At 71.2% G+C, this 51,713-nt stretch carries 44 protein-coding genes and 1 pseudogene (1 of these 45 only partly in view); 20 read left to right on the top strand and 25 right to left on the bottom strand.

Annotated features, from left to right (window positions below):
• Positions 1-292: 292 nt before the first annotated feature.
• The 7 genes from IH68_RS0145645 to IH68_RS0145615 form a co-directional block, all read right to left on the bottom strand.
• Entirely contained in the window at positions 293-1,534 is a 1,242-nt protein-coding gene (locus tag IH68_RS0145645) for an MFS transporter (protein ID WP_037886366.1), read from the bottom strand.
• A 361-nt stretch (positions 1,535-1,895) separates the two neighbouring features.
• Positions 1,896-3,047 carry an FAD-dependent monooxygenase gene (locus tag IH68_RS0145640; protein ID WP_030948833.1) on the bottom strand — a complete coding sequence of 384 codons (1,152 nt, stop codon included), beginning with the start codon at positions 3,045-3,047 and terminating at the stop codon, positions 1,896-1,898.
• Positions 3,044-4,012: a fumarylacetoacetate hydrolase family protein gene (locus IH68_RS0145635; RefSeq protein ID WP_030948831.1), complete on the bottom strand. Its 969-nt coding sequence runs from the start codon at positions 4,010-4,012 to the stop codon at positions 3,044-3,046. Before IH68_RS0145635 ends, IH68_RS0145640 begins: the two co-directional genes overlap by 4 nt.
• A gap of 60 nt (positions 4,013-4,072) precedes the next feature.
• Positions 4,073-5,065 carry a cyclase family protein gene (locus tag IH68_RS0145630; RefSeq protein WP_030948829.1) on the bottom strand — a complete coding sequence of 331 codons (993 nt, stop codon included), beginning with the start codon at positions 5,063-5,065 and terminating at the stop codon, positions 4,073-4,075.
• Between the two features lie 7 nt (positions 5,066-5,072).
• Entirely contained in the window at positions 5,073-6,011 is a 939-nt protein-coding gene (locus IH68_RS0145625; RefSeq protein ID WP_030948826.1) for a VOC family protein, read from the bottom strand.
• Positions 6,008-7,051: an amidohydrolase family protein gene (locus tag IH68_RS0145620; protein WP_030948824.1), complete on the bottom strand. Its 1,044-nt coding sequence runs from the start codon at positions 7,049-7,051 to the stop codon at positions 6,008-6,010. Before IH68_RS0145620 ends, IH68_RS0145625 begins: the two co-directional genes overlap by 4 nt.
• On the bottom strand, positions 7,051-8,025 hold the full coding sequence (locus IH68_RS0145615; protein ID WP_030948821.1) for a fumarylacetoacetate hydrolase family protein: 975 nt from the start codon (positions 8,023-8,025) through the stop codon (positions 7,051-7,053). The genes IH68_RS0145620 and IH68_RS0145615 overlap by 1 nt, the downstream gene beginning before the upstream one ends.
• Positions 8,026-8,160: 135 nt before the next feature.
• On the opposite strand from IH68_RS0145615, the gene IH68_RS0145610 reads away from it, so the two are divergent.
• Positions 8,161-9,111 carry a LysR family transcriptional regulator gene (locus tag IH68_RS0145610; protein WP_030948818.1) on the top strand — a complete coding sequence of 317 codons (951 nt, stop codon included), beginning with the start codon at positions 8,161-8,163 and terminating at the stop codon, positions 9,109-9,111.
• Here IH68_RS0145610 and IH68_RS0145605 read toward each other — a convergent pair whose 3' ends face one another.
• Positions 9,112-9,783 (bottom strand): TetR/AcrR family transcriptional regulator, encoded by a 672-nt coding sequence (locus IH68_RS0145605; protein WP_234341808.1) that lies wholly within the window; start codon positions 9,781-9,783, stop codon positions 9,112-9,114.
• A gap of 139 nt (positions 9,784-9,922) precedes the next feature.
• Between IH68_RS0145605 and IH68_RS0145600 the strand changes: the two genes are divergently transcribed.
• Complete coding sequence (locus IH68_RS0145600) at positions 9,923-10,219, top strand: putative quinol monooxygenase (protein WP_030948810.1); 297 nt, start codon at positions 9,923-9,925, stop codon at positions 10,217-10,219.
• An 11-nt stretch (positions 10,220-10,230) separates the two neighbouring features.
• The gene (locus tag IH68_RS0145595) at positions 10,231-11,490 is read left to right on the top strand and encodes an FAD-dependent oxidoreductase (RefSeq protein WP_030948807.1); all 1,260 of its coding nucleotides are present in this window, start codon (positions 10,231-10,233) and stop codon (positions 11,488-11,490) included.
• A 193-nt stretch (positions 11,491-11,683) separates the two neighbouring features.
• On the opposite strand, the gene IH68_RS0145585 is transcribed toward IH68_RS0145595, so the two are convergent.
• Genes IH68_RS0145585 through IH68_RS0145570 form a run of 4 tightly spaced genes read right to left on the bottom strand, consistent with a single transcriptional unit; the run spans position 11,684 to position 14,419 of the window.
• Positions 11,684-12,301, bottom strand: a complete 618-nt coding sequence (locus IH68_RS0145585) for a TetR/AcrR family transcriptional regulator (RefSeq protein WP_030948805.1) — start codon at positions 12,299-12,301, stop codon at positions 11,684-11,686.
• A gap of 38 nt (positions 12,302-12,339) precedes the next feature.
• Positions 12,340-12,894, bottom strand: coding sequence for a carboxymuconolactone decarboxylase family protein (locus IH68_RS52195; protein ID WP_051834065.1), 555 nt, complete (start codon positions 12,892-12,894; stop codon positions 12,340-12,342).
• The gene (locus IH68_RS0145575; protein WP_030948801.1) at positions 12,891-13,586 is read right to left on the bottom strand and encodes a CoA transferase subunit B; all 696 of its coding nucleotides are present in this window, start codon (positions 13,584-13,586) and stop codon (positions 12,891-12,893) included. Before IH68_RS0145575 ends, IH68_RS52195 begins: the two co-directional genes overlap by 4 nt.
• Positions 13,583-14,419: a CoA transferase subunit A gene (locus IH68_RS0145570; RefSeq protein WP_234341807.1), complete on the bottom strand. Its 837-nt coding sequence runs from the start codon at positions 14,417-14,419 to the stop codon at positions 13,583-13,585. Before IH68_RS0145570 ends, IH68_RS0145575 begins: the two co-directional genes overlap by 4 nt.
• An 83-nt stretch (positions 14,420-14,502) precedes the next feature.
• On the opposite strand from IH68_RS0145570, the gene IH68_RS0145565 reads away from it, so the two are divergent.
• The 4 genes from IH68_RS0145565 to IH68_RS0145550 are packed head-to-tail and all read left to right on the top strand — an operon-like array spanning position 14,503 to position 18,398.
• Positions 14,503-15,636 (top strand): 3-hydroxyacyl-CoA dehydrogenase family protein, encoded by a 1,134-nt coding sequence (locus tag IH68_RS0145565; protein WP_051834064.1) that lies wholly within the window; start codon positions 14,503-14,505, stop codon positions 15,634-15,636.
• A 31-nt stretch (positions 15,637-15,667) separates the two neighbouring features.
• Positions 15,668-17,143 (top strand): aldehyde dehydrogenase family protein, encoded by a 1,476-nt coding sequence (locus tag IH68_RS0145560; RefSeq protein WP_030948793.1) that lies wholly within the window; start codon positions 15,668-15,670, stop codon positions 17,141-17,143.
• Positions 17,140-17,622, top strand: a complete 483-nt coding sequence (locus tag IH68_RS50960) for a nuclear transport factor 2 family protein (protein WP_051834063.1) — start codon at positions 17,140-17,142, stop codon at positions 17,620-17,622. Before IH68_RS0145560 ends, IH68_RS50960 begins: the two co-directional genes overlap by 4 nt.
• On the top strand, positions 17,619-18,398 hold the full coding sequence (locus IH68_RS0145550) for an enoyl-CoA hydratase/isomerase family protein (RefSeq protein WP_037886360.1): 780 nt from the start codon (positions 17,619-17,621) through the stop codon (positions 18,396-18,398). The genes IH68_RS50960 and IH68_RS0145550 overlap by 4 nt, the downstream gene beginning before the upstream one ends.
• Before the next feature lie 355 nt (positions 18,399-18,753).
• Here IH68_RS0145550 and IH68_RS0145545 read toward each other — a convergent pair whose 3' ends face one another.
• The 5 genes from IH68_RS0145545 to IH68_RS0145530 form a co-directional block, all read right to left on the bottom strand.
• Positions 18,754-19,251: a hypothetical protein gene (locus IH68_RS0145545; RefSeq protein WP_037886358.1), complete on the bottom strand. Its 498-nt coding sequence runs from the start codon at positions 19,249-19,251 to the stop codon at positions 18,754-18,756.
• A 1-nt stretch (position 19,252) separates the two neighbouring features.
• Positions 19,253-19,597, bottom strand: a complete 345-nt coding sequence (locus IH68_RS58795) for a hypothetical protein (protein ID WP_234341806.1) — start codon at positions 19,595-19,597, stop codon at positions 19,253-19,255.
• An 81-nt stretch (positions 19,598-19,678) separates the two neighbouring features.
• A complete protein-coding gene (locus tag IH68_RS50955; protein WP_234341805.1) occupies positions 19,679-21,424 on the bottom strand; it encodes a site-specific integrase in 1,746 nt (581 codons plus the stop codon).
• Complete coding sequence (locus IH68_RS0145535) at positions 21,421-23,169, bottom strand: hypothetical protein (protein ID WP_030948780.1); 1,749 nt, start codon at positions 23,167-23,169, stop codon at positions 21,421-21,423. Before IH68_RS0145535 ends, IH68_RS50955 begins: the two co-directional genes overlap by 4 nt.
• Positions 23,169-24,560 (bottom strand): site-specific integrase, encoded by a 1,392-nt coding sequence (locus tag IH68_RS0145530; RefSeq protein ID WP_037886357.1) that lies wholly within the window; start codon positions 24,558-24,560, stop codon positions 23,169-23,171. The genes IH68_RS0145535 and IH68_RS0145530 overlap by 1 nt, the downstream gene beginning before the upstream one ends.
• Before the next feature lie 168 nt (positions 24,561-24,728).
• On the opposite strand from IH68_RS0145530, the pseudogene IH68_RS0145525 reads away from it, so the two are divergent.
• The 4 genes and pseudogenes from IH68_RS0145525 to IH68_RS0145515 form a co-directional block, all read left to right on the top strand.
• Positions 24,729-26,057, top strand: a pseudogene (locus IH68_RS0145525) (DEAD/DEAH box helicase); the annotation flags it as partial.
• A complete protein-coding gene (locus IH68_RS0145520; RefSeq protein ID WP_030948771.1) occupies positions 26,054-27,337 on the top strand; it encodes an SWF or SNF family helicase in 1,284 nt (427 codons plus the stop codon). The pseudogene IH68_RS0145525 and the gene IH68_RS0145520, both read left to right, overlap by 4 nt.
• Before the next feature lie 84 nt (positions 27,338-27,421).
• Complete coding sequence (locus IH68_RS56825; protein WP_159403848.1) at positions 27,422-27,577, top strand: hypothetical protein; 156 nt, start codon at positions 27,422-27,424, stop codon at positions 27,575-27,577.
• Between the two features lie 322 nt (positions 27,578-27,899).
• Complete coding sequence (locus IH68_RS0145515) at positions 27,900-29,249, top strand: esterase-like activity of phytase family protein (protein ID WP_030948769.1); 1,350 nt, start codon at positions 27,900-27,902, stop codon at positions 29,247-29,249.
• 80 nt (positions 29,250-29,329) lie between these two features.
• Here the strand turns inward: IH68_RS0145515 and IH68_RS0145510 are convergent, their stop codons facing one another.
• The 8 genes from IH68_RS0145510 to xylA form a co-directional block, all read right to left on the bottom strand.
• The gene (locus IH68_RS0145510) at positions 29,330-31,054 is read right to left on the bottom strand and encodes an acyl-CoA dehydrogenase family protein (protein ID WP_030948767.1); all 1,725 of its coding nucleotides are present in this window, start codon (positions 31,052-31,054) and stop codon (positions 29,330-29,332) included.
• A gap of 102 nt (positions 31,055-31,156) precedes the next feature.
• Positions 31,157-31,726: a PadR family transcriptional regulator gene (locus tag IH68_RS0145505; RefSeq protein WP_030948764.1), complete on the bottom strand. Its 570-nt coding sequence runs from the start codon at positions 31,724-31,726 to the stop codon at positions 31,157-31,159.
• 95 nt (positions 31,727-31,821) lie between these two features.
• Positions 31,822-33,474 (bottom strand): hypothetical protein, encoded by a 1,653-nt coding sequence (locus IH68_RS52190; RefSeq protein ID WP_051834062.1) that lies wholly within the window; start codon positions 33,472-33,474, stop codon positions 31,822-31,824.
• A gap of 55 nt (positions 33,475-33,529) precedes the next feature.
• The gene (locus IH68_RS0145495) at positions 33,530-35,095 is read right to left on the bottom strand and encodes a serine/threonine-protein kinase (RefSeq protein ID WP_063763603.1); all 1,566 of its coding nucleotides are present in this window, start codon (positions 35,093-35,095) and stop codon (positions 33,530-33,532) included.
• Positions 35,092-36,858, bottom strand: coding sequence for an FHA domain-containing protein (locus IH68_RS52185; RefSeq protein ID WP_051834061.1), 1,767 nt, complete (start codon positions 36,856-36,858; stop codon positions 35,092-35,094). The genes IH68_RS0145495 and IH68_RS52185 overlap by 4 nt, the downstream gene beginning before the upstream one ends.
• An 8-nt stretch (positions 36,859-36,866) precedes the next feature.
• Positions 36,867-38,270: a hypothetical protein gene (locus tag IH68_RS56820; RefSeq protein ID WP_051834060.1), complete on the bottom strand. Its 1,404-nt coding sequence runs from the start codon at positions 38,268-38,270 to the stop codon at positions 36,867-36,869.
• Between the two features lie 605 nt (positions 38,271-38,875).
• A complete protein-coding gene (locus IH68_RS58790; RefSeq protein ID WP_030948751.1) occupies positions 38,876-39,289 on the bottom strand; it encodes a hypothetical protein in 414 nt (137 codons plus the stop codon).
• Positions 39,290-39,457: 168 nt separating this feature from the next.
• Positions 39,458-40,624, bottom strand: a complete 1,167-nt coding sequence (gene xylA / locus IH68_RS0145475) for a xylose isomerase (RefSeq protein ID WP_030948748.1) — start codon at positions 40,622-40,624, stop codon at positions 39,458-39,460.
• 196 nt (positions 40,625-40,820) lie between these two features.
• Between xylA and xylB the strand changes: the two genes are divergently transcribed.
• From xylB to IH68_RS60020, 9 genes are all read left to right on the top strand, one after another.
• Positions 40,821-42,263, top strand: a complete 1,443-nt coding sequence (xylB, locus tag IH68_RS0145470) for a xylulokinase (RefSeq protein ID WP_030948745.1) — start codon at positions 40,821-40,823, stop codon at positions 42,261-42,263.
• A gap of 10 nt (positions 42,264-42,273) precedes the next feature.
• Complete coding sequence (locus IH68_RS0145465) at positions 42,274-43,482, top strand: ROK family transcriptional regulator (RefSeq protein WP_030948743.1); 1,209 nt, start codon at positions 42,274-42,276, stop codon at positions 43,480-43,482.
• An 88-nt stretch (positions 43,483-43,570) separates the two neighbouring features.
• Positions 43,571-44,113, top strand: a complete 543-nt coding sequence (locus IH68_RS0145460) for an FABP family protein (RefSeq protein WP_030948740.1) — start codon at positions 43,571-43,573, stop codon at positions 44,111-44,113.
• A gap of 183 nt (positions 44,114-44,296) precedes the next feature.
• Positions 44,297-45,787 carry an APC family permease gene (locus IH68_RS0145455; RefSeq protein ID WP_030948737.1) on the top strand — a complete coding sequence of 497 codons (1,491 nt, stop codon included), beginning with the start codon at positions 44,297-44,299 and terminating at the stop codon, positions 45,785-45,787.
• Positions 45,784-46,797: an acetamidase/formamidase family protein gene (locus IH68_RS0145450; protein WP_030948734.1), complete on the top strand. Its 1,014-nt coding sequence runs from the start codon at positions 45,784-45,786 to the stop codon at positions 46,795-46,797. Before IH68_RS0145455 ends, IH68_RS0145450 begins: the two co-directional genes overlap by 4 nt.
• Before the next feature lie 31 nt (positions 46,798-46,828).
• Entirely contained in the window at positions 46,829-47,428 is a 600-nt protein-coding gene (locus IH68_RS0145445; RefSeq protein ID WP_030948731.1) for an N-acetylmuramoyl-L-alanine amidase, read from the top strand.
• Between the two features lie 110 nt (positions 47,429-47,538).
• Entirely contained in the window at positions 47,539-48,870 is a 1,332-nt protein-coding gene (locus tag IH68_RS0145440) for a GAF domain-containing protein (RefSeq protein ID WP_234341803.1), read from the top strand.
• Between the two features lie 114 nt (positions 48,871-48,984).
• The gene (locus tag IH68_RS0145435; protein WP_030948726.1) at positions 48,985-50,508 is read left to right on the top strand and encodes an aldehyde dehydrogenase family protein; all 1,524 of its coding nucleotides are present in this window, start codon (positions 48,985-48,987) and stop codon (positions 50,506-50,508) included.
• 524 nt (positions 50,509-51,032) lie between these two features.
• A protein-coding gene (locus IH68_RS60020) for a non-reducing end alpha-L-arabinofuranosidase family hydrolase (RefSeq protein ID WP_199932003.1) crosses the window boundary here: on the top strand, positions 51,033-51,713 show its beginning. Its footprint extends 2,748 nt past the window's final position; the window shows 681 of its 3,429 coding nt (coding positions 1-681); the start codon lies at positions 51,033-51,035; its stop codon lies off the right edge, out of view.

Here is a 51,713-nt window from a genome sequence, read left to right as displayed (position 1 = left end):
CCGCCGCCTCACCGGCGAGACCACCGTCTCCTGGCGCGACCCCGCAAAACTACACCAACCGCCGATTCCGGGATGAAACAAAGGGAGAAAACGACCTCTCAGGGTTCATGCACCGCACGGTCCACGAGCGTGATGTAGCGGTCCACCACCATCTCGGCCGCCTGCTTCACGTGCGCATGGCCGTCCTGGCGATCCTGGACATCAGCGGGTTGACGATCACTCGCATCACCGCGATGCGGGCGACGTATCCGACTCGGTTGACGCGTATGAAGGTGTGCGGTTATGAGGAGCCTCAGGATTCGTTGTCGGCGGTGACTGCGCGGAACGTGCCGACCTCGCTCCGGCCCACGACGGCGACCACGGCGAGTGCCATGGCGAGCGACACCGCGCCCACCGCGGTGATCGCGGCCGACAGACCGCCCAGCCGGGCCGACAGGGCGAGGACCGCCAGGGGGCAGAAGAACTGGCCGATGCCGAAGGCGGCGGTCCACAATCCGGTGCCGCGACCGCGCTCCTCGTAGCCGAGGGAGGAGATGGCCCATGTCAGGAGGGTCGGCAGCAGCAGACCGGTACCCGCGCAGGCGATCACCGCGCCGACGGCCACCACGGCGATTTGGGAGCCGAGGGCCATGCCGACGAGTCCGGCGCCTGCGAGGCCGAAGGCCAAGGGCAGCAGGGTGCGCGGGCCGGATCGCGAGACGCGACCGAAGACGACTCCGCCGAGCGCGGTGGCCACCCCGGAGGCGGCACTGACCTGTCCGATCGTGGCGGTGGACTCGACGCCGATGCCGTCGAGGACGTACGACAGTTCCACGATTGGCGTGTAGAAGACCACTCCGCCGAGGAGCGACACACAGACGGGCTTGCGCAGGCTCCGCCAGGGAACGGGCTGCAGCGTGCCCCGCTCGGCTCCGGAAGCCGGCTGTCGGACGAAGAGGGCCACGAGGACGGCGAGGGCCAGGCCGACGGCGTACAGCCAGAACGGGGTGCGCCATCCCGCGCCGCCGAGCACACCGCCGAGCCCGAAGAACGCGATGGCGGAGATGTTCGTGAACACCACCTGCAGGCCGAGGTACTTGTCACGCCGGTGGCCGTCGAAGTGGTCGGCTATCAGTGTGGTGCAGCACGTCATGATGGCCGCCTCGCAGACCCCGACCAGGACCCGGCTGCCGACGATGAGAGGCAGCGAGTCCAGCCACAGCGGGGCGGTGCCGACGAGGGCGTAGACGAGGAGGGCGCCCACCAGCAGCCCTTTGCGGCCCAGGCGGTCGGCGACCGATCCGGCGACGAGCGACAGCAGACCGATCATCAGGGCGGGGGCGGTGAGCGTGACGGGCACCAGAATGTCGGCGCCCGCGGTGCCGTCGAACGCGTCCTGCATCTTGGGCAGGACAGGGGTGAGCAGGACGGCGCCGAGGACTCCCATGCATCTGGCCAGCAGCAGGATGAGCGCCTGCCCGAGGCCTGCTGTTCTTGTGCCGGGGGAAGGAGCGGCGGGTACGTGGTTGTACCCCTCGACTTTCGACTCGGACATGTTCGCTCCCGGTTGGTCGGGGGATGACGATGGGCCGACGCGCGACCCTCAGCGGGAGGGCGACGTCGGAGAGGGCGAGCGGGCGTTCGGCCGGGCGGTGCTCCGGCGGTGTGCGGCCGGCGTAGCGGCCTGACGGGGTTGGCCGATGCAGGTAGGTGCGTCGCCGTGTACCGGCCGGGCGTAGCGGCCCAATGGGGTGCGGCCGGCGTCACGGGGTGCGGCGGGCCTGACGGGGTGCGGACGGCGTGGCGGTGCAGCGGACGGCCGTCGTTGAGGCCTGCCCTGGTGCGGGTCGTTCCACGGCCGGCCGGCGGGTGGTGCGCCGAGCCCCGGTGAACTCGGCGCCACCTGTGTGTTGCGGTCAGTACGGTTCGGCGAGTCTCGCCTGGGCCGCCGGGATGGGCAGTTTGAGGAGTTCCTCGTCGTCCGGGGTCGGCGTTCCCGACTCGGTGCGCAGCAGGGCCGCCGAGTAGTCCTGGACGAATCCCGCGCGGCGCATGCGCCGCTCCCACCAGGTGTGAAGGGCCTTGTCGAGCGGCTCGGCCGAGTCCAGACACTGGGCGAGCACGACGGCGTCCTCCGCCGCCATCGCGGCGCCCTGGGCCATGTGCGGGCTGCTGGCGTGTGCGGCGTCACCGGCCACCGCGATCCGGCCGCGGAACCACGGTTCGCGAACCGTGACCTGCTCGACGGGGCTGTACGCGGCCGACGCGGCCTGGCCGGAGACCTGCCCGGCCAGTTCCCCGACCCAGCCGGTGAACTCCCCCAGCAGGACTCTGATCCGGTCCGCCACCTCCGCAGCGTCGCGTCGGCCCCCGATGTGCTCCTGGAGGACGAGGGCCACGTAGCAGTCGGTGTCGCTGAGCGGGATCAGGGTGGCCTTGACCTGCCCGGAGACGGCGTACACGACCCGTTCGAGCTGTTCGGGCCTGGGCAGGCTGATCCGCCAGCACGCGAAGCCGGTGTACTCGGCGTCGTAACGGTCGCCGTAGAGGTGGCGGCGGACCCGCGAGCGGATGCCGTCGAAGCCGAGCAGCAGGTCGTAGCGGCCCGCTTCGGATACGGACGCGCCCTCGACGGCGGCGGTGAAGTCGGCATACACACCGTCCTCGTCCTCCTGGACGGTGGACAGGGTGACGCCGTGGTGCAGGCGGGCCCCCGCGCCGCGGGCAGCGCCGAGCAGGATCCGGCACAGTTCGCTGCGCTGGATGCCGTTGTTCGGGGGCACGCCGGGGTGGTCCGGCGGCGGGAAGTCCACCACGGTGGTGCTGTCCGGGGCGACCATGCGCAGTTCGCGGTACTGGTAGCCGGCCGCCAGACAGTCGTCGAGGACGCCGATCTCCTGCATGACACGCAGGGCGTTGCCGGGCTGGTTGAGGCCGACGCCGAGGACGGAGCCGGCCGGGCGGTGCTCGACCACGTCGACGTGGACGCCCCGCTGGGCCAGGGCGGTGGCGGCGACGAGCCCGCCGATGCCCGCGCCCTGGATGAGTACCCGGGAAACCTGGCTCATGACGTTCTCCCTGTGTGACTCGTACGACGGCTGCGGGCGGGTGGGAGAGGGACGGGCTCCGGACCGGGGACGATCCGGTTCTCGATGTGCCCGATGCGTTCGATGTCGATCCGGACGGTGTCGCCGGGAGCGAGCGGGCCGGGCGCCGTGTCGGGCTGGGACACCCACAGCTCGGCGAGGCAGCCGGTACCGCATGTGCCCGAGCCGAAGACGTCGCCGGGCCGGACGACCGTGCCCCGCGAGGCGTAGGCGAGGAGTTCTGGGAAGGTCCACGACATGTGTGCGGTGGTGTCGCCGCCGGTACGCCGGCCGTTCAGCCGTACCTCGGTGGTGAGGGACAGGGTGCCCTCGTCGTCCCACACGTCGGCGAACTCGTCGGCGGTGACCAGCCAGGGCCCGAGGGTGGTGGCGGTGTCCTTGGACTTCGATGGGCCGAGCGGCAGGGTCAGTTCGCGGCGCTGGAGGTCGCGTGCGGACCAGTCGTTCATGACGGTGAAGCCGAGGATGTGCTCGCGGGCCCGCGCGGGCGTCAGGTCGGACCCGGCCCGCCCGACGACCGCGGCGATCTCCAGTTCGTAGTCGAACCGCCGTGCGCCCGGGGGCACCGGCACGGGGTCGTACGGGGCGACGACCGCGACGGGGTTGGAGAAGTAGAAGCCGGGTTCCTCGTACCAGCCCTCGGGGACGGCGCCGTCGGCCGCATCCTTCGACATCAGGACGGCGATGTGGTTCTCGAAGGTCAGGTAGTCGCGGATGGTCGGCGGCTGGAGGAGCGGGGCGAAGTCGGCCTGCTCCAGGGGCAGGGCCTCGGCGTCGCGGGCCCGGCGAGCCACGTCGTCAAGGGCCTCCTGGCCGCCCTGGATCACCTGGAGCAGGGCTTCCCGCGTGGGCAGCACCCGGACGGCGTCGCCGTCGGCGATGCCCAGACGTGGGCCCGCGGGGGTGCGGAGGGTGGTGAGTTTCAAGGGTGTGCGTCCTTGCGGCTCGAAGGGGGCGCTGTCGGTGCGTGTGCGGTGAGCGGCGGGTCACTTCACGGCGATGGGATTCACCGGGGAACCGACGGCGCCGGTGAACGGCAGCGGCTGGGCGGCGAGCAGGAACTCGTACACCCCGTCGTCGGCGCAGTGCTCGGCCAGGGCGTCGAGGTCCCACATCTCTCCCACCAGCAGCCCGACGTGCGGCAGCACCACCTGGTGCAGCGGCTGGAAGGAGCCGGGGAACTCGTTGGGCCGTACCTCGAAGCCCCAGGTGTCGGTGGCGATCGCGGCGATCTCGGTGCCGTGCAGCCAGCCGACCGTGCCGAAGGAGAGGCCGGGGGCGGGCCCGCCGGCGTACGTCCCCCAGCCCTCGCCGCGGGCCAGGGCGCGCCGGACCCGGGCGAGCTGGCCGGTGCGGACCAGCACGATGTCGCCGCGGCGCACCTCGCTGGTCGGTCCCTGCCGTTCGACTGTGGCCCTCAGGTCCTCGGTGGTGATGGGGTGGCCGTCGTCGAGTTCACCGTTTTCACCCCCCAGTGCCCGGCCCACGTCGAGCAGGACGCCTCGGCCGACCAGCGGGGCGGCGAGGTTCTCGATGCCGGTCACCGCGTCGCCCTCGCTGGTGACGGTCTCGGCGCCGCGGCGGCCGTTCCAGCCGATGCCGTGGTCGAAGACGTGCCCGAGCCCGTCCCACTGGGTGCCGCACTGCAACGGCATGTAGACGGCGTCGTCGGCGGCGGTCAGTCCGTGCGGGGTGCCCATCTGCGCGGCGGTGTCCTGGCCGGTGGACATCATGGTGTGCACCGGATTGACCCGGCGCTTCCAGCCGTTCTGCGGGCCGTTCTCGTCCAGCGGCAGCGCGAGCGAGAAGGAGATGCCCGTGCGCACCAGGGCACCGGCCCGCGCCCGCAGTCCGTCGTCGAGGAAGTTGACGGTGCCGAGGGCGTCGTCGTGGCCCCAGCGGTTCCAGTTGCTGTGCAGGGCGGCGGCCTTGGCGATGGCGGCCTCGGGGTCGCTGCCGTACTCCTTCAGAACGTTCATGGTCACCTCACACCGGGGGCGCGACGAAGCAGCCGCGGTCGACATCGTTGAAGGACTCCTTGGCGACCAGTTCGCTGAACGGGTTGGCGGTGCCCCACTGGTCCTGGTTCTCCGGCTGGGACACGTCGTACTGGCTGGGATGCCAGATGTCCTCGTCGAGCAGCTCCAGTTCGGTGGTGTACTCGACGGTGTTGCCGTGTGGGTCCAGGAAGTACGAGAAGGTGTTGTCTCCGGCCATGTGGCGGCCGGGACCCCACACCTTGTGCGTGCCTGCCCGCAGGAGCCGGCCGGAGCCGCGCATGTACTCGTCCAGGCCGCGCATCTCGAAGGAGACGTGGTGCAGGGAGGTGTGCGGACCGCGGGCGATGGCCAGGCTGTGGTGCTGCGGGCTGCAGCGCATGAAGTACATCAGGTCGCCCATGTGCGGCAGGGTCAGCGAGTCCGTCAGGCCGAAGGCGAGGTGCTTCTCGTAGAAGGTGCGGGTGGCCTCGGGGTTGGCGGAGTTGACCACGACGTGGGAGAGCCGGACCGGGATCGACTCGCGCTCCTCGATCTTGCGGTGGCGGCGCTCGGCGACCTCGGCGCTGACCTCGATGGTGCGGCCGTCGACGTCGAAGAACCGCAGGCCGTAGCCGCCACCCGGGGTGTCCAGGTCCCTCGGCTCATGCACCAACCGCACACCGTCCGTGGCCAGTTGGGCGGCGAGGGCGTCGACGGCGGCGCGGTCGCGGGCTCCGTAGGAGATGAGGTCGAGCCGTTTCTCGCTGTCGCGGCGCAGCCGGACGATGTACTGCTCGGGGGAGCCCTCGGCGGCCAGGAAGGCGATGCCGTCGTCCTCGGCGACCTGGGTCAGGCCCCACAGCGTGGTGTAGAACTCGCGCTGCTTGTCGAAGTCGGGCACGGCGAGGTCGACATGCCTCAGGTGGGTGATCAGTCGTTCCGTCATCGGATACCTCCGGCGGGTGTGTGCGGAAATCCGGGCAGAGGGCCCAGCAGCCGCTGGGCGTTTCCTCCGCGTACGGCGGTTACGGTGGCGGCGTCGAGTCCGGCTGCAAGCAGTCGCTCGACGGGGTTCTCGACGCCCATGTCGAAGGGGTAGTCGCTGCCGAGGGTGACCTGGGTCGGCCCGATGGCCTCGACGAGGTGGCGCAGCGCTTGGGGGGAGTAGACGAGTGAGTCGACCCAGATCCGCCGCAGCTGGGCGCTGGGCGGCTCGGCCGTGGTCTGGGCGTCGGGGCGGACGCTCCATGCGTGGTCGGCGCGGCCGAGGTAGGTCGGGAGGTAGCCGCCGCCGTGGGCGGCCCAGATGCGCAGGGCGGGGTGGCGTTCGAGGAGTCCGCTGAAGGCGATCCGGGACAGGGCGAGCGCGGTCTCGACGGGATTGCCGACCGTGTTGAACAGGTAGTACGCGCTCAGCCGCGGGCCGAGCGTGCAGCCCCAGGGGTGGATGAGGACCGCCACCCCCAGTTCTTCGGCCGCCGCCCAGAACTCGGCCAGCCGGGAGTCGTCGAGCTCGACACCGGGAGCGGCGGCGGTGGAGATCTGCACCCCGCGCATCCCCAGGTCCGTGCTCGCGTCGCGCAGTTGCCGCACGGCCAGATCGGGATGCTGGAGGGCGACCGACCCGATCGGCAGCAGCCGGTCGGGGTGTTTGGCGCAGAAGACCGCGACCGACTCGTTGGAGACGGCGGTGACGCGCTCGGCCAGTTCCCGGCCGGCCCAGGCGTGGGGCAGCGGGACGGCGCTGACCGCCTGAATGTCGGTTCCGGCCCGGTCCATCGCCTCCAGGCGCAGATCCACGTCGGTGAGGCGGGGCCCCAGCGAGCCGATCTGCCGTACGTTCTCGGCGAGTGAGACGGGCCCGAGTGCTGCCGCGTCGGTCTCCCGCTGCCGGGCCAGGCCGGGTTCGCCCGCGATGAGCTCGTCGACGGCCCGGACGCCCAGGTGCGCGTGCAGGTCGACGGCGGGTACGGGATGCGCGGTCATCACTTCTGCGCCACGCAGCGGTTGCGCTGGGCGCCGAGGCCGGTGATCGAACCGTCCATCACGTCGCCGGGCCGCAGCAGCCGGCCGTGGACCAGGCCGTTGCCAGCCGGGCTGCCGGTGAGGACCAGGTCGCCGGGCAGCAGGGTGGCGACCTTCGAGCAGTGGGCGACGATCCGCGCCACGTCGAAGATCATGTCCTTGGCGGACTCGTCCTGCATCACCTGGCCGTTCAGCTTCAGCGTCAGGTGGAATTCCGCGGGGTCCGGGGCGGCGGTACGTGGCACGATCACCGGCCCGGTCGGCAGGAAGGTCGGGGCGTTCTTGCTGGCCAGCCAGTCCGCGCCGAGTTCGGGCATGTCGCGGCGCAGGACCAGCTCCCGCAGGGTGAGGTCGTTGACGATCGTCCACCCGGCGACGGCGTCCATTGCCTCGGACACATCGAGGTCGCGGGCGGACCGGCCGATGACGGCGGCCAGCTCCAGCTCCCAGTCCGGCTTCTCGCCGTGCCGGGGCAGGATGACGTCGTCGTACGGGCCGCAGATCGCGCTGGGCAGGCCCGTGAAGACGTACGGCGGGTGCTCCAGGCGGCTGTCCATCGTGGCCGCAGCGTCCGCGCGTACCTGCTCCGCGGTCCGGCCGTCGGAGCCGTCGTGGTGCTTGACCGCCAGATCGATCACGTGCGTGCGGTAGTTGGCCCCGCACTGGAACACCTGTCGCGGGCTCACCGGACTGGTGAGTGCGACGTCCTCCAGCGGGATCCAGCCGGTCCCCGAGGCGAGCGCGGCGAGCGCGGGCTCGGCGGTGTCCCAGCGTTCCAGCAGTTCCTGGGTGGATGCGGGGCGACCCGCCTCGGGGCACGACGACAGGTCCAGGACGTGGTCCCTGCGGACGAGCCCCGGGACGGCCGACTGCTGCCCGGGGCGGGTGAAGGCCGCCAGGGCCCACGTTCCGGCGTGGTCGATCAAGGACACCATGAATGCGCTCCTCGTGAGGCCGTTCACCGACCGGCATGTAACGTCGGCGTTAATCAGCAGCATCGGGTTCGGACCGCTCACCAGGCCAACAAAAGATCCGTATGGTGTGCCATCCACCGGCGTTATGGAGGGCATGTGGAGCTTCCGACACTCGATCTGAACCTGATCGTCGTCCTGCACGCGCTCCTGGAGGAACGCAACGTCACCCGAGCCGGGGAGCGCGTGGGACTGTCCCAGCCCGCGACCAGCGCCGCGCTGGCCCGGCTGCGCAGGCATTTCGACGACCCGCTGCTGGAACGCAGCGGCAGTCACTACGCGCTCACGCCGGTCGCCCAGGGACTGCGCGCGGAGCTGGGCGACACGGTGGAGCGGCTCACGCGGCTGCTGACCGCGCAGCCGCGATTCGAACCGGAGAGCTCCACCCGGTGTTTTCGCGTGCACTGCTCGGACTCGGTCCTGACCGTTCTGGGACCGGCCCTGGTCACCGCCGTCCACTCGGCGGCGCCACAGGTCCAGCTCGACATCCGGCCGGTGGACCCCGAGATCATCCACGACCCCCACACCGTGCTCGGCGACACCGACATCCTGGTCATGGCGCGGGGCCTGCTCAGCGACCTGCCCAGCCTCGACCTCTACGCCGACCGCTGGGTGTGCGTGGCCTGGGAGGGCAACACGGTCACTCCCGCAGCCTTGTCCGCGGCGGACGTGCCCGGTACCCGCTGGATCGTGCCGTTCGGCCCCTCGCCGCTCGCCTCACCCGCCGACGCCCATCTCTCAGCGCTCGGACTCGACCGGCACAGCGCGGTCACCGTGCAGAGCTTCACCGCCCTCGGCCGGCTCGTCGTCGGAACCGATCTGCTCGCGCTGGTCCACGAGCGCGTGCTGCGGACATCGCCCGACGTGCCGCTGCGCCTGGTGACATTGCCCGTACCGATGCCCGAGCTGCACCAGGCCGCCTGGTGGCACCCCAGCCGCCAGCTCGACCCCGGCCATCGGTGGCTGCTCGGCATGCTCGCCGACGCCGCCGGGACCCTGGCCCCACTGGAAACCGACGGCACCGGGCGGGGAGGAGCCCCGAACCCCTGATCATGCTTGCGGTGCGCACTCCGGGCCGAGGAGGTACCGCACCGCCGTGCTGGTGAGGTGCTCCACGAACACCCGGTCGTCGGCGTCTGCCCCGGCGAAGCCGGGACCGTAGGCGACGCGCAGGACGCAGGCGGCGAACAGTGTGCTGAAGCACAGGCGCACGGCCCGCTCGGCGTCGTCGTGGGTGATCTGCTGCCGGGCCCGCAGCACGACGGCGGTGAACAGGTCCGACACGTGCCGGCTGTTGGCCCGCCCCCTGCGGTGGACCTCCGGATGGGCTCCTGACAGCAGCACGACCGGCCTGAGGAACGCCGCATGGCGGGTGAAGCTTGCGGCGACCTCCGTGACCGCCCCCGCGATCAGCTGCCGCGCGTCCAGACCGGCCCAGCGTTCCTCACGCGTGAAGACCTCCTCGTCGGCCCTGATCCGGTCCACCCCGTGCTCGTACACGGCCAGGAACAGGGCGTCCTTGCTGGTGGTGCGGTCGTAGAGGGCGCGTGGCGCGACCTGGGCGCGCTCGCAGACCGCGGCGATCGTGAACGCCTCGTACCCGCCCTCCTCGATGAGCGCGACACCGGCGTCCAGGACCCGGGCCCAAGCCTGCCGACTGCGCTCCTGGCGCGGCGGCCGGATGGCGAGATGGTCGGGGATGTCGTCCGTTCGGGCTGTCACGACGCCCATTCTCCCTGAACACCTCGCTCCGGAAACTTTGCCGTAACCCTTGACATCGCCTCACTGGCGGCCCGATTCTCTCGTAACCGTAGTGCGCACTTCGTTTTTATGCGAAGACTCCCCCGCCCTGGAGGCATGCATGCTCATCGTGATCGGCACAGCGCGGTCCGCTCCCGGCCGCCGCGACGAACTGGTAGCGGCCGCGCGGAGGATGAGCGAGGCCACCCTCCGCGAGACGGGCTGTCGCTCCTACGGCTTCTACGCCGACCTGACCGACCCGGACACGATCGTCGGCGTCGAGGTGTGGGACAGCCAGGACGCGCTCGACGAGCACATGGGCCGCCCTCACACCCGGGACTTCCTGGCCCAGGCGCCGGCCCTCGTGTCGTCGGAGCCCACCATGACCATCCACCGGGTCATCGACGACCAGGGCTGAGGACACCCACCATGAACTTCCTTCCCGGCAAGCGAGGCCGTGTCGCCGTCATCGGCGCGGGCCCCGCCGGCATGGCCGCCGCGCTCTCCGTCCACCAGGCCGGTCACGACGTCGTGCTCTTCGAGCGATACCCGCAGGCCAGACCGGCCGGCAACATCCTCAACCTGTGGCCCGCCCCGATCAAGGCACTCGGGCTGCTCGGGGTGGACACCGAGGACCTGGGTGCCCCCTGCACCTCCGAGTTCCGCAGCGCCGACGGCCGCCGCCGGGTCCGCGTGGAGCTCCCCGAGGACGTCGTGCGCACCTACGGCGGCGGCTTCATCGGACTGCTGCGCCCAGAGCTGTACGAGCGGCTGATCGCCGCCCTGCCCAAGGGCGTCCTCCACGTCGACCACACCGTGGTGCGTGTCGAGCAGGACGAGAGTGGCGTGCGGCTGCATCTGTCGGACGGCGCGATCCACGACGCGGCCGTCGTCATCGGCGCCGACGGCATCGACTCCCTGGTCCGCCGCACACTGTGGGGCGACAGCCCCAAACGCGAGCACAACTTGCATATCTTCGGCGGCTACACCTTCGACGAGAGCGTCACCGCCGAGCCGGGGCTGTGTGTGGTCTCCCACAGCCGCACCGTGCAGGGCAGCTGGACCGCCGTCCGCGACAAGGGACGCGCCGGCTTCCAGTGGTGGGTGCTCGAGGCGTTCGACGCGAGCCAGGAGTTCACGGGCGACCTGTACTCCAGCGCGACCACGCTCGGCGAGGCCTTCGCCCGCCCGCTGCCCCAGCTGATCGCCGCGACTGACCCGGCGCACGTCCAGCGCTGGGTGATCCGCGACCGCAGGCCGCTCGAACAATGGTCCAAGGGCCGCGTCACCCTCATCGGCGACGCCGCACACCCCACCTCTCCCTACGCGGCGTACGGCGCCGGCATGGCCACCGAGGACGGCTACTTCATCGGCCGCCGTCTCGCGGGAGTGGACCTGAGCGACTACACTAAGGTCCGTCGGGCGCTGGACGCCTTCGAAACCCCGCGCAAGCCTCATACCGCCCGCCAGTCCCAGCAGGCCTACCTCCTCGGGCAGCTCTTCCATCACGCGCCTCGCCCGCTGCGACCGGTACGGGACGTCATCCTCGATCGCACCCCGGTCCTGCAGAAGGTGGTCGGCGAGGCCACGCCCGGCGAGATCCTCAAGCAACTCGGCGAGATCGACCGGGCCGAAGCCCGGTTCGCCGCGGTCCTCGGCGCCGGGGCGGCTCCCGGCACCGCCTTCTGAGCTGTGGCCGGGTCCGCCCCAAGGGGCGGGCCCGGCCACAGCTCAGAAGTGCAGCACGGTCCTGCGGGCCACCTCGGAGAACGTCAGGGCGGGGTCGTCCGGCGTGCACGCCTCGAAGATCCGGACCCTGGACAGCACGGACTCACCCGTTGCCCTCTCACGTGGCCATGCGCCCTTCTGCCGCCCGCGCTGGTCAGTCCCGGCCCCTCTGCCCGATGCCGTCCAGCAGAGTGTCGTAGAAGTAGCGTGCGACCTCGTGGGCTGTTCGTGACCCGCCGGGGCGGAACCACTGGTAGGTCCAGTTGCACATGCCGAGGATCGCGAGAGCGGCAAGGCGGGCGTCAGCGATGCGGAACTCGCCTTCGGCGTCGCCGCGTTCGAGGACGTCCACCACCATTTGCTGGTAGCAGTCACGCTTACCGGCGATCTCTTCACGGACCGCCTCGGGGAGTTCGCGGTAGTGCTCGAAGAAGACGCGCAGGTGCCCGGGGTGGGTCTCCATCAGCGACACGAGATCAGTCATGATCGCGAGGAGCAGGCCGCGCGGGCCGAGGCTGTCCTCGTCGAGGCGGCGCTGCTGGGCGTCGATGATCAGATCGATCATCTCCTGGTGCATTTGCACCAGCAGGGCGTCCTTGCTGGGGAAGTAGTAATAGAGCGAGGCCTTGCGGATGCCTACCTTCTGGGCGATGGCCTCCATGGGGGCGTCCTGGTAGCCACGCGCGTCGAACAGCTCCGCCGCGACCTTCATGATCTGCGCCTTGCGCTGTTCCCCGGACATCCGTGTGCCCGTGCTCCGTGCGTCCGACACCGGCGCTCTCCCGTTCCCACTGCCACTGCCACTGCCGGTCAATCTATGTCACGCGGCAGCGTGGGCAGGCCGGCGGGCGCCCGCAGCGCGAGCGCGTTTGTGAGGCAGGCCACCTTGTGGTACTGGGTGACCACCAGCAGCAACTCGACGATCTCCTGGGGTGTGTACGTCGTCGCCAGAGCGGTCCACAGGTCCTCCGAGACGGTGGAGGTGTCGTGGATCTCGTCGGCGAGCCGGACCGCCAGCGCGTCCCGCACCGACCGGAGCACTGGGGCGTCTCGTGTCGCGGTCGCTAGGACCTCGGCCTCGCTCAGGTCGGCCTCGGCGGCGAACATCTCCACGTGCACCGCCCACTCGGCCTCCGCCCCAGCACGGGCGCAGACCCGCAGAATGGTGACTTCGCGGACGCGGGCGTCGAGCAGCGTTCCCTTCAGGCAGGCGGCGGTGGCCCGGCGCAGATCGTCGAGGGCCGCCCGACTGTGGGCGACGGCCTGGAAGACCGGCAGCGGGCGTCCGTCGGGAAGCCGGTAAGGGTCCAGTAGGCGCCTTGTCTCGGGATCACCCGGTACGAGGGCGGGCAGGCGCCCGGTCAACGGGGCCCCGCGGTGGTTGCGGTTGTGGACGCCGGGCCGAGGGCCATCACACGCATGTCGCCGGCCACGACGAGCGGGCACCCGGTGCGCTCGCGGACCTCGTCCACGGTGACACCCGGGGCCGTCTCGCGCAGCACCAGCCCCCGGTCGGTGACGTCCAGCACAGCCAGGTCCGTGATCACCCGGTGCACGACCCGCGCGCCGGTGAGCGGCAACGTGCACGCGTCGAGGATCTTGGGCTCTCCCTTGCGGGTGACGTGCTCCATCGCCACGATGACCCGCCGGGCACCGTGCACCAGATCCATCGCACCGCCCATGCCCTTGATCATCGAGCCGGGGATCGCCCAGCTCGCCAGGTCACCGTGTGCCGACACCTGCATGGTTCCCAGGACGGCGACGTCCACGTGACCACCGCGGATCATCGCGAACGACACGGCCGAGTCGAAGAAGGATGCGCCCGGCAGGACGGTCACGGTCTCCTTGCCCGCGTTGACCAGATCCGCGTCGGCCTCGCCGGGCAGCGGGTAGTCACCCGTGCCCAGGATGCCGTTCTCGCTGTGCAGGCGGACGCGGACACCCGGAGGCAGCAGTCCGGGGACGAGGGTGGGCAGACCGATGCCGAGGTTGACGTACTGGCCGTTGCGCAGCTCCTGGGCCGCTCGCTGGGCGATCTGCTCTCGGGTCAGGCTCATCGGGACGTCTCCTCCTGGCCGGCGGGCCGGCGTTCGGTCAGCTTCTCGATGCGCTTCTCCGCGCCCGGCCCCTCCGGACCGATCGGCACGACGCGCTGGACGAAGATGCCGGGCAGGTGCACTGCATCGGGGTCGAGGTCGCCCGGCTCGCACAGCTCCTCGACCTCGGCGATGGTGATGCGCCCCGCCATGGCGCACAACGGGTTGAAGTTGCGGGCGGCCCGGCGGAAGACGAGGTTGCCGTCCGTGTCGCCCTTCCAGGCGCGTACGAGGCCGAAGTCGGGGGTGACGGCACGCTCCAGGACGTACGGGCGGCCGTCGAAGTCTTCGGTCCGGCGGGGCGGGGAGGTGACGGCGACCGTGCCGTCCGCGCGGTAGCGCCATGGCATCCCGCCCTCGGCGATCTGCGTGCCCACCCCGGCCGGAGTGAAGAAGGCCGGGACGCCCGAGCCGCCGGCGCGCAGCCGCTCGGCCAGCGTCCCCTGGGGGATGAGCTCCACCTCCAACTGCCCGGAGAGGTAGCGGCGGGCGAACTCCTTGTTGTCGCCGACGTAGGAGGCGGTGACCCGGTCGATGCGCCCGGCGTCCAGCAGGATGCCCAGCCCCCAGCCGTCGATGCCGCAGTTGTTCGACACGACGTGCAGGCCCCGTGGTCCGGCCTGGTGGAGAGCGTCGATGAGCAGGCTCGGTATGCCGCACGAGCCGAAGCCGCAAACCGCGAGCGTGGCGCCGTCGGGGATGTCGACGACGGCCCGGGCGGGGTCTGCGACGACCTTGCTCAGGGGAGCCGGTGTGCTCAGGGCTCCGGGGCCGGCGGCCAAGGGTGTCTCCATTGTCTCCATGACGGTCCTTTTCGGTTCCGTTGACACGGTGGCGCGGTCACCCTACGTTATCTACCGTCCGGAAGGTAGGTGGTATGCGTCAAGACCTGTCATCGGGCGAGCCGCCGTCCCCGGCCGCCCTGTCCCTGTTCAGCGGGCTGCTGCGAGACGCGGTCGCCCTGGCCGCCTCAGGGGTGGCCTCCCCGGAAGACATCGACCTCGCCATGCAGCTGGGGGCCGGACACCCGGTCGGCCCGCTCACGCTGCTCCGGGAACTGGATCCGGCAGTACGTGCCGGCGCCGGGCTGCCCGAGCCACCCGCGGTCACCGGTGTGTCCGACGGCAGCCCACAGGACGCGGACAACGAGCCATGGGCCCGTCCCGTGGGCGTCGCCGGGACCGGCACCATGGCGTCCGGCATCGTGGAGGCCCTGGTCCGGGCGGGCGTGCCCACGGTCGTGCTGGGCCGTTCGCAGGCCTCCGCCGACCGGCTGCGCGCCGCAGTCGCCACGAGCATGGACGCGGCGGTCGCCAAGGGCCGCCTCACCGGCCGGTTGCGTGACGGCGCGCTGAACCACCTGAGCCTGACCACCGATCCGGGCGCACTGGCCGACTGCGGTCACGTGATCGAGGCCGTCGCCGAGGACCTGGCCGTCAAACGGGAGCTGCTCGCCCTCCTCGACCGGTCGCTGCCGGAGCGGACGATCCTCGCCACGAACACCTCGTCCCTCACGGTCGCCGAGATCCGCGCCGGGCTCCCCGCCCGGCGCACCGTGCTCGCGCTGCACTTCTTCAACCCGGCCAAGGCGATGAAGCTGGTCGAGGTCGCCGGTGCGGACGAGGGGGTGCTGGACGCGGCCTGCGGCTGGATCCGTCGGATCGGAAAGGTCCCGGTGCGCTGCGGCGACGAGCGCGGCTTCGTCGTCAACCGCCTCCTCATCCCGTATCTGAACGACGCCGTACGGGCCCTCGGTTCAGGAGCGTTCACGGCCGCCGAGGCCGACGCCCTGATGCGCGAGGCGCTCGGTCATCCGATGGGCCCCTTCGAACTGATCGACCTCATCGGCACCGATGTCACCGCCGCCGCCCAGACGATGCTCCATGCGGCGTCCGGCGACGCGCGGCTGAAGCCCGCGGACGGTCTGCTGGCTCTGGTGGACGGCGGACGGCTCGGCCGCAAGAGCGGCGCCGGCTTCCATGACCACTCCGCTGCCCGGAGCGGCGCGTGAACACCCCCTCCGTCATCCCCAGGAGCACCTCATGAACGACCACCCGACCCCCGACCCGGCTCTCACCGACCGTAACGCCCTGTACATAGGCGGCAGTTGGCGCTACTCCGCCGGGGCCGCCACCGACCCGGTGGCCAACGCCGCCGACGGCACCGAGCTGGGCGCCATACCGCGAGGCACCGCCGAGGACGTGGACGTCGCGGTGATCGCCGCGCGTGTCGCCTCCAACGCCTGGGCCGCCAGCGGTGTCGCCGAGCGCGTCGAGGTCCTGCGGGCGCTGAGTGCGGGGCTCGCCGAGCGGCAGGACGCGATCGCCCGGCTGATCAGCCTGGAGGTGGGTACCCCGCTGAAGATCTCCCGGGCCGTCCAGGTCGGACTGCCGTCGGCGGTCCTGAACGCCTTCGCGGACACCCTCGGCTCGTACGCGTGGGAGCACGAGGTGGGCAACTCCCTCGTGGTCCGCGAAGCGGCCGGTGTCGTCGGCGCGATCACGCCCTGGAACTACCCGCTGCACCAACTCGTCGCCAAGGTGGGCGGCGCACTCGCGGCCGGCTGCTCGGTGGTCGCCAAGCCCGCCGGGGTCGCCCCGCTGTCCGCGTTCGCCTTCGCCGACGTCTTCGCCGAGGTGGCGGACCGTCTCGGCCTGCCCGCCGGCCTGTTCAACCTCGTGTCGGGCCCCGGCTCGGAGGTGGGCGAGGCCATCGCCGGGCACCCCGGTGTGGATGTCGTCTCGTTCACGGGGTCGACGGCGGCCGGAGCACGGGTCATGCGGACGGCTGCCGAGCACATCACCCGCGTCTCGCTGGAACTCGGCGGCAAGTCCGCCAACATCGTCCTGCCCACCGCCGACCTGGGCCGGGCCGTGAAGACGGGCGTGAACAACGCCTTCCTCAACTCCGGCCAGACCTGCTCGGCCTGGACCCGCATGCTGGTCTCCCGCGAGTCGCAGGACGAGGTGATCGACCTCGCCCGCGCCGCCGCCGAGCGCCTCACCCTCGGCCACCCGCTGGACGCGGCCACCCGCCTCGGCCCGCTGGCCTCCGCGCAGCAGCAGGCGACGGTCCGCGACTACATCCGGCTCGGCGAGAGCGAGGGCGGGGCCGGCCAGGCCGCCAAGCTCGTCCTCGGCGGCTCCGCCACCCCGGACGGCCTCGACGAGGGCTTCTACGTACGGCCGACGATCTTCGCCGGGGTCGACAACGCCTCCCGTCTCGCCCAGGAGGAGATCTTCGGCCCGGTCCTCGTCATCATCCCCTTCGACAACGAGGACGAGGCCGTGGCCATCGCCAACGACAGCCCGTACGGCCTGGCCGGCGGCGTGTGGAGCGGTGACGAGGAGCACGCGCTGGCCGTGGCCCGCCGTATCCGCACCGGCCAGGTGGATGTCAACGGGGGCGCTTTCAACCCCGCCGCGCCCTTCGGCGGCTACAAGAAGTCCGGTCTGGGCCGGGAGTTCGGCACCCACGGCATCGACGAGTTCACCGAGACGAAGGCGATCCAGCGATGAGCGCGAGCACGCACCTGGAGACGATCAGCCGCTACTACGACGGCTGCAGCACCGGCGACGTCGACCTGATGCGGACCACGCTCGCCGAGGACGTCGTGCACTTCTTCCTCGCCCCTAACCCGGGCTCCGCACCCGTACGCGGCGGCGAGCACCTGGCCCGCTACTGGCGCAAGGTGCACCGGCTCATCGACGCGGTCTGGGTCGTGGACCACATCCTGGACGGCGAAGCAGAGGCCGTCATCGAGTGGACGATGTTCTGGACCCCGCAGCACACCGGGCGGCGGGTGGCCACCCGCGGGGCGGAGTGGTTCACCTTCGACACCGACGGCCGGATTCGCGAGATCCGCTCCTACTACCGGCAGCACGAGGAGAGGGACACCGAGTTGGACGCCTTCCCGTACGCCGAGCGCGGCTACTCCGGCCACGGCCAGGAAGGCAGCAGTCTGCACACTCCCGCCGTCGAGGAGGTCCGGGCATGACCACGGTGACCACCACCCGCAAGGGGGCGGTCGAGTGGATCGCCCTCGACCGTCCGGAGCGGCTGAACGCCCTCGACGAGCCCACCCGCCGCGCCCTCCTCGACGCCCTCCACGGGGCTGACGAGGACCCCGCGGTCCGCTGTGTCGTCCTGACCGGCACCGGGCGCGCCTTCTGCGTCGGCCAGGACCTGTCGGCCCACCACGAACTCGTCGACGCCGGTGCGACCGTAGGGGACACCTACAACCCGCTCGTCACCACGGTCACGGGGATGGACACCCCGGTCATCGCGGCCGTCAACGGGCTCGCGGTGGGTGCGGGCATGGGCCTAGCCCTGGTCTGCGACCTGGTGATGGCCGCGGACACGGCGAGCTTCGCCTGCGCCTTCGGCAAGGTAGGGCTCGTGCCCGACACGGGGATCTCCGCCGTCCTGGTACGCGCGCTCGGCCACGTCCGTGCCTTCGAACTGGCCACCACCGGCCGCTCGTTGAGCGCACGGGAGGTTCATGAACTCGGCCTCGTGAACGCGGTCGTCCCCGCCGCCGACCTCGAAGCCGAGACGCAGGCGCGTGCCGACGCGCTGGCGGCCGGCCCCGCCGACGCCTTCGCCCTCACCAAGCGGGTCTTCCGGCTGGCCGCGCACGCCTCGGTCCCCGAGGTGATCGCCGCCGAGGCCGAGGCACAGGACATAGCTACGCGCGGTCCCGGACACGCCGAGGGGATGGCCGCCTTCACCGAGAAACGCGTACCGCGTTTCTCAAACATCCGCCCTGTCTGACCCGGACGCCTGCCACACCTGCTCGCGTTGGCCGTCGGCGAGTTCGCCGAACTCGCCGAACATAACGCTGGGCTGTCGCCCACCGTCACGACCTGATGGAGAAGATCACCGTCAGCGCGGGGACAGTCTCGGCGCTTCGTCGGGCTGGAGGGGGAAACCGCAGAGCGGCTGGCCGAAGGCGGGGGCGCCTCCAATCAGTAACTCCGAGCAACCCGGCTGACCTACGAAGACACGACACGCGTTCCGAAACGCTGAGAGGGGCGTTCCCGGGCCCAACTGAGACGATCGCCTGACGTGCAGTTTCGTAATTTTCCGCAAGGCCCCGCGGACCCGCCCGCCGCACAGGCGCTCAGCTTTAGGAGCCGTGCTCGGCGGTGCGTAGGTAGTGCACAGCGGCCACCGGGCCGACCGGCTCGGGCCGGGCCGCGAGTTGCTCGCGCAGACGCTGGATCTCCAATTGTTGAGCGGCGATGCGGGACAGGGCCAGTTGCTTGAGCGCCTTGAGCTCCTCGATCTCGCTGTCGCGGGCGTTCAGCCGCCGTTGCAGGTCGGCGTTGGCGTTCTTGAGGCGCTCGATGTGGGCGACCCGGGGATCGGGGATCGTCCCGGCCTCCCGCAGGGCTTCCAGCCGACGCTCGAACTCCTCAGCCAGGTGCTGGTAGGGGCCGGGACGCTCGCCGCCATCACGGCCCTTGCGCGCGTAGAAGGCGGTGCGCGGGACGCCGGCCTCGGCGGCCAGCGTCTTCAGGTCGCACTTGCCGCCGGACGGCAGTTCGCCGCGAAGCATCCGCTCCATGGCCGTTCTGACGGCCTCCTCGTTGCGGGCGCGGGTCTCCTCGCTGATCCGTCCCATCTCACACCACCGCCAGAGCGCCGCCGGCAGCGTCGATCTCGGCCAGGACCCGCAGCTCGCGTTCCAGCTCGCCCTGCAGCCGGGCCTTCTCCGCCTTCTGGCCGCGGCCGATCGAGGCGATGAACACCTTGTTGCTCTGCGCACTGGAGGCCCACACCGGCCGGTGGCAGGGATGGTGGGTGGCCTGCGGGCAGCGCGAGGAGTCGCACATGCCCGCCATCGGCTTCGTCCCGCCTTTGGCACCGGCCAGCTTCAGGCACAGGGCCTTGGACGGGTCCATGAACCAGCAGTAGTTCGCGGTGGCAAGGTGCAGGGTCTTCGCCCTGCGCGACAGCAGGTTGATCACCTCCTGGTCCCCTCCCTTCACGTTGGCGGCGCCGGCGGGCTCAAGCTTGCCGTCAACTTGGGCGAAGAACTCGATCAGGTCCTATGCACCGGGCCCGGCGGGCATCACGCCGTTCTGGAAGTCCCGGAACACCTCCAGGCTGATGGCCTTGTTGCGGTTCTGCTCCTCCTGGGCCATCTCGGCCAGGAACTTGCCCTGGGCGCCGCCCGGGAGAGCCGCGTAGCCCTCGGTCGTGGCCACCGAAACGTGCTTGAGATGAATCTTCGCCGCGAGCAACCCGCCCGGTCGGTGGGCGAGTTCGACCGCAAGGGTCCGCCGTAGCCTGCGCAAGTTCACCAGGGCCTCTGGGATCGGGGCCAGCCCCAGACGCCGGCCCTCGGGCCCGTTGACCCATTCACGGAAGCGCTGGTAGCGGCTCTTGAAGCCGATCCGGCCGAACAGATGTACCTTCCCGCTGTCCTCGCCGAGCAGGCCGGCGGCCAGGATGGCGGCGTCGTGCGGCTCCTTCACGGTCACCCACTCCTCGCGTTTTCCGCCCAGCGGCTGCCCCTTGATCAGCTTGCCGGCCAGGCGGTAGCGCACCCGCCCGGCCCCCGCGTCAGAGGGCGTCAGCGCACAGTCGAGGGGCAGTTCCATGACCTCACTCGTGCGCATGCCGGTGACCCCGGCGATCACCAGGATGCATGCCGTTCGGGCCTTCTCGATCAGGAAGTCGATGTCCTGGGCCCGGGTCAGCGGCAGTGTCCAGGGCACCTCGCCCTGGCCGTCCGCGCGCGGCACCAGGGCCGCGTCCACACCCCAGCCAGCCTGCACACCGACATCGGCCAGGGTCTGCTCCAGCTGGCCCCGCAGCGGACCGAGCCACTGCTCCCGGAAGGTGCGGATGCCGGCCTCTTGGGCGACCGCGTTCAGGTTGACCGCCAGGAGAGAGTCGTCCGCGAGCCAGCCGAGCTTCAGCCGCTTTTGGATGCGAAAGTCGGGCAGCAGTTCCAGCGGGGTGCCGGACCGCTGGTGGCGGTGCAGGACATCCGTGATCCGTGCCTGCCAGTTCTCGCCGCTGGAGGTCACGCTGACATGCCTGGCCAGCGAGCGGGGAGGCTGGGCCAGCAGGTGCGGGCCGAGCGTCTGACAGACGTACAGGGCCGCCGCCAACAGCGGCTGCAGAACGGTGTCGTCCAGGACCGGGGTCTTGTTCTTCCTCGTGACGACCTTCCCGGCGATGCTGTGGGCGCTTCGGCCCTGCCACGGCAGGAAGCCGTCCGAGTAGGCGTCGGTGGTGAACAGTTGCGTGTAGTAGGCGAGTTCGATCACCGCCTGTGCCGTGTCCGCGAGCCCGCCCTCGCTTCTGGGCCTGATGGCCGTCCCGTCCTTGCCCCGTACGTGCCGGCGCCATTCGAGGTAGGAGTCGCAGTGCTGCTGGGTCACCTGCGCGAGCGAGGTGACGCGGTTGTCGGTGAGCCAGTTCAGCCAGTCCGCGAGGAAACCCAGATGCTGGTAGCAGGTCATCACGTGCACAGGGGTGCGGTAGGCGGCCGGCAGCGTCCGCACGCCGTCGTGCCATGGGGCCATGCGGGCGAAGAAGAACTCCTTGGCCACCGGGCGCCAGCGCGCATCACGGATGAGGGTGAAGTCCAGGAGCCGAGCCCAGTCGGCCTGCTGCTGTGACAGGCCCTCCACGGCGGTGAAGAGCCACACGTCCTCGTCGAAGCGGGCCCGGTGCCCGCCCGGTTCCACCGTCAGCCGGGCGGCCTCGCAGACGTCGGCGCCCGCGAACGGGCTGACCCGCTCGCCCGTCCACGGGGAGGTCACCATGCTCGTCGTGGTCATCGTACGGTCCTCTCTTCCGCCCGCAGCGGCAGCTCGTCGTCGGTATCGGCCACCTCGGCGCTGGCCCGGGCCAGCGCCTCGGCGCTGAAGTGCACGCCCGGGTCCAGGATCTGGTCCAGGCGCTGGGCATAGACGCCGAACTGGGCCATGAACTCGGCGGAGGTCATCTCCTGCCAGCGGGCGGAGAAGAACGCCCGCAGCCGCAGCAGATTGGGCAGGTGGCGGGGGGCGAACAGGGCCAGCGGGCACGGCAGGCACACCCACGGCCTGGCCGGGCACGGCTTGCCCTTGGGTCCGTGCAGGCCCGACAGTTGGTCCGCGCACGCCGCGGTGAACACGTCCCGCTCGCCACCGACGAGTTCGGTCAGCACCTCGTCCGTCAGCTCCAGTGCCGCGACGCGGTCGGGGAACTCACGTACCAGCTTGGCCAGCGACTCCTCGGTCAGCACCATCGGCGGCTGGGCCCGCCTGAGCATGTCGCCCTGGGCGTCGGCGATGATGTCGTTCACCATCTCTCGCTGGGCCGCCGTCCCCAACGTGACGTAGTTGTCCCCCTCCACCCTCGGGCTGCGGTTCGGGTCGATCGTCGAACGTCGACTACCCTGCCACGACCGCCGCTCACGCATCGCAGCGTTGCTGGTACGGATCCGGTGCCGGTGGATCGACAACGGCTGGCCGGTATCGTCCTTCAGCCCGGTCCATCGCACCCAGTCCTTTATTCGGGACCAGTGTTCCCGTGTGGTGCGCCACCGCTTGGCCGCCGTTGAGTAGTGCAGCCACAGCGCGCCCCGGTCCGCCTCGGGAGCGAGCTTCCGGCCCAGAGAGGAGTGGTCGAGCCACTGCTGCAACAGCCGGCTCGCACGTGCCGACAGCACCAGGCTCTCTGGGGCCGTGCGGCCCTTCACGTAGTCGAGCAGAACGGTTGTCTCGCCGGCCCAGTCGATGTCGTCCAGGCCCAGATCCGCCAGGCCGTCCGGCACGATGCCGGTGTAGACGCCCAGCAGGAGCTGGTAGGCGATGACCGTGCCCGAGCTCGGGAACAGGACTTCGGTGTCCTTCTCGATCGAGTAGGGAAGCCTCCGCCCCAGACCGGACGGATGGCCAGGGATCCGCCAGTCGACCACGGCCTCGGCCCTCTCCGGACCCCATGTCGCCATCGCCCAGCGGACGTTGTTCAGACTCCAGCTGTTCTCGTAGGGGTTGCAGCCCTGGGCTGCTTCTTCCAGCGCCTGCCGATAGGCGGCGTAGTCCTCCTTCACGATCCTTTGGCACACCTCGGTCAGTCGAGCCCACTCACCTTCGCTGTAGGGTTTCAGCGGCTGGCTGACAGGCGTGCGATGGAAGTCACGACCGTCGATAAGCGCACGCACGTCCGGTTTCAGGACCGCGTGGTTGTCGTCGAGTCGCTGGAGCATCGCCCGGGCTTTGGACTCATTGATCGGGTGTGGGCGGCCCAGCCAGAACTCAGCGAGCACCCCGCGCGTCAGATCCGCTGCTGTGCCGGTGAATCCTGACTCGGCGAGCTTGTCGCAGAAGTAGCGCACACCGGTGCAGTAACCCTCGACGCTGCTCTGCCTGTCGAGGTCGCCGTGCGGCTTGACCAAGTCGGCCAGTCCCAGCAGCAGCTGCCGGGCCAGCAACGGGTTCCTGGACTTGTTGATCTGTATTGTGCAGGAGCGGCCGTCTGTGAACACCGCACTGATCGCCGGCGGCACCACGCCGGGCTCGGTCACCGTCGCGGGCATCAGACCCCCACCCCCGCCGGGTCTTCGCCAAACTCGGACTCCAGCTCGTGATCCCGTGCGGCGGCCAGCAGTCCGGCCTCCAGCCCGCTGCGCTCGTACAGTTCACGGAAGATGCGTGTGGTGTCCAGGCGGTGCAGGTACTTCTCCGTGGTCAACGAACTCGCGTGCCCCAACAGGTCGCGCAGCACGAGAATCGGCTCCGTCGTCCGCAGGTACAGCGCCAGTGCCGCGTTCTCGTCCGTGTCCGCCACCAGCCGCGCGGCCTGCGCGTAGTAGCCCGCGACCAGGCGCTTCATCGTGGCCATCGCCATCGTGTGACGGATCCGGTGCGGCCAGACATGCGGGAAACGCGGCTCGTAGCGCTCCCGGAGCCGGTCCGCGTTCCGTTCGAACACCTTCGCCCACTCGGTGAATGGCCGCCCCTCGCCCCAGACGGACAGCAGCATCGACCCGCCTCCGGGGCCCACCAGCCTGCGCCGGTCCACAGGCTTCATCGTCTCCCATGTCGTCCAGGTCCCGTTGACCCGGCCGCCGCGTGCATCGAACTCTGTCACCATCAGCGGCTCGCCCCAGCGTGCCGGCGGCATCCATGACGACGCCTGAACCGACAGCGCCCGCTCCAGCTCCAGATAGCTGTGCAGGTCCGACAGGACGTCGTAACTCACCCACGACTCACGGAACTTGCTGCCCTTGGTGATTCCCTCCGGCACAGGCAGCACCTGTGGGACATCCGTCCGTTGGCGCGGCAGCGGCGGAACCTCGCACGCGAGCATGTACGAGAACTCCTGCGACCGAAGCCCCGACGACAGTACGAACTTGCCCACCGCCGAGTTCCGCGCGATCTCCCGCCCCCGGTAGCCCCATTCCTCCGAACCGTCCGGCTGCAGCCGCCCCAGCCCCTTGACGAACAGGTCCGCGAAGTCGTCCATCAGATACTTGACGGTCACGTGCTCCTTCGGCTGGCGCCTGCGAGCCTGGTTCACCCGGCGCGTGGTCGCACCGCCTTCGAACAGCTGGACGCTCTCCTTGTAGGTGAACGGCGCGTGCGCGGCGTACCCGCGGTCGCTCGCCCAGTCGTAGAACTGGCTGAGGATCGACATGCTCTGGTTCCACATCGACGACGCGAATCGCTCCTTCAGAGGGCCCGATCCCCGGTGGACCGCGTAAGTGCCGAGCACGGCCTTCAAGCGGTCCCGGCTCCCGAATAGGCCGACCCCGTGCACTGCCGCGAAGTCCTTCCACTCGCGGACCGCGCGCACGTACGTGTGCCAGGAGTTGGCGGCCGGAACTCCTCGGGTCGGCAGCTCGCACGCCCATTGGTTCACCGCTGTGATCTCACGCACCCCGCCTTCGTCCTCGAAGAGCAGGTCGTTCTCGAAGAGCAGTGGCATTCCCTCAGGGATGGCAGGTTTGAACTCAAGCCCCCAGGACTCCCAACCTAAGGACGAATAGAACACTTGTTTCATTACGTCAGCCTACACGGACCTTGATGCCTCACAAACGATCTCCAATCCCCTCTCTGAGGCTCAATGCGACACTGCAAGTAAGTCGGAACAACCGACGACATGGGACTCGGCAAGACGATCACTCTGATCGCGCTGCATCTGCACCGGCAGAGCGAGACGTCGACCGCCGGTCCCACCCTCGTGGTGTGTCCGACGTCGCTGATGGGCAACTGGCAGCGCGAGATCGAGAGGTTCGCGCCCGGCACGCCCGTGCGCCGCTTCCACGGGGCGCGGCGCAGCCTGGACGAGGTGGCCGACGGCGAGTTCGTGCTGACCACGTACGGGACGATGCGCCTGGACGCGCGCCGGCTCGCCGAGATGACGTGGGGCATGGTCGTGGCGGACGAGGCGCAGCATGTGAAGAACCCGTACTCGGCGACCGCGCGGGAGCTGCGTTCCATCGGTGCACGCGCACGCGTGGCGCTCACCGGGACCCCGGTGGAGAACAACCTCTCCGAGCTGTGGGCGATCCTCGACTGGACGACTCCGGGACTGCTGGGGCGGCTGGGCACCTTCCGCACGCGGTACGCGCAGGCCGTCGAGGGTGGCCGGGATCCGGCCGCCGCGGAGCGGCTCGCCCGTCTCGTACGGCCGTTCCTGCTGCGCCGCCGCAAGTCGGACCCGGGGATCGCGCCGGAGCTGCCGCCGAAGACCGAGACCGACCGTGCCGTGTCCCTGACCAAGGAACAGGCGGGCCTGTACGAGGCGGTGGTGCGCGAAACACTCGCGGAGATCTCCGCGGCCGACAGCATGGCGCGGCGCGGTCTGATCGTGAAGCTGCTGACGGGGCTGAAGCAGATCTGCAACCACCCGGCGCAGTTCCTCAAGGAGGAGCGGCCGCGGATCGCCGGTCGTTCGGGGAAGCTGGAACTGCTGGACGAGCTGCTCGACACCATCCTCTCCGAGGGAGCGAGCGTTCTGGTCTTCACGCAGTACGTGCGCATGGCGCGCATTGTCGAACGGCACCTGACGGCCCGCGGCGTCACCTCGCAGTTCCTGCACGGCGGGACGCCCGTCGCCGAACGCGAGGCGATGGTGGGGCGCTTCCAGGACGGCGAAGTACCCGTCTTCCTCCTGTCGCTCAAGGCCGCGGGCACCGGCCTGAACCTCACCCGGGCCGAACACGTCGTGCACTACGACCGCTGGTGGAACCCCGCCGTCGAGGCGCAGGCCACCGACCGTGCCCACCGCATCGGCCAGACCCGGCCCGTGCAGGTGCACAAGCTGATCGCGGAGGGGACCATCGAGGACCGTATCGCAGACATGCTCGGCCGCAAGCGGGAGCTGGCCGACGCCGTGCTGGGTTCCGGCGAGGCCGCGCTCACGGAGCTGACGGACGCGGAGCTGGCCGATCTGGTGGAACTGCGAGGGGGCACCCGATGAACCGGCACGACCAGGACACGGAGCGCACGTTCGCCGCGCTGCCGCCCGCACAGGGGCAGGGGTTCGCGCACACCTGGTGGGGCCAGGCCTGGCTCAGAGCCCTGGAGGACACAGCGCTCGACTCGCAACAGCTCAAGGCGGGCCGCAGACTCGCGCGCGCGGGGGCTGTGGGCGCGGTATCCATACGCCCGGGACGTGTCACGGCCGTGGTCCAGAGCCGCGACGGCACGCCTCACCGGGCCGATGTCCTGCTGGAGGAGCTGGACGGCGAACAGTGGGACCGATTCCTGGACATGGCGGTCGAGCGGGCCGGACACGTCGCGGCGCTGCTGGACCGCGAGATGCCTCCGCATCTGGTCGAGGACGCAGCGGCCACGGGCATCGAACTGCTGCCGGGCATGGGCGACCTGGAACCGGAGTGCGACTGCGGCACCTGGGACCACTGCGGGCACACGGCGGCTCTGTGCTACCAGGTGGCGCGGCTGCTGGACCAGGACCCCTTCGTGCTGCTGCTGATCCGCGGCCGGGACGAACGGACCCTGCTGGACGACCTCCAGGCTCGCAGCGCCACACCCACACCCACGGAGGAGTCGGCCCAACCGGAGGGTGTGGACGCCGCCGAGGCATACAGGGCCGGCGACATCCTGCCGCCTCTGCCCGCCCCGCCGGAGCTTCCCACGGAACCCGGTATCCCGCCGTCCCTGGACACCGAGGCCCCGCCCGGGCCGGGCGTGGAACCGGCCGCCCTGGTGTATCTGGCTGCCCGGACCGCCGTCGAGGCACATCGCCTGCTCGCCGCGGCTCTCCGTCCCGGGACCGGACCGCACGGCCCGGACCAGGAGTTGACACTCGCACAGGATGCGGTCCGTCTCGCCGCAGGAACCGACGAGGCGGCCGTGGCGGACCGGCTGGCCGCCCGTTCGGGACGCGACCGTCAGGGGCTGGCGCGCGCCACGCGCGCGTGGCGCCTCGGAGGGGCGGCCGCGCTGTCCGTGCTGGAGGAGGAGTGGACCGTCTCGGGCGAGGCTCTCGCACGCGCGCGTGCCGCCCTGGAGTCGGCCTGGGACGAGGACGAGCGACCGTCGCTGCGAGCGAGCGGCAACCGGTGGACGGTCGTCGGCGCACCGGCCCAACTGCGCCTGGGGCGGGAGGGGCGCTGGTGGCCGTACCGCAAGGAGCGGGGCCGCTGGGTGCCCGCCGGAGCCGCCTGCCAGGACCCGGCGACGGCTCTGGCCTCGATGGAGTCGGTGGAGCCGGCTCCCGGGGAGGAACCCGCCTGAGAAGCGGCAGAGTTGGCTCGGGCAACGGCGCCCCGTCGGCTGGGTTCACACTGGCTGTGCGGGGCGGTGGGCCCGGAGCAGAGCGTGTCCGCCGTCTCCGTCGGGCGCGAACTCCTGCCGTTCCACTGTCCGCCCGGGCTGCGCGATCCACGAGCGGTGGGTGGGGGCGCCCGCGAGGGGCGGCTGTCGCCGCGGATGAACTCCGCCTGCGGCGCCCGCTCCCGGGCCCTGCGGATCTGACTTCGCTGATGACCATGCGAGTGCCCCGGTGCCCCAAGGCCGCCAGGGTCCGCGCGGCCGGCAGCCCGCTTCCGCATCCGACGTTCAGCACCGCGCTGCCGACGAGCAGTCCGCATGGTTCGCCCGCCGGGAGACGACCTCGTAGCCACGCCGGACGACGTTCTTGGGTATTCACCTCGATCCCGCCTCTCAGGCAGGCATCGACCGGGTCGCGTCCGCTGCGCCGCAACCCGACGCCCCGTGTTCACCCGGCGGTCGCGACGCGTTCGCTGCAGTGCCCAAATCTTGCCGCTGTCAACGAACTTGTCACACAGGAGGCCCGATGTTCCCGCACGCCACCGGCCGGCTCCGCGTCCGGCGCTCCGTCGCAGTGAGCGTTCCGCTGGTCGTGATCGCGGCCCTGGTGGCGGCCGGTCCGGACGCGAGTGCGTCGGACGAGGACGCGCATGTCGTCCGTACGGCGACGCTCGGGGACATTCCGCTGGGCGCCTTCAGCAACAGCCTGCTGCCCGGGACGGTGGACGACGACCGGGGCATCGACCTCGGCGGGATCGGCAGCGACATCTATCCGGCGGGCCGCAAGGGTGAGTTCTGGACGGTCACCGACCGCGGGCCCAACGGCCAGATCAAGGTGGCCGGTACGAAGCGCCGCACCTTCCCGGTGCCGGGCTTCGATCCGGCGATCGTGAAGATCCGGGTGGTCGGCGACACCGTGAAGGTGCTGGACGCGATTCCGATCACCACAGCTTCCGGGAAGGCTGTCACGGGGCTGCCGAACCAGGCGGGGCGCGACGAGGCGCCGTACTCCTACGACGCCAGGTCTCCGCTGTCGTACAACCCGAGCGGGCTGGACACGGAGGGCATCGTGCGGTCCGAGGACGGGAGTTTCTGGCTCGTCGACGAATACGGCCCGAGCCTTGTCCATGTCTCCGCGCGCGGGAGGGTACTCACGCGCTATGTGCCGAAGGGGCTGAACCTCACCGGTACCGACTACCCGGTGGTGGAGGCGCTGCCCGCGATCCTGCTGCACCGGAAGACCAACCGCGGTTTCGAGGGGCTGGCCCAACTGCCCGGCGGCGACCTGGTGATGGCCGTACAGAGCCCGCTGTCCCTGCCCGACACGGATGCGGGTGAAACGTCGCGCACCACGCGTCTGCTTCGTTTCTCGCCGAAGAAGAAGGCCGTCACCGCCGAGTACGCGTACCGCTTCGATCCGGTGAACGTGGTGGATCCGAGCGAGGACGACACCTCCGAGCTGAAGATCTCGTCGGTGGTCGCCGTGGGCGGCAATCGGCTGCTGGTGGAGGAGCGCACCGACAAGGCCGCGCGGCTGCAGCTGGTGAAGCTGGAGCGAGGCGCGAACATCCTGGGTGGTCCCTACGACGACGACGCGACGTCTCCGTCCCTGGAGCAGCTCGACGACCCGGCGGCCTCCGGCGTCCTGGTGCTCGACAAGCGGCTGGTCGTCGACCTCGGTACGGTCGCCGGGGTGCCCGGGAAGATCGAGGGCATCGCGCGCGTGGATCACGACACGCTCGCCCTGATCAACGACAACGACTTCGGCATGACGGACGGAGCGGGCGCGTTCGACGCGCAGGGGCGGCTGGTGGACAGCGGCATCGAGACGACGGTGACGTATGTGCGACTGCACCGGCTTCAGCCTCGCATGTGACCTGCGGCGGGGCTGAACACTTCCCGACCGGAGGCCGGGCCCACGCGGCCCGGCCACCGGTGTTGATGCGCAGGGCGCGCCTACGGGGCCATCTCGTACGCGCCGGACAGCGCCTCGACCCGCTGCCAGACCCGCTCCGTGCGTGCCTCGTCGACCACCGGCCGCCGGATCGAACCGAGCGCCCACTCCTGCTGTTGTTCGGTCGCCGAGTCCTTGCCGTGCAGTTCGACGGCGTGCGCGGAGAAGTCCCGCACGAGGACGGCGAGGAGTTCGTCGAGCACGTCCTCGTCGAGGCCGGTCAGCGCGGCCTGTTCCAGGACGAGCTGTCCGTGCACGACGAGGGCGAAGAGCTGACCGACCGCGAGAAGGAGATCGAGGTCCCGGCTCTGCTCCGCGTCCGGCGCGGCGGTGGCAACGAACTCGCAGAGTGCGTCGGCCTGTTCGCGGAAACGGGTCACATTGGGCAGGTGCGCGTACGCGTCGAAGGCGGGCCGCCAGTCGTGGAAGCGCACCGAGCCGAGGCCGCGGGCCGGTCCCTGCCGGAACAGGAAGTCGTCGTCGGCCGCGTCGAGGCGGGTGGGTACGGCGGGGTAGTCGACCGGGTCTAGGAGGTGGCTGCGCAGGAACTTCAGGATCAGCGCCAGGTTGACGTGGACCGTTCCCTCCAGCTTCGGAAGGCCGCGGATCTCCACGGCCGCCTGGGCGAAGTAGTTGTCCTTCTCGAAGCCCTTGGCCGCGATGACGTCCCACATCAGGTCGATGACCTTCTCACCCTCCGTGGTCACCTTCATCTTCGTCATCGGGTTGAAGAGCAGGTAGCGGCGGTCGTCCGGGCCGGCGGAGCGGAAGTAGTCGACAGCGCGGTCGCTGAACTGCTTCATGCCGACGAGCCTGACGTACGCGTCGGTCAGCTCGCGCCGGACATGCGGGAAGGCGGTGACGGGGCGGCCGTAGAGGATTCGGTTGTGGGCGTGGGTGACGGCCTCGTACATCGCGTGCTCGCAGATGCCGATCGAGGCGGTGCACAGGTTGAACTTGCCGACGTTGACGGTGTTGAGCGCGGCGTCGAAGGCGGCGCGGCCGGTGTGCAGGACGTCCTCGCCCGCTACGGGGTAGTCCTCCAGCCGGAACTCGCTGACGAACTTCGAGGAGTCGACGACGTTCTTGACCAGGTGATAGGACGGGTGACGGCTGTCGGCGGCGAAGAACACATAGCCGTCGGGGCCCTCGACGTCGGTACGGCGGCCGAAGACCGAGACGAGTCCGGCGGCGTTGCCGTTGCCGATGTAGTACTTGGAGCCGGTGGCGCGGAAGCCGCCGTTGCCGTCGGGTTCGAGCAGCATGTCGGTGGAGTAGATGTCGGCGCCGTGGACCTTCTCGGACAGGCCGAACGCGAACACCTCGCCCTGGGTGAGGAGTTCCGCGGCGCGGGCGCGGGCTGCGGCGTTGTCGCTCTGCCAGACCGGGCCGAGGCCGAGGATCGTGACCTGCCAGGCGTACCAGTAGTCGAGGCCGTAAAAGCCCAGGATCTCGTTGAGCGCGGCGATCCGGCCGGTGTCCCACCGCTTGTCCGGTTCCCCCTCCCCCGCGGCGGACGACGGCGTCAGGAAGGTGGCGAAAAGGTTCTCCTTCGCCGCGAAGGCGAGGAAGTCGCCGAGCCAGGCGCGAGTCCGGTAGTCCTCGATCAGCCGCCTCTTGCCACGTTCCTCGAACCAGTCGACGGTGGCACGCAGCAAGCGGCGCGTCTCGGGGTCGAAGTGCACGGGGTCGTAGGTGCGCGGGTTGAACAGCAGCTGGTCGGCCATGGGATGACGCCTTTCGGCTGGTGGACGGGTGGGAAACGGAAGATCTGACGGCCGGACGGGCCGGACGGGGATCGGGAGGAGCGGCGGCGGGAACGGCGGCGATCAGCGGCCGGGACCGAACCGGGCCAGCGTGGCGAGCACGTCGTCCAGCCAGTCGATCATCATCCGCTCGTACGCGATGCCGCCGCGCAGGACGACGTGCTGGAGCTCTCGCTCCGCGTCGAGCGGCGCAGCAGGACCGGCCGTGCTTGCTTCGGGCGTGAAGTCGCGCGCCTCTCCTGCGAGATAGTGCGCCAGCCGGTCCCGGTGCGCCTGGCGGTGCCGCTCCACCTCGCGGATCAGGGCGACCGGGTCGTCGAAGGCGGCGCCGCGGATCTTCACGGCCAGGTCGTGGCGGACGCTCTCCGGTTCGATCGGATCCTGCAACCAGGAGGACAGTGCGGCCCGGCCGAGGTCGGCGACGGAGTATTCCTTCTTGTCCGGCCGGCCCTGCTGCGCGACGTCCCGCACGTCGACCCAGCCGTCGTTCTCCATGCGCTTGAGCACGCGGTAGATCTGTTGGTGGGTCGCGGTCCAGAAGTAGCCGATGGACCGCTCGAAGCGCCGGGCCAGCTCGTAGCCGGATCCTGGCTTCTCCAGAAGCGACACCAAGATCGCGTGTTCGAGCGCCATGCCGTCGATCCTGCTATGCAACTCGTTGCATAGCAACCCTCGCCCGCTCCGATGCGACGCGGCTCACGCCGGCAACATGCCCAAGGAGAGGCGCCTCAAGGACAGACGTAGGTGAAGCTCGCCCTCGCCTCCATCGGGGCCGGCTGGTGCGCGATTCGCAGGCGGGCGGTCCCCCGGAAGCGACCGGAACCGCGGACCGTCCAGCGCAGGTGCACCCTGACCCGGCGCTCACCCCGGTGGGCGGTGCGGACGAGCTCGCCCGAATCCTGACCGTCCGCGCGCAGCCACTGGTAATTGACCGGGCCCGCGTGCCCGTCGGTGGTGACGACACCGACCAGGTCGGCCGTCTGACCGCAGTGCAACGGCCCTGCGGGGGCCTGGACCCGGACAGCGACGATCGCGGGAGCGGGGGCCGGGCGAACCAGCAGCCAGAGCAGGACGGCGGCGATCGCGACGACGGCGGTGGTGACGATCCAGCCCCGGCGCTTGCGGCGCGAGCGCGGGGAGGCTGGAACCGCTGCCTCGGTCCGCCATCGGGCACACAGGACGTCCTGCTCCTCCACCGGGACCCCGGGCCCGAACCGGAGCAGGATCCCGTCGGAGTCCTCCCCTGCGTCCACCGGAGGCAGGGCGACATGGTTGCGCTTGCCGAGGACGGTCGCCTGGGGGTCCGCTGCATGGGGACGGTGAGTGCGGCCGACCGTGGTGGGCTGGTCGGCGGCGGCTGAAGGGGTCGGTCCGGGGGGAGCCGGGGAGGCTCCCGGGTCCGAGGCCGCGGCGGTGCGGGCGTGGTCCGCCGTGGCGGGTTGGGCGACGGCGGCTGAGGGGCGGGAGGAACGGGCCGGTGCGGCAGCAGGATCTTCGGGGACGGTGGGGCGTGGGTCGGAGTCGGTTGCGTTCGGCGCCGGGTGAGGGTCCGTCCGCTGAGCCGGGCGACCAGGAGTCGCTGCGACGGACGGTGCCGGTGCCTTCGGCGGCGCGAAGTCCGGGGTCGACGCGGCCGCCGCCGCGCGGAGCGCCGTGCGGCGCAGGAAGTCCGCCGGGAGCGCCGCGCGTTGGGCGACCAGTTCGGCCCGGGCCGCCGCCAGCCCCTGCGACTCGGCGATGGCGGAGCAGCGAACGAACAGTTCCGCCGCGGGGGTTTCGGGCTGCGCCCAGGCGTCGCCGAGGGTGCGGGCCAGGGCGGCCCAGGCAGCTGTGGCGACTGCTGCCCGGCGGTCGGCGTGCGGCGCGTCGCCCGACACCGGTACGGCGGCCGCGTCGCCCAGCACCGCGCCCGTCTCCGCCCCGGCCAGCAGGGCGACACCGTCCGGGGCCATGACGATGGTGTCGGGGCCGAGTGGGCCGTGGGTCAGGCCTGCCGTGCGCAGGGCGAGGAGGGTCTGCGCGGTCTCGTTGAGGATGCTGGCCGCGCTGCCCGCGTCCGGGCGGGGGCCGCCTGCCGACGCCAGGACGTCGGCCAGGGTGGGGGCCGGCGGCCGGGCCGTGAGCAGCCACACCTCACCGGCCTCGGCCACGAGGTCGACCGTGCCGAGCAGTCCGGGCAGCCGGAGCTTCGCCGTGGCGAGCACCATGGCCGCCAGGCGCTCGCGCGTGCCGTCGGGCGCCAGCAGGGCGCGGTCGATGCGCAGCGCGCCGAGGGTCCGTTCGCCTGACCGGGCGGGGAGCAGGGCGTACCAGGTGCCGTGGCGCGTGTGCCTTGACCAGCCGGACAGGGGCCGGCCGGCCACTGTGGTGGCTGTCGTCATGTCGATCCGTTCTCGTCGCGGCGGGGAGTGGCTCTCGGAGCCCTCGGGAGTGTGGTCAGCACGGCGGTGCGTCCAGGGAGGCCGTCTGGGGACCGTTCGCTGCCGCCGGGTCGCTGCTGAGCGAGACCATCCAGGTCCCTCGGCACGGGTGGTTGGAGAAATCGGCCTCGAAGGTCAGGTCGTACCGCGTGCTCCCGGACAGGGACTGGGCCTGGGAGCCGTACGGGTCGGCGGGTGTGTCGACGTAGTAGTTCGCGGTGACGGTCAGCGGACCGGTGCTTGTCGTCTCGACGGTCACCGCCGCGACGAGCGTGCCGGGTTTCTGTCCACGCTGCCAGGAGCCGATGGTGAGGGTGACCGTGCCCGGGGTGGGCGGGCCTGGGGACTCGGTCGTCGGCGTCCCGGCCGGTGCGGTCGTCTCCGTGGACGGCGTGGGCGAGGCCGACGGGCTGTCCGAGGGGGTGGTGGTGGGCGAGGTGTCGGCTGTGGGCGGGGCACTGCTCACCGAAGGGGATGAGGAGGGTGAAGTGACCCGTACTGTCGGTGAGTTGACCGGCGCGGGGGTCGAACTCGCCACCGTCGTGGACGTGTCGTGCGGGCGGCCCGTCGCGTACGTCGCTCCGCCCGCGACGACCGCCAGCGCGGCCACCCCACCGGTCGCCACCTTCCATCCCCCGCGCTTCAGCCGGCCCAGCAGGGTGAGCGCGGTGGCCGGCCCGTCCAGTGTCGCGGTCGCGGTGAACGGGAACAACAGGGCCAGCAGCGCGGCGAGTTCGGCCAGTCGGCGGCGGCCGCGCTCCTCCCAGCCGGCGCCGTAGCCCTCGGTGGCGGACCGTTCCAGGTCGGCGAGGAACGCCTCGACGCCGGGCCGGTCCGCCGGGTCCTTCGCCAGGCCCGCGCGCAGCAGTCCGCGCACCGGCGCGGGTACGTCGTCCAGCGGGGCCGGTGCGCGCAGGTGCTGCAGGCGCAGCGCGGTCATGTCGTCCCCGGGGAACGGCCGTCGGCCGGTCAGGCACTCGAAGAACACCGCGGAGGCCGCGTAGACGTCGGCCGCCGGTCCGGCGGGCTCGCCGTTCCACTGCTCCGGCGCCATGTAAGCGGGCGTGCCCGCGACGTCGGTCTCCCGGCCGCTGCGCACCGCGATGCCGAAGTCGGCGAGCGCGCTGGTGCCGTCGGCGCGGACCAGGACGTTCTCCGGTTTGTAGTCGCGGTGCACCACCCCGGCCGTGTGGGCCGCGCCCAGCCCCAGGAGGGAGCCCTTGAGCAGGACGAGCGCTGCCTCGGGGCCGGTCGCCCCGTGGCGGCGCAGCAGGTGGCGCAGGCTGACGCCGTCCACGGCCTCCATCACGATCGCGGCGCCGGCGCGTGCCTCGACGTACTCGTACAGCCGCACCACAAACGGGTGCCGCAGCTCGCCGAGCAGCCGGGCCTCGGCGCGGAAGCGGGCCAGGAACTCCGGGTCCGCGCGCAGGCGTTCACTCAGGTACTTGACGGCGACGGGGACGCCGGTCGCGGTGTGCCGGGCGAGGACGACCCGGCCGCCGGCTCCCTCTCCCAGCGTCCGGACGGCCGCGTAGCCGGGTACGGCCCAGCCGCCCTCGGTGTCCTTGTCCTGGCTCATGCCGTCCCCTCCACCGGCGCGGGGAGCCCGGCCCCCCGCGGTACGTCCCTCGCGTCCCGGCGGCGCCGTACCCGGCGCAGCAGCCAGCGGGCGGGCGCGGACCACACCGGGAAGGCGACCAGGGCAACCACGGCCGCCTCGATCACCGTGGGCCACGGCTCGGCCAGTCGGCCGTCCAGCAGGTCGCCGATGCGGGAGCGCCAGGCCAGCAGGGCGAGGCCGAGGAAGCCGTAGGTGCCTACGACGACCGCGAGGCCGTAGGCGGCGAGGCCTGCCTGGCGGGGGCCGGGCCGGTTGCCCGCCCGCAGGTCTCGCCACAGGCCCGTGCGGAAGTAGGCGCTCGCCTCCTCGCGCAGCCGGGGCACCCGCAGGGCGTCGGTCAGCGCCTGGTAACCGTCCAGCGGCATCAGCGGGTTGAAGTTGTAGAGGGTGTTTAGATACAGGCCGAAGGCGAGGTGGTAAAGGACGGCCGAGGCGGGTCCCGCGGGCAGCAGGGCCGCGCCCGTGGCGCACCAGCCGGCCAGCGCCGCCGTGGACAGCGGCCCGGACAGGGCCACCACGACCCGCGACCAGCGGGAGCCGAACCACATGTCGCTGGTGTCCACGAACGCGAACGGCATGCCCATCATCAGCAGAAACCCGCCGCGCCTGACCTTGCGGCCGTACGACTTCACGGCCAGCGCATGCGTGAGCTCGTGGACGAGCAGCGCGCTCACATATCCGGCGGCCAGCACGACCGGGCCCCACACGCCCGCCCCGCCGAAGTCCAGTAGATGGTGCCGCCCCTGCGCGGCGAAGAACGCGGCGAGGCCACCGGTCACCGACAGCCAGGCGAGCAGCACCCCGGTCCGGGTGAACAGCCGCCAGCCGAAAGCCTGGTAGAGCCGGGTCACCAGCCGGTCGAGGCCGGGGACGGACACCTCCAGTTTCAGCAGCGCCCGGTATACGGCACGCGCCACCCGCCGCCAGCCCTTCGGCCGCTCCTCCTCCGGCCGCCCGGGCAGGCCACGCAGCAGCCCGGCGTCCGCGAACGCGGCCAGCGCGGACTCGATGCGGGGCAGGGCGAGTTCGCCGTAGCGGTCGGCGTAGGCGAACAGCAGGTCCCGTACGGTGTTATCGCCGTCAAGGGCGTGCCACAGGAAGACCTGGCGCTCGTCCAGTTCGAGATAGCGCCCTGTTCTGGTGCTGTTGAGCACCCAGCGGGGTGCGCCGCGTTCGGTCGGGATCTGCTTGAGGGCCCAGCCCGAACGGCGGCGGGGGCGCGCGGTGAGCGGACCGTTCGCCTCGGGGGCCTCCTCCTGCCCGGCCTGTCCGGCGGTGGGCAGCTGCGTCAGCTGGGTGCCGACGACCATCGTGCGCGAGCCGATCCGGGTGTCGCGAGGCTGCTCGAACACCAGGCGTACGTCGCCGACGGACAGCTCGGTGCCGTCGGCGAGGCCGGCCGCACCGCCGTGCAGGTCGACGCCGCCGACGGCGGTGCCGTTGAAGGAGTCCAGGTCCTCGATCCGGAAGCCCTCAGCGGTGCGGACGATGCGGGCGTGGCGGCGCGAGACGCTGGTGTCGGACAGGACCACGTCGTTGTCCTCGCCCCGGCCCAGCGTGGTGACCGGGGCGGTCAGCGAGACGAGCAGCGTGGGTTCGTCGAGGCCGCGCAACTGGGGTGCGGCGAACGAGGTCGACGCGGCACCCCGGCGCGGGGTACCGCAGTGCAGGCAGTACGGGAAGTCGCGCCGCACGTGGACGCGGCAGACACGGCAGAGCATGCGGTGGCTCAGCCTGCGCCGGAACCGCTGGCGAACGTTCCGCCGTCGAAACCTGCGTCGCCTTCCGCGGCGGGGCCCGAGTCCGGCAGGTGCGTGGCGGCGTTTCCGAGGCCGGAGGCGGGCAGGCCACCCTGGACGATGATGTGAGCACCGTTGCCACCCTCGCCCGAGGCGGGCAGGCCACCCTGGACGATGATGCGGTTACCACCGCCGGGCTCACCGACACCGCCGGGACGCCGACCGATGTTCTCGTGGCTGCCTCCGCCGTTTCCGTCGCCCCCACCGTCACCGCCGCCGTGGCCACCGCCACCACTGGGACGGTTGGTGTTCTCGGGGTCGCCACCACCTTCGCCACCGCCGCCGCCACCCTCGCCACCGCCGCCATGGCCACCACCACTGGGACGGTTGGTGTTCTCGGGGTCGCCACCACCTTCGCCACCACCGCCACCACCCTCGCCACCGCCGCCATGGCCACCACCACCACTGGGACGGTTGCTGTTCTCCGAGTCGCCACCGCCCTCGCCGCCGCCACCCTCGCCGCCGCCACCCTCGCCGCCGCCGCCCTCGCCGCCGCCGCCTTCGCCGCCGTCACGGTCGTAGATGCCACCGTGGCCGAAGTGACCGGCGTCCCCGCCGCCTTCCCCGCCGGCACCGCCGAAGCCGCCATGGCCCCCGAAGTCGCCGAACCCACCGGAACCCGCACCGCCGTCACCGAAGCCGCCGTCGCCAAGGCCACCACCGCCGAACCCGCCGTCGGCACCGCCACCGAACCCGCCGAAGTCCCCTTCGGCGCCGCCGAACCCGCCGTCGCCCCCGGCGCCGAAGTCACCGAAGCCCCCCTCGGCGCGACCGCCGACATGGTCCCCGAACCCTCCGAACTCACCGAAGTTGCCCACCTGGCCGAGCTCGCCGGCCACTTCGGCCGGGGACCGGTCCAGCAGGGGGCCGCCGAGCAGGCTGTGGGTACCGGTGGCTGCCGTGTCCAGGCCGGCGGCGCCCTCCTGGCCCCCGGCGGGACCTGACAGGTCGTAGCCCTGCTCGGTGGAGGCCGGGGCACCGGCATCGTGATCGCCTGAGACCTGCTCAGCCGGGACGGCGTGGGTCGTGGAGGCCTCGTGCGTCACCTCGGCGTGGTGGTCGACCGGGACGGTGTGGTCAGCGGTGATGTCGTGATGCGCCAGCGCGTGCGCCGCGCTTCCGAAGAACAGGGACGACTTGGACAGCCGTGGGTCGAGAGCGGCCGGTCCCCCGTCGGTGGCGGACTCGACGCGGAGGGAGCGGAGTTCGGCGACCTGGGCGAGCGACAGGCCGAGTCTTCGCGCAACCTCGCCGGTGTCGCCGTCGAGTTCGGCACGGAAGGCCGGGTCGACGGCCAGGCGGGTCAGGGCAGCACGATATGCGTCGTTGGTCATGGTTCGGTCTCCATCGCTCCGGGGGCACTGATGCCGATCGCGACGGAGCCGAGGATCCCCCCTGGTCGGCGGCAACTGCCATTTCCGGCCATCCCCGCCGATACCTGCTGGAGACGTTATAGAGCCTTGGCATGGACGGCGCAAGTGCAACGAGCAGGGCAGTTGCCGGGCACCGAGCACCTCGACCGCGCCGCGCACTCACCGATCAGATGTGGCCACCGACCCGTCGACCCACCAACGAAATGGCGAACAGTCGGAGCCGACATCCCTCAGCCCTCCCGGCCTCCCTGGAGGACGCGATCGAGCCCACTCCGCATGGGTCCGCAGGCGACCGAAGATGCAGACCGTCAATAACCGCCTGCGCACGCGGCCGAAGGCCAGCAGGGTCAGCACGACGAGCAGCCCGGGCAGGGTCATGGAGAAGACGAACTACCTGTCCGCAGTATCCGGGCCGAGCCTGCGGACAGTCACCCCCTGCACTCCCCTTCGCCGCTTGGCCGCTTGGCCGCTTGGCCGCTTGGCCGCTTGGCCGCTTGGCCGCTTGGCCGCTTGGCCGCTTGGCCGTTGGCATCGTGGGGTGTCTTCTCACGGTGCCTGACCTCGCGTCATGGCAGGTCGACGTCCCCCAAGGAAGGAATCAGCGATTCAAGGTCGCTCGGGACACTGCTCGGCAGTCCACTGGGCAGCTTCGACGGCAGTCTGCTGGGCAGCTTGCTCGGCAGTTCCGTCGGAATGCTCAGGGACGGCGACCGTGTGCGGCCGGAGCTCGCACCGGTGCCGTTGGGTGTTTTCTTGTCGGGCGAGTCGTCGTGGTCGGAGGCCATCAGGACGACGACGGCCACTGCGGCGACCGCCGCGAGGGCGACCAGGAGGACGAAGAGCGGGCTGCGCCGTCGCCTGGGCGGTGGCGGGGACGGCTGCCCGTCGCCGTAGGTCGGAGGTGGTCCGAACCCGCCGCCCGCTGGCGGTGTGTCACCCGGCGGGCCGGGCGGTCGAGGCGGTACCGGCGGTGTGGCCATACCGTCCAGAGTCGCGGCAGATCGGGCAGGCGGCGACCCCCGCACGGAAGTTGATACGGCCCCATGCCATGGACCGTACGGTTCCGGGGCATTCCGCGCGGGAGTCGCTCGGGCACGCGTGCGTGCGCATACGGATCAAGCACGCACGCGCACGTGTACGCGTGCCGTTCAGCCGCGAGCCCCCAGCAGGTGATCCATGGCCAGCTGGTCGAGGTGCTCGAAGGCCATCCCGCGCGCTGCGGTCGCCTCGACGTCGAACTCCTCGAAGGCGCTGCGGTCGGCGAGCAGGGCCTCAAGGCCGTCGCCGGCGGTCGGCTGGGCGAGCTGGTCCAGGCGCGAGGCGCGCAGGGCCTCCTGCACCTCCGGGTCGGCGCGGAAGGCGGCCGCGCGCTCCTTGAGGATGAGGTAGTTGCGCATGCAGCCGACGGCCGAGGCCCACACACCGTCGAGGTCCTCGGTCCGCGGCGGCTTGAAGTCGAAGTGGCGCGGGCCGTCGTAGCCGGCGCTCTCCAGGAGGTCGACCAGCCAGAACGCGGCGCGCAGGTCGCCGGCGCCGAAGCGCAGGTCCTGGTCGTACTTGATGCCGGACTGGCCGTTGAGGTCGATGTGGAAGAGCTTGCCCGCCCACAGGGCCTGCGCGATGCCGTGTGGGAAGTTCAGCCCGGCCATCTGCTCGTGACCGACCTCGGGGTTGACGCCGTACAGCTCCGGGCGCTCCAGGCGCTCGATGAAGGCGAGGGCGTGACCGACGGTGGGCAGCAGGATGTCACCGCGGGGCTCGTTCGGCTTGGGCTCGATCGCGAACTTGAGGTCGTAGCCCTGGGAGGTGACGTACTCGCCGAGGAGGTCGAAGGCCTCCTTCATGCGGTCGAGGGCGACACGTACGTCCTTGGCGGCGCCGGACTCGGCGCCCTCACGGCCGCCCCAGGCGACGTAGGTCTTCGCGCCGAGCTCGGCCGCGAGGTCGATGTTGCGGATGGTCTTGCGCAGGGCGTAGCGGCGCACCTCGCGGTCGTTCGCGGTGAACGCTCCGTCCTTGAAGACGGGGTGGGTGAAGAGGTTGGTGGTGGCCATCGGCACGGTCATGCCGGTCGTGTCGAGGGCCTGGCGGAAGCGCTTGATGTGCGACTCGCGCTCGGTGTCGGAGGATCCGAAGGGGATCAGGTCGTCGTCGTGGAAGGTGACGCCGTAGGCGCCGAGCTCGCTCAGGCGCTGCACCGTCTCGACCGGGTCGAGGGCACGCCGCGTGGCGTCGCCGAACGGGTCCCTTCCCTGCCAGCCGACGGTCCACAGGCCGAAGGTGAACCTGTCCTCGGGGGTGGGCTGGTAGCTCATGCCGCGGCTCCTTGCTTGTTTGCGACGGTTGCCTCACGACTATTTCGTCATGGCGGTTTACAAATTAGTATGCGAACGCATCGCTGGGAAGGGACAAGATGTCCCCGAAGGGGTGAGGTTCCGGGTCGCCATGGCCCGGGAACCCTCGAACCAGCAGGTCAGAGCCCCGCAGAGCCGCGGAAAAAGGGAGAGCCCGATGTCAGCAGCCGAGGGTCCGCTCGTCGTCGGCGTGGACACGTCCACTCAGTCCACCAAGGCGCTCGTCGTCGACGCGGCCACCGGTCAGGTCGTCGCGAGCGGCCAGGCACCGCACACCGTCTCCTCCGGGGCCGGCCGCGAGAGCGACCCGCGCCAGTGGTGGGACGCCCTGTGCGCGGCGCTCGACCAGTGCGGTGACGCGGCACACGAGGCCGCCGCGGTCTCGATCGGCGGGCAGCAGCACGGCCTGGTCACGCTGGACGAGCGGGGCGAGCCGGTGCGCCCGGCGCTGCTGTGGAACGACGTGCGTTCGGCGCCGCAGGCCCGCCGGCTGGTCGAGGAGCTGGGCGGCCCGAAGGCTTGGGCGGAGCGCACCGGAAGCGTGCCCGGCCCCTCCTTCACCGTCACCAAATGGGCCTGGCTGGCCGAGAACGAGCCGGAGGCGGTCCGCGCCACCAGGGCGGTGCGCCTGCCCCACGACTACCTCACCGAGCGGCTGACCGGGCAGGGCACGACCGACCGCGGCGACGTCTCCGGTACGGGGTGGTGGGCCTCGGGGACGGAGTCCTACGACGAGGAGACCCTCGCGCACGTGGGGCTCGATCCCGCGCTGCTGCCCCGGGTGGTCCGGCCCGGTGAGGTGGCGGGCACCGTGCGCGACAGCCACGACCTGCCGTTCTCCAAGGGCACCCTGGTCGCGCCGGGCACGGGTGACAACGCCGCCGCGGCGCTCGGCCTCGGGCTGCGTCCCGGCACCCCCGTGCTCAGCCTGGGCACCTCGGGCACGGTGTACGCGGTCTCCAAGCGGCGCCCTGCCGACCCGACCGGCACGGTGGCGGGCTTCGCGGACGCCCACGGCGACTGGCTGCCGCTGGCCTGCACCCTGAACTGCACGCTCGCCGTCGACCGCGTCGCCACACTGCTGGGCCTGGACCGCGAGGCCGTCGAACCGGCCATCGGCATCACCCTGCTGCCCTACCTGGACGGCGAGCGCACCCCCAACCTGCCCAGCGCCTCCGGCCTGCTGCACGGGCTGCGCCACGACACCACCGGCGGTCAGCTCCTGCAGGCCGCCTACGACGGCGCCGTGCACTCGCTGCTCGGCGCGCTCGACCTGGTCCTCGACGAGGACGCGGACCGCTCGACGCCGCTGCTGCTGATCGGCGGGGGCGCCCGGGGCACGGCCTGGCAGCAGACCGTACGCCGCCTGTCGGGCCGCCCGGTCCAGGTGCCCCAGGCCAAGGAACTGGTCGCGCTGGGCGCCGCGGCGCAGGCGGCGGGCCTGCTGACCGGGGAGGATCCGGCCTCGGTCGCCCGGCGCTGGAACACCGCCGCGGGCCCGGTGCTGGAGGCCGTGCAGCGGGACGAGGCGACGCTGGCGAGGATCGCCGGGGTACTCTCCGACGCGGCCCCGCTGCTGGAGCGGAGCACCGACAGCTGAGGACGGGGGCATGACCGCACCGCTGCACGAGGCCCACCCGGCCGGCCCGGGGCGGGCGCTGCCCGACACCCAGCAGGGCATGCGCCGCCGCAATCTCGCCCGGGTGATGCACACCGTCAGCGCCGAGGGACCGCTCTCCCGAGCCACCGTCGCCTCCCGCATCGGGCTGACCCGGGCGGCCGTGTCGACCCTTGTCGACGAGCTCATACGCACCGGACTGCTCGAAGAGCTGGGACCCGAGCGGCCCGGACGGGTGGGCCGTCCCGGCTCGGCGCTCGCCGTCAGCGGTCACGGCCCCGCCGGCATCGGCGCCGAGATCGGCGTGGACCACCTCGCGGTCTGCGCGGTCGACCTGCGCGGACAGGTACGCGCGCGTGCCGTGCGACACGGCGCCAACCGCGGCCGCTTGCCCGAGCCGGTGATCGAGGAACTCACCGATCTGGTGCGCCGGGTGGTCGCCGAGGCGGAGCGCGAGGGGCTGTGGCCCGCGGGGCTCGCGGTGGCCGTGCCGGGCCTGGTGGCGCGCGACGCCCGCACCGTCGTACGCGCCCCGAACCTCGACTGGCACGACACCGACATCGGGGCGCTGCTGCCCACCGACATCCCGCTGACCGTCGACAACGAGGCCAACTTCGGTGCGCTCGCCGAACTCTGGCTCGGGGAACGCACCCCGCACGACTTCCTGCATGTCTCGGCGGAGATCGGTATCGGCGCGGCGGTCGTCGTGGCCGGGGGGCTGCTGCGCGGGACGCGTGGTTTCGCGGGCGAGCTGGGGCATGTCCCGGTGCAGCCGGAGGGGCCTGCCTGCCCGTGCGGCGGGCGCGGGTGTCTGGAGCAGTACGCCGGTGAGGAGGCGGTGCTGCGGGCGGCGGGCCTGGAGCCGGGCGAGGACCGGGTCGGGCTGCTTGCGGGCCGGGCCGCAGAGGGCGACGAGGACGTACGAGGTGCGCTGCGCGACGCGGGGAAGGCGCTCGGCATCGCGCTGACCGGGGCGGTCAACCTGCTGGATCCCGAGGGCGTGGTGCTGGGCGGCGCGCTGGCCGGGCTCGCGCCGTGGCTACTGCCGTCGCTGGAGGCCGAGCTGGACCGGCGCACCGCGGGCCCCGCCTGTCCGGTGTCCGTGTCGCGGCTGGGCCCGGAAGGGCCCCTGCTGGGCGCGGCGCACTCGGTGGTGCGGGCGGTGCTGGACGACCCCGCGGCGGTGGCCGAACGAGCCTGACCCCGGCACCCGCGCCGCTGTTCCGGATCAGCACCCTGCACCCGCCTTAGGCTTTCCCCGGCACCGGCACGACCCGAGGAGCGCAACCGTGTTCGACCCAGCAGCTGAGCACCCGTACCCCGACAGCCGGCGGCCGGACGCACCGCCCGCACCACACCCTCTGCTCGCGCCCGTGCTCGGCCTCCTGGGTGCATGGCAGGGCCGCGGCGAGGGCGGCTACCCGACGCTCGACGGGGACTTCGCGTACGGGCAGGAGGTCGTCTTCAGCCATGACGGGCGCCCCTTCCTCCACTACGAGGCCCGGGCCTGGCTGCTCGATGCCGACGGCGCACCGCTGCGTCCGGCGGCCCGGGAGAGCGGCTGGTGGCGGCTTCAGCCCGAGGGCCGGGTGGAGGCACTGATCACCCAGCCCACCGGGATTGCGGAGATCGCGGTCGGCCGGGCGGGCGAGGGCACGGTGGACCTCTCCACCCACGACGTGGCGCTCACCCCCACCGCGAAGGAGGTCACCGCCACCCGCCGCCGCTACACCCTCGCCGACGACGACACCCTCACCTTCGCCTTCGACCTCGCGGCGGTCGGCCGGCCGTTGCAGCACCATCTCTCGGCAAGCCTGCGGCGTACGCAGTAGATCGCGCCCAGCCGTCGGCTTCACCCGTACGGGTGGCCGGGTTTTCCACATTCGCACCGTCGTCCACCGAAGCACGCTGCGCCCTTCTGCCCAACTCGCAAGCGCCGTACCGTGATTCACGCGAGGCACTCCCGCCGGGTCGGGCGGCGTGGGGCAAGTCGGCGTGGGTTGAGGGGGATTCACATGTCGGGGGATGTGACAGCGGACGTAGGTCTCAGGCGCGACGCGATCGGGCTGCGCGAGGTGCTGTTCCAGAGCATCACGGCCATGGCACCGGCCGCAGCCGTCGCCGCGTCCATTCCGTCGGGCGCGGCCTTCGCCGGCGGAAGTCTGCCACTGGCCGTGCTGATCGCGCTGGTGGCCTGCCTGTTCACCGCGTCCTGCGTGGCCGAGCTGGCGCGTGAGCTCCCGGCGGCGGGCTCGGTGTCGACGTATGCGGCGCAGGGGCTGCATCCGGCGGTCGGCTTCCTCGTCGGCTGGGGCTATGTGTTCGTGGAGGCGCTGGTGCCGCCGCTGCTGCTTCTGCAGCTCGGCTTCACCACGGCCGGCACGCTGCACCAGGAGTGGTCCTCCTATCCGGCAGACCTGTGGTGGCCCTGGGCGCTCGCGGGTGCGGCGATCATCGCGGCCACAGGGTACTTCGGGGTGCGTGCCTCGGCCCGCTTCGGCACCGTCCTGGGCGTCTTCGAGGTCCTTGTCCTCCTGGTGTTCGCCGTCTGGCTGATCGGCAAGGCGGGAGCGGACAACACCCTTTCGGTGTTCGGCACTTCGCACACGGCCGAGGGCTACCACGGGGTCAGCGGGGTATTCGCCGGGTCGGTGTACACGGTACTGGCCTTCGCCGGGTTCGAGGCCGCGGCGCCGCTCGCCGAGGAGACACGCAACCCGCGCCGCACCATGCACCGGGCGGTACTCGGCGCGGCGCTCGGGATCGGCCTGTTCTACGTGGTCACCACCTACGCCATGACGGTGTACGTCGGGCCTGACCGGTTCGCGAAGTTCGGGGCCTCCGGCGCAGCGTCCTGGGAGGGTGTGGCACGGGCGTCGTTCGGCCTGTTCTGGGTGCTGGTGTTCCTGGCCGTGGTGAACTCGACGATCGCCAACGCCAACGCATGCGCCAACGTCTCCACCCGTACGGCCTTCGCCCTGGCCTGCATCCGCGTCCTGCCCCGCCTCTTCGCCACGCTCCACCCCAGACACCGCTCCCCCGTCGCCGGAATCGCCGTACAGACCGTGGTGGCGGTCGGTGCGGTGCTGGGGCTCGGCTTCGGCTACGACCCGGTGACGGCGTTCCTGCTGCTCGCCACGGTGATCGTCACCGTCGTGATCGGCGTGTACATCGTCGTCAACCTCTCCTGCGCCGGCTATTTCCTTCGCCGCAGGCGGGAGTTGCTCAAACCGGTACGGCATCTGCTGCTGCCGCTGCTGGGCATCATCGCGTTCGTGCCCGCGCTGCTGACCGCGGCGGGCCTGCCCGTCTTCGACTTCGTCACCGCACTGACCGCGCCCGTCTCCTACGCGGGACCGGTCGTCGCCGTGTGGATGGCCGTCGGCGTCGTGGTGCTGCTGGTGCTCATGCGGCGGCATCCCGAGCGGATATCCGAGACCGCCCGCGTCCACCTCGACGACCCCTCCCCGACCGGCCCTGTGCAGAACGGAGCAGCACACCCATGAGCGACCCCCGCATCCTGACCGTCCGGCCGGAGCCGGGCGAGTACGCCTGGACGTTCGGCGGCGCCCCGCCCGTGGCGCGCATCGCGCCCGGCACGGTCCTCGACCTGTACACAGAGGACTGCTTCGCCGGGCGGGTGCGGTCCGAGAAGGACCTGGTGTCCGAGGTGTGCGAGTTCCCCTTCCTCAATCCGCAGACCGGACCGTTCCACGTCGAGGGTGCCCAACCGGGTGACACGGTCGCCGTGCACTTCGTGTCCGTCGAACCGGCCCGCGACTGGGCCGCGTCGACCACGGTCCCGCTGTTCGGCGCGCTCACCTCCACGCACACCACGGCCACGCTCCAGCCGCCGCTGCCGGAGACGGTGTGGATCTGGCAGCTCGACCGCAGCCGCCGCACGGCGCTGTTCCGGGCGCACGACAGCGACATCGAGGCCGAGCTGCCCCTGGACCCGATGCACGGCACCGTGGGCGTGGCCCCAGCCAACCTCGAGGTGCGTTCGGCCCTGGTACCCGACGCGCACGGCGGCAACATGGACACGCCCGAGATGCGGGCCGGCGTCACCTGCTACCTCGGCGTGAATGTGGAGGGCGCGCTGCTCAGCCTCGGCGACGGGCACGCTCGGCAAGGCGAGGGCGAGACCTGCGGCGTCGCGGTCGAGTGCGCGATGAACACCGTGGTGATCGTGGAACTGCTCAGGGGGCTCGCCACGCCCTGGCCGCGCATCGAGTCGGACACGCACATCATCTCCACGGGGTCGGCCCGCCCCCTGGAGGATGCGTTCCGGATATCGCAGCTCGACCTGGTGCAGTGGCTGGTGCGCGACTACGGCTTCAGTGAGCTGGACGCCTACCAGTTCGCCACCCAGGCGGTGGAGTCACCGCTGGCCAATGTGTGCGACACCAACTACACCTGCGTGGCCAAGATCCGCAAGGAGTGGCTGCCCGCGCGCGAGACTCATCGCGGCGTGCACGCGCAGCTGCGCGAGATCGCGACGAGTTTGCGGGGCTGAGCCTCCCCCGCTGACCGAAAGGCACGGCTTCATGGAACGGGCAAGACCCAGCACATCCAGACGGCGGTTCCTGAAGGGCGCTGTCCTGGCCGCCGTCCCGTACGCGTTACTTCCCGACGCGCGGGCCGGGGCGCAGGACCAGGCCGTCGACTACCCGGGGGCGGAGTGGCAGCCGGCGAGCACATCCAACTACACGGCATCGGACCGCCCCACGTCCTATCCCCTCGACTGCGTGATCATCCATGTCACGCAGGAGACGTACGCCAAGACGCTCGCCATCTTCCAGAACCCGGAGAAGAAGGTGACCGCGCACTACCTGGTGCGTTCGGCGGACGGGCACGTGGCGCAGTGCGTTCGGGAGGCCGACATCGCCTGGCACGCGGGCGACTGGGACTACAACACGCGCAGCATCGGTATCGAACACGAGGGTTGGGTTGACCGGCCCGAATACTTCACCGACGCCCTGTACCGACAGTCGGCCGGACTCACGGCGGCGATCTGCACGAAGTACGGCATCCCGAAGGACCGGGACCACATCATCGGGCACTACGAGGTGCCGGGGACGGACCACACCGACCCCGGACCCCACTGGGACTGGGCGCACTACATAAAGCTCGTCGACCTCGCCTGACCGCGGCGGGAGACCGTTGACCCCGGCGAGAAGACCGTCGGCCGGGTGGACCGGCCGTCATTCGGGTGACCTGGTCGAAACGGTTGTCGGCGCGCGCACCGGGAGTGACGATGTCCTCAGCCGCATCACCTTTCGGGGAGGCCGAGTTGACCGATCCGTGGGTGGCCCTGGAGCCGGGGGCCGACCCTGCCGAGCACGCGCGGATGCTGCGTCGCGCGCACGAGACGTTCACCGAGGCGGGCACGGTGACGCGTCCGGTGCGTTCGGTGGTGGCCGAGTCGTGGCGGCGCTCCGCCCGGGCCGGGGTGGGGCCCGACGGCACGGCGAGCGTGGAGCTGGTGGACGGCGATCTCGGCGCCTACCGGGCCGAGCATCCGCTGGCGCGGGTGATGCCGCTGTTCCGTGAGCTGATGGGAACGTTCGCGGCCGACGGGGAGCATCTGCTCGCGGTGTGCGACGCCAACGGCAGGCTGCTGTGGGTCGAGGGGCATCCGGCCACCCGCCGGGATGCGGGACGGATGAACTTCGTGCCGGGTGCCCGCTGGGCGGAGACCGCGATGGGCACCAACGCTCCGGGGACCGCGGTCGCCGTCGACCGGCCGGTGCAGGTCTTCGCGGCCGAGCACTTCATCCGCCGGGTGCAGCCCTGGACCTGTGCGGCGGCTCCGGTGCACGATCCACGGACCGGGCGGGTGCTCGGCGCCGTGGACATCACCGGCGGTGACGGTCTCGCGCATCCGCACAGCCTGGGCTTCGTGCAGGCGGTCGCGCGCGCCGCCGAGTCCCAGCTGGCGCTGCTCACCCCGGAGCGGCCCGGCGCCGACACCCCCGAGCTGACGGTGCTGGGCCGGGACGAGGCACACCTTCTCACCGGCGGGCGCAGGATCAGGCTCAGCCGCCGGCACAGCGAGATCCTCGTCCTGCTGGCCCGTCACCCGGAGGGGCTGACCGGGGACGAGCTGCTGTGCGCGCTGTACGAGGACGAGTCGGTGACGCCGGTTACTCTGCGTGCCGAACTGGCCCGGCTGCGCAGGGTGCTGGGTCCGGGGCTGCTGGCCTCGCGGCCGTACCGGCTGACCGTGCCCGTCGAGTGCGACATGGCCGTCGTCGAGCGACGGCTGGAGACCGGTGCGGTCACGGCGGCCGCGACGGCGTATGCGGGGCCGCTGCTGCCCGGCTCGCAGGCCCCGGCGGTGGTGCGGCTCAGGCACCGCCTCGCCGAAGCCCTGCGTACGGCGCTGATAGCCCGCCGCGACCCCGATCTGCTGGCCGACTGGGCGCACGCGCCGTGGGGCGAGGACGACCTCGACGTGTGGCGGGCTCTCGCCGTGGTCCGTCCGACGGCGACGGTCCGGGCCCGACTGGCGGCGCTGGAGGGCGAGTTGGGGGCACCGGCCGACTGGCCCGGCGCCGCTGTTCGCCGGGGAGGCATACCGTCGTAGCGCCCGAGGGCCGGTCCCCGGCGCTCGCGGCAACGTAGTTGCAACGTCGCCGTCCCTAGCCTCCCGACCGGAGCTGCCCAACGGCGGGCAGCGCTTCGAGGGAGGCAGACCAGCATGACCCGTTACGCGGCGCCCGGCACCGAGGGCGCGATCGTCTCCTACCAGGCGCGCTACGACCACTTCATCGGCGGCGAGTACGTGGCGCCGGCCCGCGGACAGTACTTCGAGAACCCGTCGCCGGTGAACGGGCAGCCGTTCACCGAGATCGCGCGCGGTACGGCGGAGGACGTGGAGCGGGCGCTGGACGCGGCGCACGCGGCCGCCCCCGGGTGGGGCCGCACGTCGGTCACCGAGCGCTCGGACATCCTGCTGAAGATCGCCGACCGGATGGCGGCGAACCTCGAGAAGCTGGCGGTCGCCGAGAGCTGGGAGAACGGCAAGCCGGTGCGGGAGACGCTGGCCGCCGACATCCCTCTCGCCATCGACCACTTCCGATACTTCGCGGGCGCGATCCGTGCGCAGGAGGGCTCGCTCGGCGAGATCGACGACGACACCGTGGCGTACCACTTCCACGAGCCGCTCGGCGTCGTCGCGCAGATCATCCCCTGGAACTTCCCGATCCTGATGGCGGTGTGGAAGCTCGCCCCCGCCCTCGCCGCGGGCAACGCCGTCGTCATCAAGCCCGCCGAGCAGACCCCGGCCTCCATCCACTACTGGATGAGCCTGATCGCGGACCTGCTGCCGCCGGGCGTGGTGAACATCGTCAACGGTTTCGGGGTGGAGGCGGGCAAGCCGCTCGCGTCCAGCCCGCGGGTGGCGAAGGTGGCGTTCACGGGTGAGACCACGACGGGGCGGCTGATCATGCAGTACGCCTCGGAGAACATCAAACCGGTCACCCTGGAACTGGGGGGCAAGTCGCCCAACATCTTCTTCGACGACGTCTGGGACCAGAACGACGACTTCCGCGACAAGGCCCTGGAAGGCTTCACCATGTTCGCGCTCAACCAGGGCGAGGTGTGCACGTGCCCGTCCCGGGCGCTCGTGCAACGTGGCAACTACGCCGAGTTCATCGAGGCGGCGGTCGCCCGCACCGAGCTGATCAAGCCGGGCCACCCGCTGGACACCGACACGATGATCGGCGCCCAGGCCTCCAACGACCAGCTGGAGAAGATCCTCTCCTACCTCGACGTCGGCCGTCAGGAAGGCGCCCGGGTCCTCACCGGCGGCGAACGCATCGAGTACGACGGCGAGTTGAAGGGCGGCTACTACGTCCAGCCCACCATCTTCGAGGGTGACAACCGCATGCGGATCTTCCAGGAGGAGATCTTCGGCCCGGTCGTCTCCGTGACATCCTTCGACGACTTCGACGACGCCATCAAGGTCGCCAACGACACGCTGTACGGGCTCGGTGCGGGCGTGTGGACACGGGACATCAACACGGCGTACCGGGCGGGCCGGGCGATCCAGGCGGGCCGCGTCTGGACCAACTGCTACCACGCCTATCCCGCGCACGCGGCGTTCGGCGGCTACAAGCAGTCCGGCATCGGTCGCGAGACGCACAAGATGATGCTGGAGCACTACCAGCAGACGAAGAACCTGCTGGTGAGCTACTCGCCGAAGAAGCTGGGCTTCTTCTAGACACCAAAAAAGGGCGCCTGACCTGGGCAGATGCCCGTCAGGCGCCCTTGCCGACGCACTTCCGGGTCCGCTTCGACAGCAGCAACAGCACCGAAGCGCAGGCAGGGTGGGAACCGCGTCAACAGCACGAGCCACCCTTGTCCTGCACTCGCACTCCACGCTCTCCCATGGTACATCCAATGTTTGGCTCGACGTCAGGGACGCCGCACGGACGCCCGCCTGACGAATAGGCGATCAGGCATGGATTTTGTGTCGCAAGGCTAGACACCGGACACCTTCATATCCGTTAATCCATCCCATGTGTCACTGGAGAGGGCCGAGTGGTCCGAGACCCCTACGGACCCCGGGCCTCCATTCCGAGCCGCGCTGCCGCCTTGCCCACGCGGATCAGTCCGGCCCGGTGGCGGTATGGCGCCACATCGGCAGCAGACAAGCCCGTGACGTGCTGCACCAGACCGCCGGACATGTGAGCCGCCACCCCATCACGACCAGGCAATCGTGATGCCGTCACCGAAAGGTGCAAGATGTCTTCCTCCGTCAGTAGACGGCGCCTCCTGCAACTGGCCGGGGCCACCGCAGCCGCCTCTGCCACCGGGTCCTTCATCGGCGCATCTCCTGCCCATGCGGCCATACCTCCCGCCAGGGCTGACATCGGGGTCTCCGCGGACCCCTTCGAGCTCGGCCAGGTCCGGCTCACCGCAAGCCGGTGGCTGGACAACCAGAACCGCACCCAGAACTACCTGCGGTTCGTGGACGTCGACCGGTTGCTGTACAACTTCCGCGCCAACCACAAGCTGTCCACCAACGGCGCAGCCGCGACCGGCGGCTGGGACGGGCCGACGTTCCCCTTCCGCACCCACATCCAGGGGCACTTCCTCACGGCATGGTCACAGCTGTATGCCGTGACCGGGGACACCACCTGCCGGGACAAGGCAACCACCATGGTTGCGGAGTTGGCCAAGTGCCAGGCCAACAACAGCGCCGCCGGTTTCAACGCCGGATACCTGTCCGGTTACCCCGAGTCCGACTTCACCGCTCTCGAGCAGCGGACCCTGAGCAACGGCAACGTGCCGTACTACACCATTCACAAGACCCTCGCCGGTCTGCTGGATGTGTGGCGCCACATCGGCAGCACACAGGCCCGGGACGTGCTGCTCGCCCTGGCGGGATGGGTCGACTGGCGCACCGGCCGGCTGAGCAGCCAG

It is taken from the genome of Streptomyces sp. NRRL S-646 (genome assembly GCF_000720765.1).
Taxonomy (GTDB): Bacteria; Actinomycetota; Actinomycetes; order Streptomycetales; family Streptomycetaceae; genus Streptomyces.
The sequence above is the reverse complement of the archived record's forward strand: the minus strand, read 5'-3'. Positions and strand labels throughout refer to the sequence as shown.

Bases quoted from the DNA above. Each gene is read 5' to 3' on its own strand.
- IH68_RS0145645 (WP_037886366.1), bottom strand. From the start codon at position 1,534: ATGTCCGAGTCGAAAGTCGAGGGGTACAACCACGTACCCGCCGCTCCT.
- IH68_RS0145640 (WP_030948833.1), bottom strand. From the start codon at position 3,047: ATGAGCCAGGTTTCCCGGGTACTCATCCAGGGCGCGGGCATCGGCGGG.
- IH68_RS0145630 (WP_030948829.1), bottom strand. From the start codon at position 5,065: ATGAACGTTCTGAAGGAGTACGGCAGCGACCCCGAGGCCGCCATCGCC.
- IH68_RS0145625 (WP_030948826.1), bottom strand. From the start codon at position 6,011: ATGACGGAACGACTGATCACCCACCTGAGGCATGTCGACCTCGCCGTG.
- IH68_RS0145620 (WP_030948824.1), bottom strand. From the start codon at position 7,051: ATGACCGCGCATCCCGTACCCGCCGTCGACCTGCACGCGCACCTGGGC.
- IH68_RS0145615 (WP_030948821.1), bottom strand. From the start codon at position 8,025: ATGGTGTCCTTGATCGACCACGCCGGAACGTGGGCCCTGGCGGCCTTC.
- IH68_RS0145600 (WP_030948810.1), top strand. From the start codon at position 9,923: ATGCTCATCGTGATCGGCACAGCGCGGTCCGCTCCCGGCCGCCGCGAC.
- IH68_RS0145595 (WP_030948807.1), top strand. From the start codon at position 10,231: ATGAACTTCCTTCCCGGCAAGCGAGGCCGTGTCGCCGTCATCGGCGCG.
- IH68_RS0145575 (WP_030948801.1), bottom strand. From the start codon at position 13,586: ATGAGCCTGACCCGAGAGCAGATCGCCCAGCGAGCGGCCCAGGAGCTG.
- IH68_RS0145570 (WP_234341807.1), bottom strand. From the start codon at position 14,419: ATGGAGACACCCTTGGCCGCCGGCCCCGGAGCCCTGAGCACACCGGCT.
- IH68_RS0145565 (WP_051834064.1), top strand. From the start codon at position 14,503: ATGCGTCAAGACCTGTCATCGGGCGAGCCGCCGTCCCCGGCCGCCCTG.
- IH68_RS0145560 (WP_030948793.1), top strand. From the start codon at position 15,668: ATGAACGACCACCCGACCCCCGACCCGGCTCTCACCGACCGTAACGCC.
- IH68_RS50960 (WP_051834063.1), top strand. From the start codon at position 17,140: ATGAGCGCGAGCACGCACCTGGAGACGATCAGCCGCTACTACGACGGC.
- IH68_RS0145550 (WP_037886360.1), top strand. From the start codon at position 17,619: ATGACCACGGTGACCACCACCCGCAAGGGGGCGGTCGAGTGGATCGCC.
- IH68_RS0145545 (WP_037886358.1), bottom strand. From the start codon at position 19,251: ATGGGACGGATCAGCGAGGAGACCCGCGCCCGCAACGAGGAGGCCGTC.
- IH68_RS50955 (WP_234341805.1), bottom strand. From the start codon at position 21,424: ATGACCACGACGAGCATGGTGACCTCCCCGTGGACGGGCGAGCGGGTC.
- IH68_RS0145535 (WP_030948780.1), bottom strand. From the start codon at position 23,169: ATGCCCGCGACGGTGACCGAGCCCGGCGTGGTGCCGCCGGCGATCAGT.
- IH68_RS0145530 (WP_037886357.1), bottom strand. From the start codon at position 24,560: ATGCCACTGCTCTTCGAGAACGACCTGCTCTTCGAGGACGAAGGCGGG.
- IH68_RS0145520 (WP_030948771.1), top strand. From the start codon at position 26,054: ATGAACCGGCACGACCAGGACACGGAGCGCACGTTCGCCGCGCTGCCG.
- IH68_RS0145515 (WP_030948769.1), top strand. From the start codon at position 27,900: ATGTTCCCGCACGCCACCGGCCGGCTCCGCGTCCGGCGCTCCGTCGCA.
- IH68_RS0145510 (WP_030948767.1), bottom strand. From the start codon at position 31,054: ATGGCCGACCAGCTGCTGTTCAACCCGCGCACCTACGACCCCGTGCAC.
- IH68_RS0145505 (WP_030948764.1), bottom strand. From the start codon at position 31,726: ATGGCGCTCGAACACGCGATCTTGGTGTCGCTTCTGGAGAAGCCAGGA.
- IH68_RS52190 (WP_051834062.1), bottom strand. From the start codon at position 33,474: ATGACGACAGCCACCACAGTGGCCGGCCGGCCCCTGTCCGGCTGGTCA.
- IH68_RS0145495 (WP_063763603.1), bottom strand. From the start codon at position 35,095: ATGAGCCAGGACAAGGACACCGAGGGCGGCTGGGCCGTACCCGGCTAC.
- IH68_RS52185 (WP_051834061.1), bottom strand. From the start codon at position 36,858: ATGCTCTGCCGTGTCTGCCGCGTCCACGTGCGGCGCGACTTCCCGTAC.
- IH68_RS56820 (WP_051834060.1), bottom strand. From the start codon at position 38,270: ATGACCAACGACGCATATCGTGCTGCCCTGACCCGCCTGGCCGTCGAC.
- IH68_RS58790 (WP_030948751.1), bottom strand. From the start codon at position 39,289: ATGGCCACACCGCCGGTACCGCCTCGACCGCCCGGCCCGCCGGGTGAC.
- xylA (WP_030948748.1), bottom strand. From the start codon at position 40,624: ATGAGCTACCAGCCCACCCCCGAGGACAGGTTCACCTTCGGCCTGTGG.
- xylB (WP_030948745.1), top strand. From the start codon at position 40,821: ATGTCAGCAGCCGAGGGTCCGCTCGTCGTCGGCGTGGACACGTCCACT.
- IH68_RS0145465 (WP_030948743.1), top strand. From the start codon at position 42,274: ATGACCGCACCGCTGCACGAGGCCCACCCGGCCGGCCCGGGGCGGGCG.
- IH68_RS0145455 (WP_030948737.1), top strand. From the start codon at position 44,297: ATGTCGGGGGATGTGACAGCGGACGTAGGTCTCAGGCGCGACGCGATC.
- IH68_RS0145450 (WP_030948734.1), top strand. From the start codon at position 45,784: ATGAGCGACCCCCGCATCCTGACCGTCCGGCCGGAGCCGGGCGAGTAC.
- IH68_RS0145445 (WP_030948731.1), top strand. From the start codon at position 46,829: ATGGAACGGGCAAGACCCAGCACATCCAGACGGCGGTTCCTGAAGGGC.
- IH68_RS0145440 (WP_234341803.1), top strand. From the start codon at position 47,539: ATGTCCTCAGCCGCATCACCTTTCGGGGAGGCCGAGTTGACCGATCCG.
- IH68_RS0145435 (WP_030948726.1), top strand. From the start codon at position 48,985: ATGACCCGTTACGCGGCGCCCGGCACCGAGGGCGCGATCGTCTCCTAC.